Below are 57,671 nucleotides of genomic sequence, written 5' to 3'. Positions count from 1 at the left end.
CCTGCTTTATTGCCCAGTTGCACATCACTTATAAAGACGGCACTCAAGATGTTATTGTTTCTGATCCAACCTGGAAATACGCGAACGGACCGATCACCTTTAATAACCTATACGGTGGCGAAGACTACAATGCGCAACTCGAAATACCGGGATGGGATACCAAAGATTTCGAAGCAAACGACTGGCAAAAGGCAGTACCAGCCAATCAACCAGGCGGAAAACTGGTCTCGCAGTCAAGCCCTCCGGTTAAGGTCACCGAAACCATCGAACCCGTAAAACAGACAAATCCGGCTGAAGGAGTTTACCTTTTTGATTTGGGACAAAATATTGCCGGATGGTGGAAAGTAGAAATCAAAGGGAAAGCCGGGCAAGTGGTTCGCATTCGGGGAGCCGAAACGCTGAATAACGACCTTTTCCCAAAAAACCTCGAAAATGGTGATGTGTTTAGTGATAAATTCAAATACCATTCGCACGTTTGGACCGACTATACGCTAAAAAGCGAAGAAGTGGAAACTTACGAGCCCCGCTTTTTCTATTCCGGGTTTCGGTACATTGAAGTGGCCACTTCGGACAAAAAAGCGCTGGATGAAATTAAAGTTGCCGGACGTGTTGTTCGCTCTTCCATGGAGTTGAACGGTACTTTTGAATCTTCTGATTCGCTTCTCAACCAAATCCACAAAGCAGGTTTGTGGTCGCAAAAAGGAAACCTGGTTTTCTATCCCACCGATTGCCCGCACCGCGAAAAAGGAGCCTACAATGGCGACGGACAAGTGATCGCCGAAACATCCATCCACGATTTTCAGATGGCATCGTTTTATACTAAATGGATTGCTGACATGCGCGATTCGCAGGAAGAAAATGGCAGGATCCCCAACACATCGCCGGTACTTGTTGGCGGCATGGGAGGCGGCGTAGCCTGGGGAAGTGCCTATATTCTGATTCCCTGGTGGATGAACCAGTATTACAACGACAACCGGATACTGGAAGAAAACTACCCTTCCATGAAAAAATACGCCGACTACCTCAGAACTTTGGCGCAAACCGACCAAAATCCGGAAGAGCCGTACATCATCAACGATTTTATGAGCTACTGGTATTCGTTGGGCGAATGGTGTGCTCCGGGACAAAGTGACTGCCCCAATCACCCGGTGGTGAATACCTTCTATTATTATTTCAATACAAAAACAATGGCTGAAATTGCCAAAGTACTGGGAAAAACCGAAGATGCTGAAAGGTACGCAGCATTAAGCGATACGATCAAACAGGCATTCAACGATAAGTTTTTCAACCCCGAAACCTTTTTGTACGGAACTGATTCCACCTACCAAACCTATCAACTGTTGGCGCTGGCAGGCAACGTTGTACCGGACGGCTACAGAAACAATGTGGTTAAAACCGTAGTTGATGATCTGGAAAAACGCGGTAATCATCTGAATACAGGGATTTTGGGAACCAAATACCTTTGGCCAGTTCTCGTAAACGAAGGACACAGTGAACTCGCCTACCAGGTTGCCACGCAAAAAACATATCCCAGCTTTGGATTCTGGCTGGCAAACCATTCAACCACTTTACTGGAAGAATGGTCGGGAAGAAATTCGCACAACCACGAAATGTTTGGTTCAGTGGTTGAGTATTTCTACAAATACCTGGCAGGCATTCAGTCTCCGGTTGAAGGAAAAACCACCCGCGGTTACCAACACATTCACCTGCAACCCTACTCTCCCGACGGGCTTAACTATGTGAGCGCTTCGCAGGAAACAGCAAGTGGACGTGTATTTTCAGGCTGGGAGAAAAAAGACAACGGCTTCCATTACAAAGTATCAATCCCGGCGAATACCACCGCTACCATTGTATTGCCGGGAGAACTTAAGCAGAACGCAACCCTGTCAGAAGAGGGAACAGTTATCTGGCAAAACAATACGGCTGTCAACCAGGTTCAGGGTATAACAAAAACGGAAGTTGATAGCAATCAGTTGGTTATTTACATTGAATCAGGAGATTATGACTTCATTTTTTCAAACAAATAACTAATTATTCGCAACAAGGTTACTTTAATTTTAATTTAACATCCAATTGTCTTGTTGTATTGATTATTATAACTATAATTGCATCAAATTAATTAAAATGATTTTCAGACTAGGACATCACGGCCATCATGGAAGTATCCAACCAACTGGTAGGCTGTAAATGTTTTGTCTGTTCGTAACGATAATAGGAAAAAGAGGCTTGCCAGTTGGCAAGCCTCTTTTTTTGTTTTAAACAAGAAATTTGAAAGTATAACGGTCATTTCAGCAAAAGGAAAACAAGTAATAATCAAACTTCTCTCCTGACTGTTTAACAGAAGTGCTACCAAAATGACAAAAAAGTGAACGATGGAAAACAAGATTAAAATTGCCATTCAGACCAAAGGAAGGCTGAACGAAGATTCGATGAACCTGATTAACGAAGCAGGAATTGGGCTAAGTGTTGGACGCAGAACACTGGTTTCGGAAGCCAAAAACTTTCCGATGGATGCGCTTTATCTACGCGACGACGATATTCCGCAAACCGTTGCCGACGGGGTGTCTGACATTGGAATTGTAGGTGAAAACGAAGTAGCCGAAAAAAGTGAAAACGTGGTTATTGCCAAACGCCTCGGTTTTAGCAAATGCCGCTTGTCGCTTGCCATTCCCAAATCGCTCGATTATCCCGGACTGGAATTCTTCAACGGGAAAAAAATTGCTACCTCCTACCCCGGAATTCTGAAAAAGTTCTTACGCGAAAACAACATCGACGCTGACATTCACGTGATCACAGGCTCAGTGGAAATTGCTCCCGGAATTGGGCTTGCCGACGCCATTTTTGACATCGTTAGCTCCGGTTCTACACTCGTCAGCAACCGACTGAAAGAAGTGGAGGTGGTGATGAAATCGGAAGCAGTACTGATTGCCAATCCCAATCTAAGCAAAGAGAAAAAGGAAATTCTGGATGAACTGATTTTCAGAATTGAATCGGTACAACGCGCACAAGGGAAAAAATACATTTTGCTGAATATCCCCAACGAAAAAGTGGACGAAATCATTCGATTACTACCAGGAATGAAGGCGCCAACGCTGGTTCCGCTGGCAAAAGAAGGCTGGAGTTCGATGCACTCAGTAATTGCCGAAAACGATTTCTGGGAAATTATCGGCAAATTGAAAAAAGCCGGGGCTGAAGGCATTTTGGTTATCCCGATTGAAAAAATGATTTTTTAAGTAGCTGGAAGTCGGAAGCTCGAAGTCACAAACTTTGAACTCATATTGAACATGACAATACGCCAATACATATTATTTGCCTTGCCGGCTCTGATTTGGGGCTCAACCTGGTTCGCTATCACTTTCCAGTTGGGAACTGTCGATCCGCTCGTATCAGTTTCGTACCGCTTTTTACTGGCCGGTCTGCTGCTTTTCCTTTTTTGTCTGATCAGCGGGAGGCAAATGCGTTTTAGCGTTCGTGAACATTTGCTGATGGCTTTGCTCGGGCTGAGCCTGTTTGGAATAAATTACTGGTTTGTTTACCAGGCTGAAACCATGCTGACAAGTGGTGTTGTCGCCGTGATCTTTTCACTGATCATTTTCTTCAATATCTTTTTCAATGCAATCCTTTTAAAAGGAAAAGTAAAAACGGATGTGATTTTTGCTGCCGTTCTGGGAGTGGGCGGAACTGCCCTTCTTTTTAGGAATGAATGGAACAATTTTGACTTCAGTAACGGAAATGCCATCGTGTTTTTACTTTGTCTGGGCGGATTGATCTCGGCTTCGCTTGGCAATATTTTGTCGGCTTATAAACAGCGCAAAAACATACCGGTGCTGCAGGCCAATGCATTCGGGATGCTGTATGGCGGGCTCTCAATGTTCCTGCTTGTACTGATACTGGGAAAACCCATCGCTTTCGACATGCGGCTGTCCTACTCCATTTCGTTGTTGTATCTTGCCGTTTTCGGATCGATCGTGGCTTTTTCGAGTTACCTGAAATTACTGGGAGAAATTGGTCCCGACCGTTCAGTGTATGTTACGCTGGTAACACCGGCTATAGCCCTCTTAATATCAACTATTTATGAAGATTACCGTTGGGATGTTTTCGCATTTTTAGGATTAATCCTGCTATTTTCGGGAAATCTTCTGGCTATACGTTTAAAAACTAAAAAAATCAGAGCATGAAAACATATGTGAACCCTGATAAAAAATCCTGGGCTGAACTATTGAAACGCCCTTTATTCGATGTTTCTGAGTTGTATGAAAAAGTACAAAACATCCTTAATGAAATTCGTAAAAACGGCGATGAAACGCTCCGTTTTTATACCGAAAAATTTGATGGTGTTGCACTTGAATCGATGGTTGTTGACAAGGCTGAAATGCAAGAAGCAGAATCGTTGGTAAACAACGACCTGAAAGAAGCAATTCATCTGGCAGCAAAAAACATTGAAACCTTTCACTCGGCACAAAAAACCGGGATCAAAAAAGTAGAAACAATACCCGGTGTAACCTGCTGGCAAAAAGCAGTGGCGATTGAAAAGGTGGGTTTGTACATTCCCGGCGGAACCGCTCCGCTTTTCAGCACCGTGCTGATGCTGGCCATTCCTGCACAGATTGCAGGTTGCAAAGAGATTGTACTTTGTTCGCCTCCCAACAAGGAAGGAAAAATTCACCCGGCCATTTTATATGCCGCCAAAGTGGCTGGAGTAACTCAGATCTACAAACTGGGTGGTGTGCAGGCCATCGGAGCCATGGCTTACGGAACGCAATCGGTACCCAAAGTGGACAAAATTTTTGGCCCCGGAAACCAGTATGTGATGGCTGCCAAACAACTGGTGAGCATGAACGACGTTTCGATCGACATGCCCGCCGGTCCTTCAGAAGTGCTGGTGGTAGCTGACGAAACTTCCAATCCCGCATTTGTAGCATCCGACCTGCTTTCGCAGGCAGAACACGGTGCCGACAGCCAAGTTGTGTTGGTGGCCGATTCTCGTGAAACCATCGAAAAAATAAAAGCTGAAGTGGAAGCACAGGTAGCCGTTCTGCCTCGAAAAGAACTGGCAGAAAAAGCACTATCGCATAGTGTGCTGATCGCCCTGGATGATCCGCAGCAACGCATTGCCCTGATCAACGAATACGCACCGGAACACCTGATCATCAGCACAAAAAACTACCGGGATATTTCGGAACAGGTAATCAATGCGGGTTCTGTGTTTTTAGGTGAATTTACCCCCGAAAGTGCCGGCGATTATGCTTCGGGCACCAACCACACACTACCCACCAACGGCTGGGCACGGGCGTACAGCGGGGTAAACCTGGACAGCTTTCTGAAAAAAATCACTTTTCAGGAAATCACCCGGAAAGGACTAAAAAAGATCGGTCCGGCCATTGAGTTGATGGCAGAAGCCGAACAACTGGAAGCCCACAAAAACGCAGTAACATTGCGATTGAGAGAGATTGAAAAAGATTGATGTGAGATTGAAACAGATAGAATAACATGGAACTTAATAAACTTCTACGAAAAAGTATAGCAAACCTGAAACCTTACTCTTCGGCGCGTGACGAATACACCGGCGAAGCGATGGTTTTTCTCGATGCCAACGAGAATCCGTTTAACGAGCCTTACAATCGTTACCCCGATCCGTTGCAACGAACTGTGAAAGAAAAAATTTCGCAGCTGAAAAATGTCGATCCTTCGAATATTTTCCTTGGCAATGGCAGTGATGAACCGATTGATTTGCTGATTCGTGCCTTTTGCGAGCCCGGTGTCGACAACATCGTTTCCATCGACCCAACTTACGGCATGTACCAGGTGGCCGCAGAAATTTCGGATGTAAAACTCAAAAAGGTTTCGTTAACGGCAGAGTATGAACTGGATGTGGAAGCACTTCTGGCTGCCTGCGATTCAAACACCAAATTGATTTTTCTGTGCTCGCCCAACAACCCAACAGCCAACTCATTGGCTAAAGAAAGCATTCTGAAAGTAGTGAAATCATTTGACGGGCTCGTTATCCTCGACGAAGCTTACATTGATTTTGCACCGGGAAAAACGCTTTTAAGCGAACTGGCCGGCTATCCAAATCTTGTGATTCTTCAGACCTTTTCAAAAGCCTGGGGAATGGCAGGAATCAGGCTCGGAATGGCGTTTGCATCGGTAGAGATCGTTTCCGTTTTAAACAAGATCAAATATCCCTACAACCTGAACATTCTGACGCAGCAAAAAGCACTGGAACTACTAAAACAAAACGAGCAGGTGGAAGCGTGGGTAAAATTGCTGATCGACGAACGCGAAAAAATGGCAGCAAAACTAAAGGCCTTGCCTTTTGTTGTTAAAGTGTTTCCTTCCGATGCCAACTTTTTGCTGGTCAAAATGCACGATGCCCGCGGAATCTATCAGTACCTTGTAGACGCGGGGATTATCGTTCGCGACCGCTCGAAAGTGTATTTGTGCGACGACAGTCTGCGCATCACCATTGGCTCGAAAGAAGAGAATAAAATTTTAAGAAAGACATTAAAAAATCTGATATCGTAATGATGAAGAAAGTATTGTTCATTGACCGCGACGGAACGCTGAATTTTGAAACCGAAGACGAACAAATTGATGCGTTTGAAAAACTGGAGTTTCTGCCCAAGGTTTTCAGAAACATGTACAACATCCGCAAAAACCTCGATTACGAACTGGTAATGGTTACCAATCAGGATGGTTTAGGAACTGATTCTTTCCCTGAAGATACCTTTTGGCCTGTTCAGAATTTTATATTGAAAGCCTTTGAAAACGAAGGTGTAACATTCGACGATATCTGCATCGACCGCAGTTTTCCCGAAGAAAAACTCCCCACCCGCAAACCGGGAACAGCGATGCTCACAAAATACATGAACGGCGATTACGACCTGGCCAACAGCTTTGTAATTGGCGATCGTTTAACCGATGTTCAACTGGCTAAAAACCTGGGAGCCAAAGCTATTTTCATCAATAACGGCGATTTGGCTGAAGAGCTGGAATCCAAAGGATTGGCTGACACGTGTGCGCTGGTTTCTGACGACTGGGATGATATTTACGCCTGTGTGGCTTCGCCGCAAAGAACAGCAACTGTTATCCGAAACACCAAGGAAACCTCCATTCTTGTGGAACTAAACATGGATGGTTCGGGCGTTTGTGATATTTCAACGGGCTTGGGCTTTTTCGACCACATGCTGCATCAAATCGGCCGCCACTCGGGCGCTGATCTGAAAATTCAGGTAAAAGGCGATCTCGAAGTAGACGAACACCACACCATCGAAGACACCGGGCTGGCGCTTGGCGAGGCTTTTAAGAAGGCTGTCGGCAATAAACTCGGAATGGAACGTTACGGCTTCTGCCTGCCAATGGACGACTGTTTGGCAATGGCAGCCATCGATTTTGGCGGTCGCCCGTGGTTGATTTGGGAAGCTGATTTCAAACGCGAAAAAGTGGGCGACATGCCCACCGAAATGTTTATGCACTTTTTCAAATCGTTTTCCGATGCTGCTGCCTGCAACCTGAATATAAAAGCTGAAGGCGACAACGAACACCACAAAATTGAAGCGATTTTTAAAGTAGTGGCCAAAGCCATCAAAATGGCCATTCGCCGCGATGTTTTTAACTTTGAATTACCTTCAACCAAAGGAAAACTTTAACTAAAATTTTCACCCGAATAATAATATAGAATGAAGACCATAAAACCGTTACGCGAGAAAAAAAATACAGCCATACTTTTGATTCACTGCCCCGACAGACAAGGGATACTGGCCACAGTCACCGAATTTTTAAACCAGAACAAAGGAAACATCATCTACCTTGATCAACACGTTGACAGACAGGAAAAAATCTTTTACATGCGGGTGGAATGGGAACTGGAGAACTTTGCGATTCCACAGGACAAAATCGGCGAGTATTTTGACACGTTGATTGGCGCTCCCCTGCAAATGTACTGGCGGATTTATTTCTCCAAATCGGTACCAAGAATGGCGCTTTTTGTATCAAAAATGCCGCATTGTTTGTTTGATATTCTGGGACGTTACACAGCCGGAGAATGGGATGTGGACATACCGATGATCATCAGCAACCACGAAACCTTAAAGCCTGTGGCCGAACGTTTTGGCATTCCGTTTTACTACTTCCCCATTAACAAAGACAACAAAGCAGAACAGGAAGCCGCTGAGATAGAATTGCTGCGAAAACACAAGATCGATTTTGTTGTGCTTGCCCGGTACATGCAGGTGCTTTCAGAAGACTTTGTACAAAAATTCCCCAACAAGATCATCAACATTCATCATTCATTTTTACCGGCCTTTGCGGGTGCTAAACCGTATCATGCAGCCCATCAAAGAGGGGTAAAAATCATTGGTGCTACCAGTCATTATGTGACCTCGGAACTGGATGCCGGCCCCATTATCGAACAAAACGTAACACGCTGCAGCCATGTGGATACGGTTGAAAATCTGGTTCGAAAAGGGCGTGATTTGGAAAAAATTGTACTTTCGCAGGCAGTTTATAAACACTTACAGCGAAAAATACTCGTTTATAAAAACCGTACCGTAGTATTCAATTAAAATGAACACCATGAAGAAACTACTTACCTTCGCAATGTTGGCCCTTTGGGGAGTTTGTGCTTCGGCCCAGATTTCTGAATTACCCAACAAGGAAATCCCTGAAGATTACGGTTACATCGTAAAATTGGGTCAACAAGTACCCGATATAACCATGGAGCTTACAGATGGAAAGAAGATCTCAACTTCCGCGCTAAAAGGCAAAGTAGTCATGCTTCAGTTCACCGCCAGCTGGTGCAGCGTTTGCCGCAAGGAAATGCCGCACATTGAAAAAGACATCTGGCAAAAACACAAGAATAACCAAGACTTTGTGCTGGTTGGCGTTGATATGAACGAACCGCTCGACAAGGTCAAAAAGTTCCAAAAGGACATGAAAGTCACGTACCCGCTGGCACTCGACCCGGGAGGTGAGATTTTTTACACGTTTGCGGCCAAAGGTGCCGGCGTAACACGAAACGTAATCATCGACAAAACAGGCAAAATAGTGTACATGACGCGCCTGTATAAAGAGGATGAATTCAGGGAGATGATTGACGTGATTGATTATCTTTTGAAACAGTAAACACGAAAGTAAAAACGACTGCAAGGTGCGGAAAGATTCCTGCTTACGCAGGAATGAAAAGCGGAATTAACCAATTGAAAATGAACATTGTCATTATAAAATACAATGCCGGTAATATCGAATCGGTCAACAACGCATTGAACCGACTCGGAGTCAGTGCTGAAATTACGGCCGATCCCGAGAAAATAAGAAAGGCAGACAAAGTAATATTTCCCGGAGTTGGCGAAGCAAGCACTACCATGGCCTATCTTCGCGAACACAAACTCGACGAACTTATTGTTTCGTTAAAACAACCGGTACTGGGCATATGTCTGGGCCTTCAACTTATGTGTTCACATTCGGAAGAAAACGATACCGATTGTTTGGGAATTTTCGAAGAAAAAGTAAAACGTTTTCTTCCCAAACCTGGCGAAGAATACATCACCAAAGTGCCACACATGGGATGGAATGCAGTTAATCAGCTAAAAAGCGACCTTTTTACAGGTGTAAATGAAAACGAGTACGTTTACTTTGTGCACTCGTATTACGCAGAAAAAAGTGAGCACACCATTGCCACCTGCAATTACATTCAGCCATTTAGTGCAGCGCTGCACAAAAATAATTTTTATGCCACGCAGTTCCACCCCGAAAAAAGCGGGACCATCGGAGCAAAGATTTTGGAGAATTTTTTGAAAATATAGTCGTAAATTGAAGTATGGATAGGTTAACCATTATAAAAGTCGGCGGGAAAGTCGTAGAAGAGCCCGAATCGTTAAATGCGCTGCTCGATCAGTTCCAACGAATTTCGGGAAATAAATTGCTTGTTCATGGAGGCGGCAGAACAGCTACTGTAATTGCCGAAAAGCTGGGGATTGAAACCCAAATGGTGGATGGGCGACGCATTACCGATGCCAAAACGCTGGAGGTTGTTACCATGGTTTACGGCGGTTTGGTAAACAAGCGTATTGTGGCAGGATTACAGGCCCGCGGAATAAATGCAGTTGGCCTGACCGGTGCCGATTTCAACCTCATAAAAGCCCACAAACGCCCGATTAAAGACATCGATTACGGCTTTGTGGGCGACGTGGACGATGTAAACGTATCCGAACTTCGCCTGCTCATCAATGAGAATGTAGTGCCCGTAGTGGCGCCGCTGACCCATGACGCCAAAGGACAACTGCTGAATACCAATGCCGATACCATTGCCTCTGAACTGGCTACAGAGCTGGCTAATTACTTCAAAGTATATCTTTTCTTCTGTTTTGAGAAAAAGGGAGTTCTGCTTAATCCGGATGACGATTCGAGTGTAATTTACGATCTGAATCTTCAGCAGTTTAACGAATACAAAGCAGAAGGAATCATCAGTGCAGGAATGATTCCCAAGCTGGAAAACAGTTTCAGGGCTAAAATGAAAGGAGTACAGGAAATCCTGATCACAAATCCGGAAAACATTATTACCGGCCGGGGCACCAGAATCATCTGATGTTTTTCATTTTCTACTTGCCCCCTTTTCAGGTTTGAGGAGTCGTTCATAAATACTCCGCATTAACAGCGCTTCATGTTATATTGCTTTGATCAGAAGAAAGCAGCTGATGTTTTCTTCTTTCGGGGGCATAAACCGCGTCATGACAAAAATCATATAATGCTATATCTCAGATGATTCAACGTTTTCAAAGCTCATTCAGATCATTTGTTTAATACGAAAATATTCTGCAAAGCATTTTTGATAATCCGTCAGAATTTAGTAAGTTAAAGTCGCAAAATTTTCGGGTTACACCTAACTGGAGAATAAACTATTGAAAATTTAAAAACCTTATTTACAACATACTATCATGGCAAATATTATTGAAAGTACATGTACCAATTGTGCCAAGCTGGAAGATGGTTGCTGTAAAACGTGTATCACTGAACATAAATTCAACATATTTTCCCCTCTCACAAACGAGGAAATCGAGTTTCTGATCGATGATAAAAAGCAAATAATTTACAAAACCGGCGAGACGATTATGAAGCAAAATACCTCGTCGACCCATGTTGTTTGTGTTCGATCGGGACTGGCAAAATTGTATGTGGAAAGTGATAACGGGAAAAACGTAATCGTTCGTATTGCCAAAAAAGGAGATTTTATTACCGGGGGAGGATTATTTAACGGCAGTGTACAGCACTTTAGCATAACTGCCCTCACTCCCGTCAGATGTTGCCTTATTGATTCGGCAAAGCTCACCACCCTCTTTTCGGAGAATAATTCGTTTGCAGTTGGGCTGCTTCGATACAACACCAAACAAAACAATTACCTGCTTAACAAGCTGGTAAATCACACCCAAAAATACATGCCGGGCCGGGTAGCAGATACCTTGCTTTACCTGAAAAACGAGATTTTTGCAGAAAGCGCTTTCCAGGCTCCGTTAACAAGGCAGGAACTGGCCGAGATGTCAAACATGACCAAAGAAAGCTTTGTCCGGATTTTACACCAGTTCAAAGATTCAAAATTAGTAGCCGTAGATGGCAACACCATTGAGATCCTCAATGAAAACTCCCTGATAGCCATTAGTAAAAATGGGTAATTGACATATATCAACCCAATTGTTGTCAATAATCAATTGGGGGGTTCTTTTATATCATACCAGGCACTTTCAAACGTGATTCGCAGGATATTACTTTTACCTCTTATTAGATAAGAATAAAAATTCAATTACCTAATCTATTACGTTATGAAATACAAATCACTTTTAAAACTATTCTTTTTGGGTTTCTGTTGCGCAGTTTTAGCGACTTCTTGTACAAAAGAAGGACCGATGGGACCCGCAGGAGCCGATGGAACAAATGGAACAAATGGTGAAGATGGACAAGATGGAAATGTTACTTGTTTGGTGTGCCATACTACCGCAAACATGACAGCGGTTAAGGAACAGTATGCCACTTCAACTCACGCAAGCGGCAATGCAACAGCCAGAAGTGCAAGCAATTCATGTGCTCCATGTCACTCTCACGAAGGATTTCTTGAAATGCTAACTACCGGAAACGATACCACTTTTGCAGGCTTTGCACATCCAACAGTGATGAATTGTAAAACTTGTCATGAAGGCCACGTTTCTTTCGATTTTGAAACCGATGGACAGGATTATGCATTACGCACAGTTGAACCTGTTAACCTGATGCTTTATGCCGATCCTACAAAAGTTATTGACTACGAAAACAACTCAAACCTGTGTGTGAATTGTCACCAGCCAAGAAACTCTTACCCGGTTCCCGGCTCAAACGGCGAAACTACAGTTACAGTTACAAGCAGCCGTTACGGCCCACACCACGGTCCTCAGGGTACTTTGGTTGAAGGTATCGGATGTTGGGAACCACAAGGTACAACTGCTTATCCGGGCACTAAATCAGCAGCACACCGCAACGCTGGGGCTTGTGTATTGTGCCACATGTCTGAATACGATAATGGCGAAGGCGGCCACACTTGGAATCCTTCTTTGGAAAGCTGTACAGCGTGTCACTCAAGTGCCACTAACTTTGATGTAAACGGATTCCAGACAGAAATCGAAGAATTGTTTACCCAGCTTCATAATAAACTTCTCGAGAAAGGTGCAATCACCAGCTCAGGAAGCCGTGTTTCAGGTACTTATCCGCTTAACGTTGGTGGAGCAATGTGGAACTATGCTACCATCCTCGAAGACCGCAGTAACGGGGTACACAACCCAAAATACATCCGCGCGGTTCTGAAAAATACGCTTGAATCACTCAACTAATAGAATAACAGAAAAAGACTTCTGCTGAAGAAGTCTTTTTTTCACTAACATTTATTATTATGAGAGCACTAAAGATTATAATATCAACCATAGCATTGGCATTATTTTTTGGTGGATGTGCTTATGATTTCATTCCGCAGGAAGAAGTCATTGACCCGGATGATCCGAATGCAGAAACAATTTCCTTTTCGACAGAAATTGTTCCGATTTTCACATCCAAATGCGTACGCTGCCACTCAACAGGGGCAACAACTCCTGACCTGTCAACAAACAATGCCTATTCATCGCTCAACAGTTCTAGGTATGTTAATGAAAGTACTCCTGAGTCGAGCTTGATTTACACCAAACCATTAGGCAGTCATGGAGCAACCTATTCTGATGCCGAGGCTGCAAAAATATTGCTGTGGATCAAGCAGGGTGCACAGGATAATTAAAAAACCAAATCCGAGATATAATGAAAAAATATATATTGACTCTTCTTATTTCAGGATTAACTGTTTCCAGCCTTTTTGCACAGGAAGAAAAGGAACCGGATGCACCGGTCAGCAACCCTTTTGAAAGCGGGATTCTGATTGATGCACAAACGACCGTAATTCCCGATGCAAAGACCCTGGAATTTGTGATCCAGCATAAATTTGGTTCAGTTGAAAACGGATCATCCGATTTATTCGGTATTTACGGTTCGTCAAACATTCGGGTAGCGTTAAACTATGTGCCCGTTAAAAATTTCCAGCTTGGTGCAGGTATCACCAAACGGAAAATGATGACCGACCTGAATGCCAAATGGACCATTTTCAAACAAACCGAAAGAAGCACCGTTCCGGTTTCGGTAGCACTTTACGGTGCAATTGGTATCGACGGACGTTCGTTTGATCAGTTTGATGGTTTAGGTTTTAAAGTCGAATCAAAAGCAGTGACCACAATGCCTGAATCTTTTGAATTCAATGATCGCTTATCGTATTACTCGCAATTGATCGTTGGACGGAAAGTTTGCAATGCATTTTCGCTTCAGGTAGGTGCCAGCTTTACACATTATAACACTGTAGACTGGGACAATGACCACGATATAATTGGCTTGCACGCCAATGCTCGTCTGAAATTCTCACCACAAGGATCACTGATTGTTACTTACGATCACCCGCTGAAAGTGAAAGATATTTCAGAACAGTATACCTGGGATCATTGGGCTGAGCCTAGCCTGGCAGTAGGTGTTGAGTTCTTTACCTTTACCCATGCTTTCCAAATGTTTGTTGGAACAGCCGACGGAATATTACCGATGGAACTAATGATGAACAACCACAACCCGATCAAAGGCAAAAGCTTTGCAATCGGTTTTACAATCACTCGTTTGTGGATGTTCTAATAACGTACTGACCATGAAATTGGTTAATAAAGATGGTAATATCGGGTAAAACGGTATTACCATTTTTTAATAAATGAACGAACTGTTTTCTATTGCACAAAAAGATACATACAACAATTAAAAATATACAGACCCATGAAAGTCTCCCTGTCAATTTTATTGTTTTTTCTCTGTCTCAGTTCCTCGGTGAGAACACAGGCACAGTATTACGACACCCCAAAAGAACACGATTGTTTGAAGTGTCATTCTCAGCAAACCTATTCATTTCATAACGAATTGATGGGAACCGATGACAAGAAGTTAATGAATCCCTATTATATCATTGATACTTTAGGGCTAAGAGAAGGAGTGCATAAACAGTTCGATTGTACCGACTGTCATTCATACGATTATACCACCTACCCGCATAACGCCAACCTGAAACTGGAGCCCCTGGCAACCTGTTTGGATTGTCATGGAGGAGATGAATCTTTTGCCAGCTACCAGTTTGATAAAATACAGGAAGAATTCCAGAAAAGTGTGCATTACCAGGCATACGGAGATAACTTTACTTGTGCTAAATGCCACAGCCAGCATACCTACACGGCAACTGCCCGAAACAGCAACAGTATTTTGGAAATTGTTGATTACAGCAATAAAATGTGTCTGTCGTGCCACAACGACATGAGGCGTTACGGTTTGGTTTCAGGTCAGGAAAATCCTGCCCTTATCGACGTCCACAGCTGGCTTCCTAACCAGGAACTGCACTTTAAACATGTTCGCTGTATCGAATGCCACACAGCCGTTGAGGACGACTTAATGGTTTCTCATAATATTCGCGCAAAAGAAGAAGCAGTAAGACGTTGTGCCGAATGCCACTCCGAAAATTCATTATTAAAAGCTTCGCTTTATAAATACCAAAACCTGCAGGAAAGAGCAGAGGACGGTAGCATTATCGGTGTCCTGTCAAACGAAAACTATGTAATCGGATCGCACCAGATACCCATACTTAGAACCATCAGCCTTCTTATCTTTTTTGCCGCACTGGGAGGCATTATTATCCACGGCATATTTAGGATCATTTATAAAAAGTAAACGCAATGAATTCAACTGAAGATAAAATCTACTTTTACCCGGTTTGGTTACGTATCTGGCACGGCATTAATGCATTGGGAATAATATTACTGATTGTTACAGGAATCACCATGAATTCCGGGTTTGAAAAAGGGCTGATTGAATTTGGACTGAATATGAAACTGCACAACTTTGCAGGTGCCATAGTTTCACTTAACTACCTGGTTTTCCTGTTGGGCAACCTGGTAACCAGCAACAAGAAATTCTACATTGTTAAACCCCGGAATTTCCTGAAACGCCCGATGAAACAGGCATACTATTATGCATGGGGAATGTTTCACGGAATGCAGACCCCCTACCCGCTTTCAGAAAAACGAAAATTTAATCCGCTGCAAAAATATGCTTACATCATGGTTATGTACTTTGCCGTGCCGCTGGTAATTGTTTCGGGTATCGGACTCATGTTTCCGGAACTTATTTTCAACCAGGTTTACGACATCAGCGGAGTACTGATTACTGCTGTTACACACTCAGCCATGGGATTTTTTATTTCCATCTTTTTGATCATTCATTTATATGTTGCTTCCATTGGTAAATCGCCGCTGGATAATTTCAGAAGCATTGTAAACGGCTGGCATCATATCACAAAAAAATAATTGGTATCAGAGAAAAGGGAAAAGTCAGAAATCAATAACAAAAACAATTCAGAAACAGAAACTAGCAAGACATAGCGAAATACATACAGTTTTCCGCTGAAGACTAAAACGTAGGTTAAACCAAAACTAATTATAATGCGGAGGAAATGTATAGGTTTACGGTTGCCGGAGAAAGAGGCTTCTGAAAGCACAGTCGCAGCTCCGGGTAGTTTTCTGAAACGGCAAAAAAGCTTAACAGTCCTGTTGGTGACGCTCTTTATAACGTCGCTTGCATTTGCACAGTCGAACGAAGATTGTGCCATGTGTCACGACGACCCGTCCCTGACCACCACCCGCAACGGAAGGCAAATTTCAAGATACATTCCGGGGAACATTCTCGAAAAATCGGTACACAGTTATCTGGAATGTGTTTCGTGCCACACCGATGCAGCCGTTGAAGATTTCCCGCATCCGGATACTTTACAGCCGGTCAACTGCGGCGAGTGCCACGACGATGCCATGACCAACTTCCTGGATGGAATACACGGGCAGGCTTTTACAAGAAAAGACAAAAATGCCCCGAGTTGCTCGGAGTGTCACGGTACCCATCAAATCATTCCTTCCTCCGATCCTCAATCTCCTACTTATAAAATGAACATTCCGGTGCTTTGCGGCAAGTGCCACCGCGAAGGAGCTCCGGTTGCCAGGGCTTACAACATTTCGGAACGCAACATTCTCGAAAACTACAGTCAGGGTATTCATGGAAGAGGCTTGTTCAACGCCGGATTAATCGTAACTGCCACCTGTAACGATTGCCACGGAAACCACCTAATTCTTCCGCATACCAACAGCCGGTCAAGCATTTCGCAAAAAAACATTGCATCCACCTGTATGAAATGCCATGCACGGATCGAGGATGTACATACAAAAATCATTAACCGGGAGCTGTGGGAGAAAAAGCCCGGTGCGATCCCGGCCTGTACCGATTGCCATCCGCCCCACAAAGTGGAAATGCAAAACCTGGTGGAAAACATCTCCGACAGAACGTGTTTAAAATGCCACGAACAGCCCGATATTCACAAAACACTTGACGGGCAACAGGTTTCGCTGCATGTGGATGTAAACAACCTGACCGTTTCGGCCCACAACAATATCACCTGTGTGAAATGCCACTCAGACGTAACAGCAACCTTAGCGCGCCCCTGCGAAACCGCCGACAAGGTCGACTGTTCCAATTGCCACGCCGAGGAAGCAGAAATATATTTTGAAAGCGGCCACGGCAGGGCTTATTTTTCGAAACACGAAAATGCTCCCTATTGTACCGACTGTCACGGAACACATTTGGTAAAAAAGAAAGACGACGAAACCTCTCCGGTCTTCCGTTCCGCAGTTCCGAAACTTTGCGGCGACTGTCATAAAAACAACGGGCAAGCGCTGGACGGTACAGACCTGAAAGAGAAAGATGCTTTTGCCGATTATTCGACAAGCGTACACGGCCGAAGTTTGGAAGAAAAGGGCCTTTTATCGGTTGCCATTTGTACCGATTGCCACACCACCCATTTCATGCTGAAGGAAAACGATGAACGCTCTTCTGTTAACCCGGCCAACCTGGCCAAAACCTGCGGAAAATGTCACAAAGGAATTTACGACGAATACATTGCCAGCGAACACGGTCATCAAAACAATACCGGTGAGTTAAAATTCCCGACCTGCGAAACCTGTCATACTGCGCATCATATTTCGGAGGTGCACCAGGATAAATTCATGTCGGAGATCACCAACCAATGCGGGCAATGCCACAAAGAGCTGGCTGAAACCTACCTCGAAACCTATCACGGAAAGGTACACCAGCTGGGATACTTGCAGGCAGCGCGGTGTTCCGATTGCCACGGGGCTCACAACATTTACCCGATGGACAATCCGAAATCCACCATAAATCCGAGAAACATTGTAAGCACCTGTCAGAAATGCCATACCGATGCCAACATGAAGTTCACCGGTTACCTCACTCATGCCACTCATTACGACAAAAGCAATTTCCCGTGGCTTTATTACACTTTCTGGGCCATGACAGCCTTGCTACTGAGTGTTTTTGCCTTCTTTGGGTTGCATACTTTGCTTTGGCTGCCACGCTCGCTCGGAACACTTATCAAACGCGAGAGTCACCCGAAACCGTTGGGCAAACAGTGGTACATCCGTCGCTTTTCAAAAAAGAACCGGATCACCCATATTTTTGTGATCTGTAGTTTTATACTTCTCGCACTCACCGGAATGATTCTAAAGTTTGCTTACATGCCCTGGGCCAAATCCTTATCCGGGCTGATTGGCGGTGCACATGTAGCCGGATTACTACATCGTTTTGCCGCCATCATTACTTTCGGGTATTTTGTTTTCCATGTTGTGTCGCTGCTCAAAATCAAGTTCCAAAAAGGAATCAAAGTCAGCAAGTTTATTTTCAGCAGCAACTCACTCATGTTCAACCGAAAAGACATTAAAGATTTCTGGGCCTCCATTAAATGGTTTACCGGTGTAGGTCCCCGTCCCAATTATGGCCGCTGGACTTACTGGGAAAAATTTGACTATTTCGCGGTTTTCTGGGGAGTGATGGTGATCGGCTCAACCGGGCTAATGCTTTGGTTCCCCGAAGTTTTCACAAAAATACTTCCCGGCTGGCTGATCAATGTGGCGCAAATCATTCACAGCGATGAAGCCCTGCTGGCTGTTGGCTTCATTTTCACCATCCATTTCTTTAATACTCATCTTCGTCCAGAGTCGTTTCCAATGGACACCGTCATCTTTACCGGCTATGTTCCAGTTGAAGAATACAAGGCCGACAGACCGCATGAATACGAACAATTAGAGAAATCGGGCAAGCTAAAAGATGTGCTGGTTGAGAAAGAATTTTCGCCGCAAAAGATGCTGTGGATTAAGATATTTGGCTTTGTTGCGCTTTTTACCGGTGTTGTTTTAATCGGGTTGATCATATACTCCCTGATTTTCCACTAAAAACCGTAACTTGAAAAATGTGATATTAAAGAGAATGTAAACAAAGTAAAAACAATAATAGATCAATAAATACAGTAGAAAAAGAGATGCAATGCAAGTACAGTTTGATAACATAATTTCACTATGCTTTTTGGTATATAGAAATCTTTTAAATTATAAAAGAGTATTGAAAGTTTAGTCGAATTTTGCCAAATTGCGTCGAAGACTTGCAGAGCTAAGCTAATTAAAACGAAGGAATTATGAAACGAGCATCTCAAATCATTGAACCCGTTTTTTTGATTAAATGCGAGTTCCCGGCCCGAAGGAATTCATACTGGCGGGCATATGATACTATTGAAAACAAACAATTTTAATCATATGAAATTACCATCATCCATCAAGAACTGGATTTCAATCGCAGGGGCAATGCTGGCTGTTTTTAACCTGGCATCCATCCTCTCTTTAATGATTTTGAACTCCGTGTTTGGATTCGGAGGTTCCTACATTGGGTTGTTTATATACATTGTCCTCCCGGGATTTATGATCACCGGGCTTATTATGATCCCAATCGGGATGCGCATCTACAAAAAAAGAGCAAGAAAGGCTGAAAAAGAAGGGAAACAGTTCAACTGGCCCGTTATCGATTTCAACAACATTGCCACCCGTAATGCATCCATCATTTTTATTGTTGGAACCGTGTTTTTACTAATCATATCATCGATTGGAAGTTACGAAGCTTTTCATTACACCGAATCGGTGGAGTTTTGCGGAAAACTTTGCCACCAGGTAATGGAGCCTGAATACACCACTTACCATGGCTCGTCGCACGAAAGAGTGGCCTGTGTTGAGTGCCACGTCGGATCGGGCGCCAGTTGGTATGTGAAAAGTAAACTTTCGGGTTTGTACCAGGTTTACTCGGTAATGGCCAAGAAATATCCGCAACCGATTCCTACGCCAATCGCCAATTTACGGCCCGCGCAGGAAACCTGCGAACAATGCCACTGGCCCGACAAATTTTACGACCGGAAACTAAGAATGAAACACTCGTTTCTTACTGATGAAGAAAACACGGAACAAATTATTCACCTGCAGGTAAAAACGAGTACACGAACTACTGCGGCAGGAATTGAAAAAGGAATTCATCAGCACATTAGCCCGGATGTAAAAATTGAATACAAAGCGGTGGATGAAAAAAGACAAATCATTCCGTGGGTGCGATATACCAACACAAAAACGGGAGAAGTTAAGATTTATACCGACGGTGATAATTACATGACCGAAGCCCAGCTCGATTCGCTGGAAACACGCACGATGGATTGCCTGGACTGCCACAACCGGCCGTCGCACAACTACAACGCCCCCCAGAATTTCATTGATAAGTCGATGAGCGAAGGGAAAATATCGACGGAACTTCCGGCAATAAAAATGGCCGCCATGCAAGCCCTGTACCAGGACTATCCGACCAAAGACAGCGCGTTTTATGCCATACAAACGCAGATTAATGAATGGTTCGAATCAGGCTATCCCGATATTGCAGAATCAAAAAAAGAAGAAATTGCACAGGCGATCCTGGAAATTCAGAACGAATACGCCAGCAATATATTTCCGTTTATGAAAGCCAGTTGGAAAGAGTATCCCAACAATATTGGGCATATGGAGTCGGATGGTTGTTACCGGTGTCACAACAATCGTCACGCTACAGAAACGGGAACGGTAATTTCGAAAGACTGTAACCTGTGTCACAACATCGTAGCACAGGGTACGTCCGACACATTAAGGTATGCAAACTCACTTACTCCGTTGGAGTTTGAGCACCCGGTAGATATTGGTGACGTTTGGCAGGAAGAACTTTGTTCATCGTGTCACTCGGCATTGTATTAGTAACGAATATAAATAACACAAAACAGCCATTCATATATTTGGATGGCATGTGATTTGAAATAGTGTATTAATCATTTAAATAGTAATGTTATGGTAAAAAAATTAATGTTATTAATGGGGCTGGCTCTCTTTATCAGTTCTGTATCATTTGCTCAGAATTATAAATACATTGGCGCTGCAAAGTGCAAAATGTGTCATAACAAACCTGAGAAAGGAGAACAGTTCAATAAATGGCAGGCAGGGCCACACGCCAATGCCATGAAATCGTTGAAAGGAGACGAGGCAACGGATCCCAAATGCTTGAAATGCCACTCAACCGCAGGAAGCGTAGACAAAGGTTTACTGGCCGGTATTAAAGTGGAAGAAGGCGTTTCCTGTGAATCGTGTCACGGCCCGGGTAGCATGTATAAAACGGCTGCCATAATGAAAAACAAAGAGATGGCTCTTTCCAAAGGAATGACCGAGCCTGACGAAGCAACTTGCAAGGCTTGTCACCTTGGTGAAAAACCGGAAGGTCACGTGGCGGCTAAAAAACCTTGGAATTACGCTGAGTTTGCAAAAGCTATCGCTCACGACGATCCAACAACCAAATAAGGTTTGTTTTTACTTTATTCTTGAAAATTCCTTTGTTTTCCGGAACAAAGGAATTTTTTTAGTGTCCTCTTTCCTCCAAAACAAACAATGAAATGGTTCGAATAAAATGCTTTTGATTATATTAAGCGCATCTAATAAATCCAACATATTACCATGAAAAAGTTTCTTTCATTTATCTTTTCAATGTTTTTCACCGGAATTCTTCTGGTCGTTTTTGCCGTTGCCATTGGCTATGCCACCTTTATTGAAAACGACTATGGAACCATAACCGCCAAAATATTGATCTACAATTCCAAGTGGTTCGAGATACTTATGATCGTACTTACCATTAACCTCATCGGGAGTATTTTCAAATACGAGTTATTTACCCGGAAGAAATGGACAGTGCTACTTTTTCATCTTTCATTTATTGTAATTCTGATAGGTGCCGCCATCACCCGCTACTACGGATACGAAGGATCAATGCACATTCGGGAAGGTGAATCAACCGATTTTATCGTATCCGAAGCCAATTACGTGACCATAAAAGCAAAGAGTGGCAACGAAACAGTTGAAACAGAAAAAGAAGTAAAATTCTCACCCTATACCGCCAATTCCTTTTCGGAAACCATCGAAGTTGGCGGACAAAGCATTCACATTAAAAATGAGGTATTTATGCCCTCGGCAGCCGAAAACCTGGTGGTTGATCCAAGCGGAGAACCCATTGTATCTCTGATCGCTGTTTACAACGGAGTACGCGCCGACTTTAACCTTCGCCAGGGCGATTTAAAGCATTTTGGTCCGATCTCGGTTGGTTTTGAAGCAGCCAAAAAGGTGAACGTACAGCTAAAACTCGTCGATGGAAGCATCGTACTGGTTTCATCCGATACCATCCAGGCTTCGCAAATGAACGAAAGCCAGTCGGAACTTATTCCAGCCGACTCAGCAGTTGCCGTAAATAACCAAAAAGTTTATACGTTAAACGGGCTGAATTTTGCCGTAAAACAGTTCCTTCAGAAAGGAAAAACACAACTGGTGTACCAGCAGGCACAACGTGGCGCACCAACCACCGATGCCATAAAAACCATTCTTTCATCGGGAGACGAAAGCAAAGAACTCGTTGTTTACGGGCAAAACGGAACCGTTGGAGATTTTTACACCACCCATATCAACGGAACGGAAATTTCCATCTCTTACGGAGCCAAAATCATTCAACTCCCCTTCGCTATTTATCTTGAAGATTTTCAGCTCGAACGCTATCCCGGCTCCAACAGCCCATCGTCGTATGCCAGCGAGGTGGTGCTAAAAGACGGAAGCTACGAAATGCCCTACCGTATTTTCATGAACAATATTCTGAAACACAAAGGATACCGTTTCTTTCAGTCGTCGTATGACACCGACGAGAAAGGAACCATTTTATCAGTAAACAGCGACAAAGCAGGTACATCGGTCACTTATTTCGGATACCTGATCATGGCCCTTGGAATGGTGCTGACCCTGTTTAACCGAAACAGCCGTTTTAAACGTCTGCTCAAGGCTTCGGCCAAACTAGCTGCCGAACGTAAAAAACTGATGGTAATGCTGGCCGCCGGAATTTTACTTTCATTCCCGGCACACTCGCAAAGCACAGCTTACACCGACATGGACAAAGACCATGTAAAGGCCTTTGAGGAGTTGCTGGTTCAAAGCCGTAAAGGACGCGTGGAACCCGTTTCAACCATTGCTTCCGAAATTTTACGAAAAGTTGCCAAGGAAACCAGCTGGAAAGGTCTGTCGGCTACCGAAGTATTCCTGGATATGCAGGCAAATCCTGAAAAATGGAAAAACATTCCGGTGATTAAAGTTGCCAATCCTGAACTGAGAAAAATGCTGGGAGCCCAAGGTAAATATGCCAGCCTTAATTCCATTGTTGTTCCGCGCGAAATGGGCGGTTACAAGCTAAACAAAATGGTGCAGGAAGCCTATGCAAAAAAGAGCAACCAGCGCAACAAGCTTGATAAAGAAGTAATAAATGTTGACGAGCGGGTAAATATTCTGATGCGTGTTTTTACCGACGGTTTCCTGAACGTATTCCCGATTCCGGGCGACGAGAACCACAAGTGGATATCCATTAATGAAACCCACGAAATGGAATCCGACGACGCTGCATTTGCACATCAAACCATCCAGGCTTATTTTAATTCGGTGGCCAGCAAAGACTGGGCAACAGCCAACCAGCTGCTTACCAACCTGAAAACCTATCAGCAAAAATACGGAGCAAAAATCTCTCCCTCGCCTACCAAGGTAAAACTGGAGGTACTCTACAATCAGCTCAACATATTTGGGAAACTGGCCAAAATATTCATGTTTACCGGTCTTATCCTTTTAGTTCTGCAACTGGTAACCTTGTTTAATCCCAAAATCCAACTCAGGTGGCTCAAAAATCTGGCTCTCATTTTCATCTTTATTCTTTTTGTGGCCGAAACAGCAGGTCTTGGAATCCGATGGTATATTTCGGAACACGCGCCCTGGAGTAACGGCTACGAGTCGATGATTTTTATTAGCTGGGCAACCTGTTTAGGCGGGCTTATTTTTGCAAAACGCTCTGAAATTACGCTTTCGCTCACCTCTGTTCTGGCAGGTTTAACACTGCTGGTAGCGGGTATGAGCTGGATGAGTCCCGAGATAACCAACCTGGTTCCGGTTCTGCAATCTTACTGGCTGATCATTCACGTGGCAATTATCACGGCCAGCTATGGTTTCCTCGGAATCAGCGCCTTGCTTGGATTCCTGAACCTGGTGCTAATGATCTTCAAAAACAAAAACAACGCACAACGCATCAATCTAACCATACGCGAGCTGGTCAACATTATCCAGATTTCGCTGATAATTGGTGTACTAATGCTCATTATCGGTTCATTTTTGGGAGGTGTTTGGGCCAACGAAAGCTGGGGCCGCTATTGGGGCTGGGACCCTAAAGAAACCTGGGCACTGGTAACCGTAATCGTTTACACCTTTATCACACACATGCACCGTATTCCGGGGCTACGTGGAAACTTTGCCATGAGCACAGCAGCCGTTTTAGCGATCAGTTCGGTTCTGATGACCTACTTTGGAGTGAATTACTACCTGTCGGGTCTGCATTCATACGCACAGGGAGAACCTGCTCCTATCCCCTCGGGAGTTTACGTGGCCATTATTGTAGTAGCCATTGTTGTAGTTGCTGCTTACATGGCCGAAAAAGTAAAACCAACCCCTGCCGAAGAGCTGGAAGAATAACAATTTTTACATATATGAAAGAACCACTCTGATCTTGCATTGGAGTGGTTCTTTTTTATCAGTCTTGCCCCAATAATCCATTTGCGGAAATTTATAAGACAAGCATTTGCCAACCTGACAAACAACATATCTAATTATCTATATTCTTTATTATATTTGCGACATCATTGATCTCCGAGCCTTTGCGCCTAAAACCATGTCAGGGCGAAAAGGCCGATGGGATGTCCCGGAAACAGGCCATCCTCCCGTATTCCCGGGTTATGGGAATAAATTGGAAAGGAGACGAGTCTTTCACACATCTATTGGTGTGTAACTCTTTGCTTTCCACAACTTTTTTAATTTATTTTGATAAAAAGGAGCGAATGAATACTTCCTCTGTCAATAATAAAATCTCGATACCACACCTGTTACTGATTGCAGGCAACGGACGTAACGTAGGAAAAACTTTTCTTGCCTGCAGCATTATCAAACAGCTTTCTCAGAAAACACCTGTGTGCGGAGTAAAAATCACACCGCATTTTCATGCTATTGACGAGAAGGATGTTCTTTTTAAAAATGACAGTTTAATTATTCTGGAAGAAAAACAACTGACTAAAAAAGACAGCTCTCTGATGCGACAGGCTGGTGCAGAGCGTGTTCTTTTTGTTATGACCCAAAAGGAGTCGCTGGGAGAATCGATGGAACAGCTTCTGACATTTTTTCCCGACTCTGCTATTGTTTGTGAATCGGGTGGATTGCATGAATACGTGGAACCGGGGCTTTTTCTTTTCGTTAATTTGAATGACAGGGAAATTCAAAAAAAGCATTTGCTCGGCTACAAGCCGGTTTACGTTCACAACTCCGGAAAGCATTTTGACCTTGACATAAATAAAATAGAATTTTCAAACCACGAGTTTAGACTACAACATGAGTAAGTTCGACGAAATACTATCGCTGATAAAACAACTTCCGGAGGTATTTGAAACTGAAGAAGTTGCCTTGCAGGACGCCTTTAACAGCGTGCTGCGCGAAGATGTGCTGGCAGATATGAACATGCCTCCCTTTCACAAATCGGCGATGGATGGTTATGCCTGCCACTTTGAAGACCTTGGCAATGAAATGGAAGTGTTGGAAGTAATTCATGCAGGAATGATGCCCACCCAAACGGTTGGACGTAACCAATGCTCAAAAATCATGACAGGCGCTGCCGTTCCGGATGGTTGCGATTGTGTTTTTAAAGTAGAAGATTCTGAAGAAGTGGCTGAAAAAACGGTGCGTTGTATAAACCTACGAACAGCCCGAAACATCTGTTATACCGGTGAAGATTACCAACAGGGAGACGTACTGATAAAAGAAGGAACAATCATAAGTGTTCCGCAAATGGCTGTTTTGGCAGGTGCCGGGTATGCCAAAGTAAAAGTTTCGGCGCGTCCCAGAATAACCGTGATTGCCACTGGCAGTGAGTTGGTGGAACCGCATGAAAAACCGGAACCCGGTCAAATCAGAAACAGCAATTCGAGCCAGGTAATTACGCAGCTTCGAAAAATGAACCTGGAAGTGGCGGAGAATCTTCAACTAAAAGACGATTATGACCTGTTGACACATAAGTTTAACGAAGCTCTAGAAAACTCCGACATGGTCATATTTACAGGCGGTGCGTCGGTGGGCGATTTCGATTTTATTCCGGAGATATTAAAAGAACAGGGCTTTAAAATATATTGGGACCGCACGGGGTTCAAACCCGGCAACCCGATGACTTTCTCGCAGAAAGGGAACAAATTTGCCATCGGTCTTTCCGGAAACCCGGTATCGTCGCTGGTGCAGTTCGAACTGCTTGCCAAACCGGCCATTTACCAACTAATGGGGGCTAAATACACTCCCACCCGGATTATGGCGACATTGAATTTCGACTATCGGCGCAAAAAAGCAGACCGTCTGGCCATTGTACCCGTTTATTTCGGCAACGATGGCAAAATTGAAGAAATACCTTTTCATGGTTCGGCACACATCAATGCACTTATTTCGGCCACTGCCTTAATGGAAATACCACTGGGTGTAGACACAATCAATAAAGGCGAAACTGTTTATGTTAGACCGCTTTAACCGCCATATAACCTATTTGCGCATCTCGGTTACCGATCGCTGTAACTTTCGCTGCGAGTACTGCATGCCCGCTGAAGGTGTGCCGTGGAAACCGCATGAAGAAATTCTGAGCTTCCGGGAAATAGCTGACATCGTAAAAGTTGGGACGAAACTTGGAATTAAGAAAATCCGCCTCACCGGAGGTGAACCACTCGTTCGCAAGGATCTGCCGGAACTGGTAAAAATGCTGGCAGAGATTCCGGAAATTGAAGAGATCGGAATGACCACAAATGGTGTTCTTCTTCCTAAATATGCCCAGCAATTAAAGGAAGCCGGACTAACGCGTGTCAACATTAGTTTGGACACCTTGGACCCGGAAAAATTCAAAAAGATAACCCGCTTGGGAAATCTTGACGATGTTCTGAAAGGAATAGAAGCCGCTTTGGAAGCGGGTCTTTTGCCGGTAAAAATAAACTTTGTGCGCATTCCGGGAGAAAATGAAGAGGACGAACAGGCAGTCAGGGAATTTTGCAAAAACAGGAACCTGAAGTTACGTTTCATCCGGCAAATGGATCTGCGCACCGGAGAATTTTACGCCGTAGATGGCGGCGAAGGCGGAGTTTGTAACATTTGCAACCGCTTGCGGCTTACGGCAGATGGTTTTCTTGTCCCCTGCCTGCATTCCGACCTTAGGTACAGCACCCGCGAACTCGGAATTGAAGAAGCTTATCGCAAGGCCGTTCATTTCAAACCAGAAAAAGGGATGAGCAGCACCACACACGATTTTTCAAATATTGGAGGATAAAATATGAGCCAGTTATCACATATCAACAACGAAGGAAAAGCCAATATGGTGGATGTCGGACACAAACCCTTGCAGGTTCGGACAGCCTGTGCATCGGGCTTCATCCGGCTTCAACCCGAAACGATAAAACTCATTCAGGAAAACCTGGTAAAAAAAGGCGATGTACTAACCATCGCAGAAATTGCGGGCATTCAGGCAGCCAAGGAAACATCGCGATTGATTCCGCTGTGCCACCCGCTTCAACTTACCAAAGTGGAGGTTAAAACCCGGGGTACAGAAAACGGTGTGGAGGTAAAAAGCCTCACCCGCTGTATCGGGCAAACCGGTGTGGAGATGGAGGCTTTAACCGCCGTTAATGTGGCCCTGCTTACCATTTACGACATGTGCAAGGCTGTTGACAAGCAAATGGTTTTGAGCGATATAAAACTCGACTCAAAAGAAAAAACAGACCTCTAATCTTTCAACAAAAACGTTTTACTGAATAAAAAACCAAAATGGACCAGAAATTTTGCATCGTAAAATCATTGAATATATCGGAACAAAAAGGAACGATTAAAACGCCCCGGAAAGAGATTCGATTAACGCCGGAAGGAATTGAGGAAGATGCCCACGCCGGGAAATGGCACCGCCAGGTGAGTCTTTTGGCTGCCGAAAGCATTGAGCGTTTTGAAAGCGAACTGGGTCGCAAAATCGAATTTGGCGAGTTTGCCGAGAACATCACCACCTTTGGTTTTGAAGTTCATAAAACCTTACCATTCGACCGGTTTGTGTCCGGGGATGTTGTTCTGGAAGTCACCCAAATCGGCAAAAAGTGCCACGGTACCAATTGCGAAATCTTTCAGCTTACCGGAAATTGTGTGATGCCTACCGAAGGTATTTTTTGCCGGGTAATTCAACCCGGGAAATTGCAGGAAAATGATACACTGAGCTATATCCCCAAAACCTTCCATATAAAAGTAATTACCCTCAGCGACCGCGCTTATGAAGGAATTTACAAGGATAAAAGTGGCCCCCTCATCGAAAAACTGGCAAAGGACTGGTTCAATGGTTTGGGATATTTATGCGAAACCGACAGAACGGTAATACCCGATGAACCCCACCGGCTAGAAAGTGAATTACAAACTGCGCTAGAACAAGGTTTTGACATCATTTATACCACCGGGAGTACAGGAATTGGCCCCCGGGACATTGCCCCAAAAGTCATTTCTTCGTTTATCGACCTGGAGATTCCGGGAATTATGGACATGATCCGCCTTAAATACGGAGCAGAAAAACCAAATGCATTACTCAGCCGGTCGACAGCAGGGGTGAAAGACAAAACGCTTGTTTTCTCGCTGCCCGGCAGCACAAAAGCGGTGAACGAATATTTAAGCGAGATTCATAAAATACTGATGCACTCCTTCCTGATGTTGCATTCGATCGACAGTCATTAATAGGGAAAGCTACTTTGCTGAAAAGAAATCCTTCAGAATTTGAGCGTGGTCGAAAGCCAACGCCGGAAGTTCGTTGATGGGGAACCATTCTGCGCGGCTGGCATCGTCGTTGCCGATAACAGGCACTTTTTCATCCAGCTGAACCGAATGTACTACAGAAATGGTGCGATGGCGCGGATCGCGGTCAATGGCATCGTAGGTGCGGAACTGCTGCATGGCTTCCACTTTTAGTCCGGTTTCCTCTTCCAGTTCCCGAATGCATGCCTGTTCAAGGGTTTCGGCCATATCAATAAAACCACCTGGCAAAGCCCATTTATTTTTGAACGGTTCTCTCCCCCGCTCGATCAAAAGCACCGAGGTATTGTTGTTTTGCTTTACAAACACAATGGCATCTACCGTTAAAGCAGCACGAGGATATGGATAGGAATACATTTTTAGTGTAATTTTTGAATGAGAAAGACTGCAAATACGGGTTAATCATCTTTCCGGCCGGTTTTCCAATACCTTAAAATCAGAAACACAACCGCCACAAAAATCGCCAGGTAAATTAAAAATTCAATCCGTTCCATTTTGCTTAATGATCTTTTTCATTACACGCATTTTGTGTGTGTAACGTTTCGTATCGATGTTGAAGATACCAAATTGATCGACATTATCAATACGAACCTGCCCCGAAGCATGAATTATTTTATTGCGTTTCCAGATAATTCCCACGTGCACGATATTGCCTTCGTCGTCATCAAAGAAAGCTAAATCGCCCGGTTCGGCTTCATCCACAAAGCTCAGGGCCGTTCCAATTTTCACCTGCTCACTGGCATCGCGGGGTAACTGAATACCGATCATTTTATAGATAACCTGTGTTAATCCGCTGCAATCGACCCCAAAAGGTGTTCTTCCTCCCCACAAATACGGAGCATTGAAATATTTCAGCGACTGCTGAATCACCACTTCGCGCGGATCTTTTATGTCTCCGTACAAAACATCGCCAGTAGCCAGGTAGGTATCACGTGTAACCGAAAACTGTTTCAGATATGGGCGCCAAACGGGAAGCGTACTTCCGGCCACCAACATGAGGTTTTGCTCGTCGTTTACCGGAACAATGGTAATAATATCGGAAGTTATGGCCGAAGCGCTGTTCTCTATTTTGCTCAGAGTCCGGGCATTAATCGGCGTAATCATTTTGGTATCGACCCATCCTTCGTAGCCATCGTAAGCCAGTTTTACGTTGGTCCATCCCACCATTTGCTCCCGCATTTCAAAGTGTTCACCAAAGAGGATCTGCGTAACCATTTCACTCTTTTCTGAAGGTTCCCTTCTTACAGGGATAATGCTTAAATTAGAAATTCCGTGGGTCATCAGCGTTGCTTAATTTCAGTTTTCTATTAAATGGTGAAGGATTCACGCCAGTTTCAGCACAAAACTATTAAAAATTGGGCACTGCCTGTGATGAAATCATGCATTTTTCATACTAAATTTGGGGTGGACACAACGCCGTACAAACAATTATTATAAATTGAACTACTTTTTACCGTGAAGCATCATTATGAATAAATTTTACCACCGGCTCAAAAACTACACAAAAGTCATTCTCCAGGTATTAATGTTCGTGCTCACCGCAACGGCTCTCTATTTTATTTTGCCAGGTGAACCCAAGTTCAAATACGAATACCAGAAAGGCTTTCCGTGGAAACACGAAAATCTGGTGGCCCCCTTTGATTTTGCCATTCTGAAAACAGCCAAAGAGCTGGAAGATGAAAAACAGGAACAACTAAAAAACGTACTTCCCTATTTTGTTTGCGACACTGCTGTTGCCACTGCCAATATAAACAAGCTGAAAGAAGATTTCAGTTTGTCGAACGACTCGCTCACCCAACAACAAGAGCAGGTTATCAGCAAGCTTTGCGAAGAACTTCGAAAAATTTACGATGCCGGAGTTTTGCAGTTTTCGCTGGATACCTACAACGAAATAAAAGGAAAACCAGCCATCAGAAAACGAATTGGCACCAGTGTTACGCGAATCGACACGGCTTCCCTTTTCTCTGAAAAATCAGCCTATGCCGCCATCAACCAGTTCAAGCATCAGCTAAAAACCGGTTATTCCAGATCTAGCTGGTTAAACAGCCACCCCCTGGAACATTACATAAGTTCTAACCTGAGCTACGATGCGGAAATCACCCAAAAGGAAATAGACGAAATAACCCAGAATATTTCGCTGACACGTGGCATGGTTCGCTTAGGAGAACGCATCATCCTGCAAGGAGAAGTGGTGGACAGCGAAAAATTCCAGGCACTGGAATCGTTAAAAGCCAGTTACGAGAAAGAACGCGGTAAAAATGTAAACCGCTACATGGTTTCCATCGGCAAAAGCCTCCTGGTGGTTTCACTGCTGGCGCTCATTTTTGTTTTTCTTTTGATTTACCGACGAGACATTATCGAGCAACTGAACAAACTGCTTTTTCTCCTGCTTATGATAACTTCGATGGTATTGATCACCAATTTCATTGATTCGTTCCCCAACCTGCACATTTACATGGTACCTTTTGCCATTTTGCCAATTGTGGTACGAACGTTTTTCGATTCCCGAACGGCCATTTTCACGCTGGTAATTTCCACCCTGCTAATTGGGTTTTATGCTCCCAATAATTACGAGTTTATTCTTCTGCAGATTTCTGCCGGTATTGTGGCCGTTTTCAGTTTAAATAAAATGCACCGCCGTGTACATTTGGTATTGGCTGCCCTCTGGGTTTTTCTCACTTACACCATCGTTTTTACAGCTTTAAATCTTATCCACGAAGGAGAATTTGTACTCTTTAATTATGCGATTACCAAGTGGTTTGCCATCAGCAGTGTGCTTATTATGCTGGTGTATATCCTGATTTACATCTTCGAAAAAATGTTTGGCTTTGTTTCGGATGTGACGCTGATCGAGCTTTCAGATAGTAATCAGCCTCTGTTGCGCAAACTTTCGGAAGAAGCCCCCGGAACTTTTCAGCATTCGATGCAAATTGCCAACCTGGCCGAAGAAGTTATCTTAAAAATAGGCGGCAACCCTTTCCTTGTCAGGGCCGGAGCGCTTTATCACGACATCGGGAAAATTGCCAAACCAACCTATTTTATCGAAAACCAGGCAATGGGAATGAACCCTCACGATCAGCTTGATCATTTAAAAAGTGCGGAGGTGATCATCGACCATGTCCGAAATGGCGTTAAAATGGCACAGAAACACAAACTTCCGGCGCCAATCGTAGAGTTTATCGCCACGCACCACGGAACAACCAAAGCCAAATATTTCTACCTGAAACACAAGGAAGAGCATCCGGAGGAAAACGTGAGCGAAAAGAACTTTATCTACCCGGGCCCCCTTCCCCGTTCAAAAGAAGCGGCTGTTGTTATGCTGGTTGACGGAATTGAAGCTGCTTCGCGAAGCATGAAAGAAAAAACACATGCCAACCTAAAAGAGCTGATTGACCGCATGATCGACCAAAAAATAGAAGACAAACAACTGGACAACTCCAACCTGACTTTCCGCGACATTACAACCATTAAAGAAGTTTTGCTTCAGAAGCTGTTGAATATCTACCATGTCAGGATTGAATATCCGGAAGAGAAAAAAGAACTAAATCAGGCGGGGAGTCAGCAGTAAATAGTTGAATGTATTTATCCCCTGAACCATATATAAATTATCCACATCGAAAATAAAAGAACTCTACTAAATTTGTAAAATTCAGAGAGTAATCTGACTATAATTTTTTAAGAAAGAACAACATGAAAAACTGGCAAAAAATTTTCCTCCTTATGCTCCTGCCCCTTGGAGTGTTTGTTGGCTGTGGAGAAGAAGAGGTGCCCGATCCCGGGCCAATCATCCCTGAACTTACCTTGAATATCAACAAGTTTATTTACGACGTTATGTCTGACGTCTATCTGTGGTACAATAAATTACCCAATATTGATTATCAAAAAGAAGCGGACTCGAAAGACTATTTTGAGAAACTACTTTATACAGAAGACAAATGGTCGTTCATCACTGACGATGTGGAAGCGCTTGAAAATAGTTTTCACGGTGTGGAAAAAACATTTGGCTGGTCGCTGGCTTTTGGAAAATTCTCCAACACAGGTAATCTTTTTGCCATCGTTGAATATGTTTACCCAAATACTCCCGCCGCCATTGCTGGTTTAAAGCGTGGAGATATTGTGGTGTTGCTCAACGATGCAGACATTACAAAGACCAATTATACAGACCTGATTTATGGAGAAAGTATAAAAATCACCCTTGGGATCCTTGGGCAAGGTGGTATTTCATTGGGAAATAGTGTTAACATGACGGCCTTAGAGCTGAATTTAAATCCTGTGCTAAAAACCGCCGTTGTAGAAGAAGGTGGGCGTAAAATCGGCTACATGTTTTACGCACAATACATTAGTGATTACAACAATGCCATCGACACCGCTTTGCAGAGTTTAATGAACCAGAACATTACAGACCTGGTACTCGACCTGCGCTACAATCCCGGAGGAACCGTCACTGCAGCCCAGTATTTGTGTAGTTCACTTGCGCCGATTGAATTTGTAAACGGGAAAGATAAGCTGGTTACTTTTCAATGGAACGACAAATACCAGAACTACTGGATAAGTAAACAGAGAACCGACCAGATTCAGGTTGATTTTACCGATACAGTGGCAGTAAAAATGGACCTGGATAATCTATACATTTTGACCGGGGATGGAACAGCTTCAGCCTCGGAACTAACAATTACCGGGTTAAGTGCCTACATGGGGGTTACCACCGTGGGAGACACTACTTATGGCAAATACACGGCTTCCATCACGCTTAAACCAGAAGATCTCTATGAACGTGAAAGCTATTACTCGGATTTTGACAACTGGGGGCTGCAGCCCATCATACTTCGTTATGCCAACGCCCTGGGTGTTACCGATTTTAAAGATGGTTTTGTTCCTGACATACTCGTTTACGACGACCTGCTTAACGCTTACCCACTTGGCGATGTAAACGACCCGTTGTTTAAGGCAGCCATCGAAGATATCACAGGCTCGGTAATTACGGCAAAAAAGAGTGCTGAAGCGAGAAACATTCCTTACCAACTCTTCGACCGTGGTTTCTCGAAGTACGATAAAAACAAGCGAAACCTACTAATAGATGATGCGAGTTCAGAAGAGATCAAAGAGCAGTTGAAATAATCTTTTGATCAGAATTTATTAACAATAAAAAGAGTTTAGGTTTTTCCTGCAAGCCGTAATTGCAGAACGATATAACCTAAACTCTTTTTATTACTACCGCACATAACCTCCTTTTCGTTAATATTCCACATTTCCCCAATTTTGATTTTATGTTGTTCTGTGGTAACTTCCCGCACATTTAACTATTTAGAACGTTTGCATGTTTGAAAAAACCAGCGCATCTAAACAATTTACGCACGAGCATATGCCCAATGAGCGAACAAATATTTTATCCGGTTTAATTAGCAACAACAAACAGCTGATGGACTTTGTCGAGTCTGTCACACAAATGGTTTTAATTCTGAACCGCCAACACGAAATCTTATATGCCAGCGATAGCTACCAGCGTTTTATTGATGTACTAAACCTTCCCAAAGACATTATATTTAAGAAACCGGGAGATGCTTTTCACTGCCGGAATGCCGTTCAGTCTCACAACGGATGCGGGACGTCTGAATTTTGTAATTCTTGCGGCGCGCTTAACGCCATCCTTTTCTCAAAAAAAGGGATTAAAACAACCGAAGAATGTAAAATTCTAACGATCGAAAACGAGGCAATTGATTTGCGAGTAACTGCCAGCCCTTTTCAGCTCGACGGCGAAGAGCTGATCATTTTCTCCATTACCGATATCAGCAATGAGAAAAGACGGGAATCACTGGAAAGGATCTTCATTCACGACCTGCTAAACAGTGCCGGTGGTATTTCCGGTCTGTCGGCTATTTTAAAAGAACTGGACGACCCGTCCGATATACGCGACATTGCCGAAACCATTCAATGGGCAGCCAATAACCTGATCGATGAAATTCAGATGCAGCGCGAAATAGGTTCAGCTGAAAAGGGCGATCTTGTACCGCAGCTTGTAACCGTAAATACGATTGAAGTACTGCAGGAGCAAAAAAAATTATACAACAATCACCAAACCAACCGCGGAAAAACGATCGTTATTGATCCGGTTTCGGAACAACATATTTTAATTACCGATAAAATTTTGCTGAAAAGGATATTGGGAAATATGATCAAAAATGCCCTGGAAGTAAATATTCCGGATGATTGTATCACCCTGAGTTGTGTGCAAAAAAACGACGGCATTTGTTTTTGTGTGCACAACAAAAGTTATATTCCGGTTGAAGTTCAGGCACAGTTATTTAAACGTTTTTACTCTACCAAAGGAACGGGCCGCGGTATCGGAACTTACAGCATGAAACTGTTTGGGGAGAAATACCTGAAAGGAAAGGTGTGGTACAGCAGCGATCCCGAAAAAGGAACCACTTTCTGTTTCCAGATTTAATCACAAAACTCTACTACGCACTTTCGGCTTCAAACCGGCAGGCATTCTATTCTCCAAAAGTAAATTGAAGCAATCTGCAGAACTGCAAAAAATAAAAAGGGCCTGATAAATTATCAAGCCCTTCGTTTTTATCAGAATTTAAATGTTAATCCAACTCCAAACGACTCCATAAACTGCAATCCCGGACTACTTACTCCCGTATCCGGGTCCTTGATCTTGGTATCGTTGTCATAAATCATATGCGTAATCAGGTTGGCCGACAAATAATCGTTTACTTTCATATTTATCTGAACTTTCCAGTCCATATCCACATTCTGGGGATCTTTCAGGTAATTCGAGAACAAATCGAGCGTGGTATTCAAAGTCACATTTTTCATGATGTCATGCTTGTACTCAAACTTTGCAGTAGCACCTAGCTCTGCCCGAAAATTATTATTCTTTTCCACCCCAAAAGCACCTTGAGCTGAAAGTGAATCATCCAAAACAAAAGTAAATTTACCCGATACAGGTGCCAGCAGCACCGAAAGACGATCGTTTTTGTAATCCATCCCCAAACCGGTTTTCAAATAAGCCGGAGCCATAAATTTTGAAATTACATCCACCGGAATGTTATTATCATCGTATTTGTAACCTTTGGCAAATTGCGACTTAAAATTCACCAAACCCGAATAATACCAGTTTCCACCGGCCTCGATGCCCAACTTCGAACTAACATCGATAATGTCATCCGACTTTCTGACTTTAACATCTTTTTCCTTCAGAAACCCATAACGAAAATCAAAGGTATTGTCCCAGCTAAGCTTGCCTTTTTTATAGTTGGCCGCGTAATTGATCATACCGATAGCCGACATAGAGCTCTTTCCCCCTGCCGCCCAATTGGTAAGCGAAACCTGCGAAAAATTCAGGGTCGTGCTTCCGCTGGTGGTCCACAGCGAGTCTTTCTTCTCTTGCGCAAATGCCAGAAAGGGTACAAATAACAAAATAGAGAGTAGTTTTTTCATGTGTTTTCTGTTTTAATGTATTTTCTTGAATAACGGAATTATAGACAAACGTAAAACTCTTTTGTTTGTCGTCCCAATCTTATTTAAAAAGATTCTTATTCCTCGATCAGGGTTTTACATCTGGTTAACAATCTACTAAACCCGGGTTAAAGCGTTTATTTTTGAGTTTTATCGCGTTTTATCCGTTTGAGCCACTTTGCTCGCGCCAGTTTCTGAAGATCTTCCACTTTGTCTGACTCATCCATAATTTCCAAACCAAAAAGCGTTTCAATTACGTCTTCCATGGTCACCAGGCCTACAAGGGTTCCAAACTCGTCAGCCACCATGGCCAGGTGTTGCCGCTCCAGAATCAGGGTATCCAGTAATCGCGCCACTGTCCAGCTGTCCTGCACAAACAGGATATCTCTCCGGATGTCAGCCAGCTTTCGGGCGTGCTTATCTTCCGCCAGGTTCTCAAGAATAACATCTTTCAACACCATTCCGGTAATATTGTCGGGTGTTTCGTGAAATACCGGAATACGCGAAAACTGAAACGGATTGTGCTCTATATAAACATCGCCCAGGTTTCGGTCTTCATCCAGAAAAAGCACCACGGTCCAGGGCGTCATAATCTCCTTTATTTTCAGGTTTTCCAGTTGCAGCAGATTCAAAATAATGGATTTTTCTTCCTGGTCGATGGCACCGCTTTTTAGCCCGGCATCAGCCATGGCAGCCACATCGGCCCGGCTAAATACACTTTTGGTCCCCTTCTTCTTCAGCGAGCGGGTTAAAAGGTTGCTGAGCCAGATAAACGGCGCAAGAATAAAAACCAGCACACGCAGCGAACGAACAGTGAAACCGGTAAGTTTTTTCCAGTAAGTGGCTCCAATGGTTTTTGGAATGATCTCCGAAAGAACCAGAATCGCCAAAGTCATGGCACCGGCAATGATCGATTCGAAACTGACATCAAAAAAATAGAGATCTAATTTATTCGAACCAAATATTTTCCCGGCCTCAATACCAACTCCCATGGCACCTACCGTATGCGCAATCGTATTCAGTGTTAAAATGGCAGAAAGCGGCCGATCTATATCGTCTTTAAAATGAGCCAGCAAATTTCCCAAACCAGGTTTCTCGCTTTGCATTCTGCTCACATACGAAGGTGTTACACTTAACAAAACAGCCTCCCAAACACTACATAAAAACGAAAATACAATAGAAACGACAAAAAAGAAGATCAGTGTTATCATGTCATTTTTTGAATGTAAAAGCGAAAGTAAGAATTTCGCGACATAAGTAAAAAAAACATTCCTATTTCATGGTCATTTTATATAATTTCCCAACAGCTTAATCTGCACATCATTTCAAACAATCTTTCGCTTGAAATTGTAATGGGAAGTAAGTTTTTCTTACTAAAAACCGTAAGAAGTATATTTACTGCTAAAATTGTGTGATTGAATATTCAGGAAAAACAAACAAATAAATCGTATGAAAAAAACATTCTTAGTTATTTTACTGGCAATTATGACGCAGGTAATTTTTGCACAAGATGATCCGTATCTCTGGCTCGAAGACGTTGATGCCGGGAAGTCGCTGAACTGGGTGGAACAATGGAACGAAAAAACCCTAAAGGTACTCATGAGCCAACCCGGCTACGAGGAAATGTATGAAAAGGATCTGGAGATTTACAACTCCACCGACCGTATCGCAAGTCCGTCAATTATTGGGAACCTGGTGTACAATTTCTGGCAGGATGAAGAACACCCGCGGGGAATTTGGAGGCGTACTCCCCTGCAAAGTTACCTGAGCGGAGAGCCACACTGGGAAACAGTGATCGATGTAGATGCACTCTCTAAACAGGACAACGAGAAATATGTATTTAAAGGAGCGTCGGGCTTGTACCCTGATTACGACCGTTTTCTGGTGAACCTGTCGAAAGGCGGAGGCGATGCCGTGGTAATCCGCGAATTCGATGCCGTTAGCAAAGTATTTATCGAAAATGGATTTTACATCCCCGAAGCAAAAGGAAGTGCCAGTTGGATCGACAGGAACACCCTGATGGTTTCGACTGATTTTGGCGATGGCGTAACCACATCGGGCTATCCAAAACAGGTAAAAATATGGAAACGCGACACCGATCTGAAAAATGCCCGACTTGTTTTCGACGGACAGGAAGATGACATGGGAATTTGGGGTTATACCACGCATACCAAAGACAAAACCTACCAGATTATTACCCAGCGTACTTCGTTTTATACGGGTAGCTATCACATTATCGAAAACGGGGAACTTGTAAAACCAGACCTACCGGAAGACATTGAGCTTAGCGGGATTTTTAACAAGCAGGTTTTGCTTAGCCTGAAATCGGACTGGAACATTGGCGGCAACTCGTTCAAACAAGGCGATATGATCAGTATCCCTTATGCCGATCTGATTAAAGGAGGTACCAATTACCAGTTGATCGTTCGCCCCGATGAACGCTCAAGTATTGCCGAAACAAACGCTACCAAAAACGTACTGCTGGTAAACATGCTTACCAACGTAAAAAGCGAGCTTTACAAATACACGTACAACGGAACCTGGCAAAAAGAAAAAATCGACGCACCGGAACTGGGCAATATTTCACTTGGTTCGGCCGACGAAGACAGCGACACCTATTTCTTCTATTTCCAGAATTTCCTGATGCCTTCCACCTTGTACAAAGGAGATGCAGCAACCGGACAATTTGTAAAAGTTAAAGCACTCAAATCGTGGTTTGCTACCGAAGATTACCAGGTACAGCAATTTGAAGTTGCTTCGAAAGACGGCACCATGATTCCCTACTTTGTGGTAAGCCACAAGGAGATTAAACTGAACGGAAAAAATCCGACACTGATCAGTGCTTACGGAGGATTTGAAGTCCCGAGACTTCCGAGTTACAGCGCTATTACCGGAACTTCGTGGCTCGAAAAAGGCGGCGTTTTTGTGCTGGCCAACATTCGCGGCGGGGGTGAATTTGGACCCAAATGGCACCAGGCTGGATTAAAAGAAAACCGTCAGCGCATTTACGACGATTATTTTGCGGTGGCCGAAGATTTAATCGCGCGTAAAATAACATCGCCTAAAAAACTCGGAATCAGCGGCGGAAGTAACGGCGGATTGTTGGTAGGTGTTGGTTTTACTCAGCGGCCTGATCTTTACAACGCGGTGGTGTGTGCCGTTCCGCTACTCGACATGAAGCGTTACAACAAACTGTTGGCAGGTGCCAGCTGGATGGCTGAGTACGGAAACCCGGACATCCCCGAAGAATGGGAATACATCAAAAAATATTCGCCGTACCAGAACCTGAAAGAAGGCATGGAATATCCCGAAGTCTTCTTCTATACCTCTACCCGCGACGACAGGGTTCATCCGGGACATGCGCGCAAAATGGTAGCAAAAATGAGTGAAATGGGCTACAAAGTCTATTACTTCGAAAATACAGAAGGCGGACATGCCGGAGCTTCCACCAACGAGCAACGTGCAAAAATGGCTGCGCTGCAATACAGCTACCTCCAAATGAAACTAATGAATTGATAAGAACAGTATCGATCGATAAGCCCCGGAAGTATTTTCTTTCGGGGTTTTCTTTTGCTGAAAATATTAGGAGCCCGAAAGGTTAAAGATCACCCGTGCCCTGACGGTCATTCCGTTCTCTCCCGGAAGATCCCGGATGGCATCCGGATGGCATCCGGATTGGTAACCACGCTGCGGGTAAGGTAAACTGCCGGCCCTCCTGACAGTGAAAATGAAAATCTGGAACGGTCCGGAACCAGGTTCAGGGAAGGCCCAAACATCATACGCGCGCCGCCCTCTGCTTCGTCCTCCTCCCACAAGCCTTCCAGGTCTTCACCAATGGCCTCAATACCCGCGTAAAAATGATCGGTAATTTTATACTGAACTCCCAGGCTGGTCAGCACATCCACTTTATCACGATTTCCGGAAAGCGCCTTTTCAAGCAGCAGGTTACCCGCCAGTTTCCAGCGTTTGCTTTCCAAAGCGCCCGTTGTGCGGCACACAACGGAAAATACACCGCCGTAATCGCGGCTCAATCCGCCGCCTATCCCCAGACGAAGTCCCTCTGTCTTCTTCCCGCCAATCAGGTCGCGAATAATTTCGGCCCGCTGCGCGCTTACCACCGAATTATCGGCACTTGCCACTCCGAGCGAAACATAGGTCAGCATGGTAAAGCGGCTGCCCAGGTATCCTTTTACCCCCACCTGCTGATCAACGCCATTGAATCCAAAACCGCGGCTCAGATTATTCCCGTAACTGCCACCGTAACTCAATACCCAAGGCACATCGCGGGCGGTAAGTGTAGATGTTGAAAACAAAAACGGTTCGGCACTTCGCGTACTACCAATCTCAGGAAAACTCGTTGTTTCGGATTCCTGCGCGTACGAAAACTTCAATAGAAAAATAAGCACCAGCGGGAGAAAATAGTTACGGATCATAAAAAACGTTTTCATTGTTAGGTGAAACAAAAATACGTGAAACCAGCGGTTCTGAAAATAAAACAAACGCGAATCACCAACATAAATGAAAGTACGATTAGTTTCTAACTCAACTCTTCCTTTTAGTGGGCATTCAGAAAGTCTGTAAAACCAGGTTCTCCAAAGATTAAAAGAAGCGCAAAGGTCGCAGAGTACTCACTTTCAGTTTTTTCTTTTGCGTTCTTTTGGATTATTTTGGCGCACTTTGCGTGAAATTTATCTTTGGGAGCCGCTATATATTATATCCACCAACCGATGCACCAAATTCACTATCAATACTATATTTCATTGTCGATTTTTGAGTAATTATCAGGAAAAACACCGCAATTTATACAAAGCGATGAATATCCACTTCCGGTGGTAAATTCCGGATTTCGCCCTTCAGAAACTTTACCATTTCAGCGGCCAACCAGGGCGCCAGCATTACGCCTTTTGTTCCCAGACCATTAAAAACAAACACATTTTTGTGCTTTGGATGAACTCCCAGCACCGGTCGGCGATCTGCTACAGTGGGGCGAACTCCCGCCCAATGTTCTTCAATGGTATAGCCTGTTTTTACCAGGTTCTCCAGGCGTTCCGTAATCGAGTCTTTTCCCTTCTCAGTCGGCGTTTCACTCAAATCATCCCATTCGTAGGTAGACCCCACTTTAAAGCGGTGGTTGCCCACAGGTAAAACAAACACCCGCTTATTCAGAATAAACTCTTCCGGCAAATCGGGTGCGTGAATCTGCAAAACCTCGCCCTTGGCCGGGTTCATTTTCACCAACTGAAACAAGGGGTTTTCCGCCAAATGATAACCTTCGCAAAACACTATGTTTTCAGCTTTAATACCCTCTATCTCAAAAAAATCAGGAATGTCGTCGTCTAACAGAAAACCAGCCTCCAGCAGCCAACCTTTCTCACGAAAATACTGTTCGGCCAACTCAAGAAAAACAGCCAGGTTTAGATAACCCGAGCCTCTGACTATTCCGTAAGCAGGCGAACCTACCAGAGAAGCCAGCGGCGACTCCGCCAGAACGGATTCAATAAAAGACGAAAATTCAGGATTTTGCTGTTTCTCTTTCCACAGTTGCATTTCCTGTTCCGACAATGGCTTTAGTATTTTCTTCTCAAAGAAAAAAGAAGCCAAAAGCAGATTCTCCAGCTCCCGGTAACGCTTGTGCATAACTGGCAAAAGTTGATCCGCCATCCAGCTTTTGGTCAATCTTTTAAAAACCAACGGATTGATCATTCCCGCAGCCACCAGCGAAGCTTTGCTTTTATTCGGAGAACTGACGATCCGAAAAGGAATGTTGTGTTCCTGCATTTCAAAAGCCAACATGGTCCCGGCCAAGCCCTGCCCAACAATCAGGAAACGAACTTCTTTCATCCTTTCAGAAGTTTTAAGGCTTCTTCCGAACTGCTTACCGGCAACTGGCAAGCCCCTTCCCTGCATACGTATATCAAATCGTCGCCCTTTACAAAGCGGTCTTTCAACAAAGGCACCTGGCTATCGGTATTGCAATGCGCCCACAGCACGTTCGGGCGGTAGTCTTTTTTCATTTCTTTCAGAAGAATGTTTGAATTGATGCCGCACACAGCTACCTCAAAATAAGGCTCTGTAAGTTTTAGCATCAGCATTCCCCAGTTGGCATAAGCCATTGGGTAGCGGGTGAAATTCGGAACAATATATGGCAACATTCGGGGGATCATTGCCTGGTATTCAGGCCGCCCAAACAAAAGATACATGCGATACAGATTATTGGCCATCACCGAATTGGAAGCCGGAATTACATTGTCCTCATTCTGAAAATGATTGGCAATGCTGGTACTCGCCTGTTTATCCGAGAAATAAAAAAGTCCTCTTTCTTTACCGTAGAAATGGTTGTTTACGTAAGTCATCATTTGATCGGCCGATTCAGCCCAACTTGCATCTCCGGTGGTTTCAAACAGCGACAGAAAAGCCTGGATCACCAGTGAATAGTCTTCCAGAAAACCATCGATTGTACTTTTGCCTTTCTTCCAGCTGTGCCAAAGTTTCCCGTCCGACGTCAGCTGGCTTTCGCGAATAAAGCGTGCATTTTGCAAGGCCAGTTCCAAAAAACGAACTTCACGGAACGTGTTGTAGGCATCCACCAGTCCCTGAATGGCCAGTGCATTCCACGAAGTCAGTGTTTTATCATCCAGTCCGGGGCGCACTCTTTTTGAACGTTCTTTTAACAGCTTGTATTTCCATTTTGCCAGCAGGCGTTGCAAATGCTCCGGGCTCATTCCGTTGGCTGCGGCAAACTCCTCATCCGAACTATTTCGTAATAAGATATAATTACCGTGCTCCCAGTATCCTTTTGAATTCACATTGTAACAGGCAGCAAACAAGGGATAATCATCCCCCAGCAAAGTCTTCAGTTCATTCTCTTTCCAGACATAGAACCGGCCCTCTTCGCCTTCGCTGTCAGCATCCAGCGATGAATAAAAAGCACCCGACTCGTCCATCATTTCGCGTTCCAGAAAATCGACCACTTCATACACCACCCATTTAAATTCCTCGTTTTTATAAAGTTGATAAGCCTTGGAATAGGTACTGAGCAACTGCCCGTTGTCGTACAACATTTTCTCAAAATGAGGAACCTTCCAGTTTTCATCCACCGAGTAACGGGCAAACCCGCCTCCTACCTGGTCGTAAATTCCACCACGGGCCATTTTCTCGAGCGTTGTTTTTACAAACTCCCGGGTAACATCATCCTTTTTTACCCAGGCATAGTACATCAGAAAATCAAGGTTTACAGGCATTGGAAATTTGGGAGCTCCCAAACGGCCGCCTTCTTTCCTGTCAAAACGCGATTTCCAGGCTTCCACTCCCTGTTCCAGTAAGTGCCGGTCAATGGGCGTTGGGTCTTCAATGCCTGCTGAAAGCGACAAACGTTGAATACTGTCTTCCAGTTGCGCACCGTATTCCTGTGTTTTCTCTTTGTTTTCGTGGTAATAAGTGGCTACCGCCTGCACATTTTTCACCCACACGTCTTTGGGGAAATAAGTTCCGCCCCATATCGGACGGCCATCGGGCAAAGCAATTACGTTTAAGGGCCAGCCTCCCTGCATCCCCATCAACTGAACGGCGCTCATGTAATAATGATCCACATCGGGTCTTTCTTCCCGATCGACTTTTATACACACAAAATGCCTGTTCATTACTTCTGCCACTTCCTCGTCTTCAAAACTTTCGTGTTCCATTACGTGGCACCAGTGACAGGCTGCATAACCGATGCTTACCAGAATTAACCGGCCGCTGGCTTTTGCTTCTTCTATCAGCGTTTCGCTCCAGGGTTGCCAGTTTACCGGGTTATGCGCATGTTGCAACAGGTAAGGTGATGTTTCGTGTATTAACTGATTGGTATGTTTCATGAATAAAATGTTCAAGCTTAACAAAGGAACAACGCCGTTCAAATTTGGTTCTGAAACAGCCACTGAATCAAATAAAGAAATGAACTACCCCGCCGCAGAACAGACGGGGTATCAAAGGCGTGATATTTCTTAATTCGCCCCAAGGGGCCGGGAATAGACCGCATTAGATCCCGATTGATTTTCGCAAAAACACTGTATTGATCCTTCGGACCTTGGTCAAAGAAATTGATCCGTCATAACCGGAGTGTTGACAGGATTTCCTGTGCACATCTGATTTCCAAACATGCTTAAAAGAAGAACAATCAGAATTTATAACCTGAAAAATTCAGCATTTTGAACCTTCAAATTAGTAACTAAGAAAAGTTTCAGAATTACTTTATACATATATTTGCCTTCGCAAACCCTAATAAGTGTATAAAAACGCAACAAAAAGTTTAAAATCCCGGAGTGGACGCCGGGATTTTTTGTTTTTATACTGAATATTGAAGATTGCCCCCAACAGCAACACAGTATCACAGCATCACAAGACTTCAGTTCCACTGGCTTTCCAAACAGATATTGCTGGACTCCAAATACAATTATTAAAGTTCGCTCCTCTACAAACCGGAATGGTTCTATGTTCGCATTCATTCTTTGCTGTTGCCAATAAAAAATAAAAAGGATAAATTCGCCGCTGCAAAACAACAGTAAATAAATAATGCCATGAAAATCAGAACAATTGTCGTTTCCCTGATCGCCCTGACGGCTATCGCCCTTACCTCGTGTTTGGAGACTACCGAAGAAGAACAAAGAGAGCCTAGAACAAAAGCCCTGGAACAAGCCGAACGCGAAGCCTTGCTCGCAGCCATGATAGATGACGATTTAGACATTGACACCACTGCGATGGGTGTTTACTACGTTATTCGCGAAGAAGGCGAAGGGCCGGTAATTGCGCCCGGAGACACGATTACCATTGCCTACAATGGCTACCATATAAACGGAGGTGGCATGTTTGATGCCAATCAATCGTGGGAGTTTGTATATCCTTTGGAAAATCTAATTGAGGGCTTTAACGATGGACTATCAATCATGAAGAAAGATATGATTGCCGAATTTATTATTCCATCCCATCTTGGCTATGGAATCTATGGTAGCCCGCCGGTAATCGATTCGTACGAGACGCTTCTTTTCGCGATTAAAGTGATAAAAATAAAGCCTTTTTCTCCGGACGGCGAATAGTCTTCCTGGAAAAACAAAACCCGGGTATGAATTGATCATATCCGGGTTTTGTTTTTACGCCCAGGTGCTATTCTGAATACATGAGCACCGGCCCCAGTATCCCGGCTTTCTGCACGGGCCAATCCGAGGCGTCAAAAGGCTTGTAGTCGATATCAACAAAATTGATGTCCTTAAATTTTTTCCAGTTTACTCCTCTTTGATCGAGGTCGCGGATGCGGTTGGCCGCCACGTTGCTCACCTCCACAACAATTCGGTTCGGTCCTGGTTTCAGGTTGTCGATTTCCCAAAGGAAAACCGGTCCCAGAGAAGTCCCAAAATCTTTATCGTTCACCGAAATACGGGCACAATCATACACTTTTCCCAGGTCAATCCAGGCAGTGCTTTCACCATCCCAGTCAAAATTGGCAGAATAGCGCACAGTTCCGGCAAAGCGGGAAGTTTCAGGGTCTCCCACCTCGGTCCACGATTGCAATTGCGAAATGTCAATATCTCCCGGATAAATGGGGCCGCCTTCCCAAAACGACAAATGCCAGCGTACATCAATGTCCGTCTTTTTCCCGTCTGGATTAAAATAAGAATGCGCTTTCACATCCGCCTTTTTTGTTACACACCTAATAAATACCGATTCTTCCGGCTCAAGCTGCAAACGCAGTTTCTGGCCTTTCGATTTGGCTTTGGTAATACTTCCGCTCATCGGATCCATCAAAACATATTCTTTTGCCACAGCATTCAGCTCCACCCATTCATCCAGTCTTTTGTTCTGACAATTAAACACCAGGTAAACATCCTCCTCCGCGTCTTTCATTTTCAGGAAATAGAAACCTTTTTCGGCCAGGTCATTTTCGCCGGCAACTTTCCCTGTATTTAACAATTGAAGTGCATCTCCTACCCAATCAGCGTCAAGTTCCTTGTTCAGCGAAACCAATTCGGCCTCGCGCTCTTTCCAGTTCGCGTACCCCGGCACCGACTGCGGCAAACGTTCGTCGAAATAAACCTTTGTCCCGCTTTTCTGCAAAGCAATCAGTTGCTTCATGGTTTCCAGCGGAATATACCGGGTTGCAGGAACTACAATGGCCTCGTAGCTTTTATTTCCTGAAGTCAGCACTGCCCCGTTTTCCGCTTTGCACACGCCGATCTGTTTATCCGAAATGTAGTCAAAACTGTAACCGGCGTTCATCAAACGTTTCGAAAGACCGGCTATGGGCTGGCTGTAGAACCATTCGGTGGGCGAACCAACGGCGAGGTGTTTAAACAACTTCCCTTCGGCCGCAGCCACATCGTAATAGGGCCAGTAAACCAGCACATTGTTTTCGGGGCTTGCCTGTTGCAGCATGCTTTGTACCCGGCCAATGTACTGAAACAAAACAGGCATTTCGCGCCACAGCGGGTTCCGGTTATTCATCTGAGACGAAGCATAAAACAACCACCCCGGCCATTCAGCATCTTCGGGCGAATAACAGGTTCCGTGAAAAAACATATGGTTGATGCCAGCCAGGAAAAAACGATTGGTAGCGCGGAGCATTTCCGCAGGAGTTACCTTCCAGTGCTCGTCGAGCCAGGTAAAGCTTTCGGAAGAAACCAGCTGTTTCCCGCTCACGTGTGCGGCCGACGATGCAAATTTCTGGATAAACAAACGGGGTTCGCCTTCTGCCAATTGCCTGAAAAACTCTGTTTCCGGGATGTCACACGCTTCGTAAAGATCGAGCAGGTTGCCGGGCGATCCGTGCGCCTGGTTGCGGTTCAGGCTCCCGTGGCTGTTTGCCCACTCTGTCATTGGTTGAATAAAGGACTCCAAAACCAGGTCGGCCAGCGTTTCGCGGTAATCCGATTTTACACGGGCCGTCAGTTCCGGCTCAATACTGTCGTTTGCCAAAAGATGCAATACCTCGTTTAAATCGTAGCCCCGCCGTGTTTTGAATTCCTCTTCAAAACTTAGCGTAAAATCGCCGGTGTATTCAAACGAATCATGAAAAAAGCAACGCAGTTTCCCCTCCGGAACATTCAGCCTTTTCCAGAATTCGCTGAGGTACCACTCTGTTATTTCCTTGTTATAGGTATCAATTGCCAGGCCTTCGCCACCTTGGGAAGGCCGCTTTACTTTGTCGCCATTCTGCACCGCATTCACCTCATAAGTGGAGGCATCTTTCCCCGCTTTCTTTTCCTCAATTTTCAGGTTCCACAATCCTTTTTCGGCCGGAACAAACGGTCCACCGCAACGCCAGCCGCTTCCCGGAGGCAGGTCCACTCCCATTCCCAGCCTCCCGGCTTCTTCGATCGTAAAACGCAAAACATCGGTAAATTCGGGCGAAAGAAACTCAATCGTGCGCTCCTCCTCTCCTTCCACTCCGTAGATCGGTGTGATCTCTACTCCCCCAATCCCTGCTTCGGCCAATTCCGCTAATTCCCGCGAAATGTTGGCGCTGTCAACCGCACAATCCATCCACCACCAGCGGGTCCAGGGTTTTGAAGTTTGCGTTGCCTCTGGCCATTTTACTTCCTGTTTTTCACAGGCAGTAACAAGCACAAAAACAACCAGGCAAAAGAAAAGAAGGTGAGTTCTCATAGATCAGGATTTAAGAAATGTTTTGAATGTTCTCAAAAGTAACCATAAAAAGAAACTTCCGGGCATCCTTTTTTTCTGAATGTTTCTCAACACACAACCGGAGGGGTGCCCAAAAGCAGATCTCACGCAAAGTGCGCCAGGTATAAGCCCTAAGAACCCAAAAGAGAGAATGTGTTTTGTCCGGATGTAATCCATTACCATCCCAAAATGCAAAATTCGGCGGCGAACCGGCTCCAACCAACGCGAAATGCAATAAACCATAGCGGAATGCGATAAAACCACTGCGAAATGCGATAAACCACTGCGGAATGCAATTTCCCGCAGCGGAATGCGATCGTACGGTGTAAAATCCCTTTCCGCACAGGATTTTCTGATTCCGCCAGGCACAAATGATCTATTTTTTTCTGTTGGTGAATACCTGGAATATTGAATGTTTTTCTGTGAATTGAATTTCGTTATTAATTCATTTTGTACGAAATTTATCCCAACATAAGCCTAGTCAAATGAACAACAGACGAACTTTTCTGAAAACCACCCTGGCTGCTTCACCCGTTTTAGTTCTTCCCGAACTTATCCGTTTTCAGAACAGCGGGTTAAAGCAAGTCCTTCTTCTGGGCGATTCCATTTCGATCGGCTATACGCCTTATGTCCAAAACCTTTTGCTGGACATTGCCAAGGTTCACCGCCCGATGAAAGACAACAATACACTCGAAAACTGCGAGGGAACCACCAAGGGAGTTCAGGAGATAGCGCGTTGGACAGGCACCCAAAAATGGGATCTTATTCATTTTAATTTCGGGCTTCACGACCTGAAACACGTGGAGGCTTCCACCGGGAAAAACAGTACCGATCCAAACGACCCGTTGCAGGCCGATTTAAAACAGTACAAGCAAAACCTGGAAATAATCGTGGATTTTCTGAAAAGCACCGGTGCCAAACTGATGTTTGCCACCACCACGCCTTACCCCGATCGGGTAGAAGGCCCTTTACGCGATCCGGGAATGTCAGAAAAATATAACAAAGTGGCGCGTAAGATCATGTTGAAAAACGGCATCCCGGTAAACGATTTGTATTTGTTTGCAGCGCCAAGACTCGAAGAGATACAACTGCCTCACAATGTCCACTTTACTGACGAAGGCAGCCACCAGCTGGGGAAAAAGGTTGCCGACCGTATCCGGGAGCTTCTGGAAGCCTAAAACACACCCAAGCCCAAAGCCTTATCTCCCTTATTCATAACCATTCTATTGACTGGCTTTCTCATTTTCCCTAATTTGAATGGGTTAAATCCATTAAATCAAATTCAAAATGACAACTTATTACGATGTTCACTGCCATATCTTTAACAAAGATGTGGTTATCCGGAAACTGGTCAATGTGGTCCAATCACTGCTTTCTATCAAGGATATGGTAGATGGAGAACTTTCGGGCCCCGCGCTCAAATACAAGATTGATGAGATCAGCCACGTGCTGGCCGATGTTACGCAGGAATCAAGCGAGGACGTTTACAAAGCTCTGGAAGCTGTTTACCAGGGCGAAGTCATCAGCACTCCGTTGATGTTTGACCTGACCTATGCCGATGACAACGACGATGAAGAAAACCACAACAAGCGTTACCGCCGCCGCATAAAAAGTGTGTTCTGGCTGTTACGCGCCGTGGTTCTTCCCATTCTCGAAACGGTAGTTCGGCGAAAATACAACAACGACGAACTGGCAGATGCCATCGATAAAGTTCAAAAGCAGGTGAAAGCCTTTCACAAAAAATTCAAGGTGAAATCAGACGAGGAAGTTGAGATATTTGACAATGCCAACTACCACCAGCAAATTGCGGATCTGGAATACCTCTCGGCCAGATACGAGCAGATCAAACCTTTTTTTGGTGTCGATCCGCGCCGCGAATACAAGGGACTGGTCAACACGGTGGAAAACCTCAAAGAAAAAATTCTGGCCGACGATGCCCTGTTTTACGGGGTAAAACTGTATGCTCCGGCAGGCTTCTCTCCCACCGATCCGGTTTTGATGGGAACCGACACTCAGCAAGGCGTTTACGCACTTTGTCAGCAACACCAGATCCCGATTACCGTTCATAACTCCAATGCGGGTTTTGCCTGTTTCTCCACCATCCTGGAAGTTAGAGGCGACGTATTGCTCAACAACAACATTGTAAAACCCGACAAACCGCTGCGTTTCGACTACCGTTTTTTTAGCCGCCACATTGGCGAAGCCATCGAAGAGCGGGCCAAGAAACTAAATCATCCGCAGCTGTGGGAACTGGTGCTTCAGAAATACCCGAATCTGAAGATCAATTTTGCACACTTTGGCGGCAGCGGCCAGATTATGGAGTACGTGAACTATGCGATCAAATTCAGGGAAGTGGATGCCGATATTTTTGAAGATGCCATTGTGCCGCTTTCAGCCGAAGACAAAGCCGTGGTGCTGGCGGCCTACAAGAAGAAGAAAAACACCATGTACCTGCGCGAAAACCTGACCATTTCGGAACGTGCCAAAGTATGGAATGCACTTTACCGTGCCGGCTTTATCGACAACTGGTCGAAAGCCATCTTTGATTTGGTTAAGAACCCGGAGTATCCCAACGCATACACCGATCTGTCCTGCTTTTCGGAAGGAATGCTGATTGAATCTCCTGTTGACCAAAAGCTTACCTTCTCCATCAAAGAAGAATTAAAAACGTTCAAAATCAACTTCTTTGATAAACTGAGCGATTATGAAAAATCCAAGATCCTGTATGGTTCTGATTTTTACCTTACACAGTTTTTCGGGCCCACGTTAAAACAGTATTTCGAAGATTTTAAAGAAGCATTTGGGAGTGAATTTGATTTGATAGCCCACGTTAATACCAAACGTTTCCTGGGCTTTTAGCAGTTTTGTATTTTAGAGGAAAAATTAAAATCATGACCAGAATAAGCCTGCACCGGGGAGACATCACCCAACTAAAAGTGGATGCCATTGTAAACGCCGCCAACCAAACCTTGCTGGGTGGCGGCGGAGTAGATGGTGCCATTCACCGTGCTGCCGGGCCCGAGTTGCTGAAAGAATGCCGCACCTTAAATGGCTGCGAAACCGGCGATGCCAAAATAACGCGGGGCTACAAGCTACCGGCAAAATTTGTAATTCACACGGTTGGCCCGGTGTACTACAACGGCCGGAACAACGAAGCAGAAAAACTGGTTTCCTGCTATCGGAGAAGTCTTGAAATAGCTGAAATTCACCAGGTAAAAAGCATTGCCTTTCCCAACATCAGCACCGGAGTTTATGGCTACCCCAAAGAAAAAGCGGCACAAATTGCCATTCAAACGGTTCGGCATTTTGCAGAAAAGAAGAACCAGATAGACGAAGTTATCTTTTGTGTTTTTGACGAAGAAAACTACCTGCTTTACCAGCAACTTTTGGGTTAACAACAATTAAATGGCCAATACAAGTACGAAAAAGGCATCTCCTTTTTCTGGAAATGAGAAACTTCTAAAAATTTTTACATTTTTAAAGTCAAGTCATTGCATTTCTCGAAATAGTCATTTTCATTTGCAGGATTTTTGAAAAAAAGCATGGAATCGATCAAAGAAATATACAAAATAGGGCACGGCCCCTCCAGTAGCCATACAATGGGTCCGAAAAAGGCAGCGGTTAAATTCCTGGAAAAGACCCCGGGAGCCAGTCGTTTTGAAGTGATTCTATACGGCAGTCTTGCTGCCACCGGAAAAGGTCACCTTACCGATTATGTGATCGAGCAAACCTTTGCCGGGCGGGAGCTAAAGATTTTGTGGGAACCGAAAACCTTTCTTCCCCGCCATCCGAATGCCCTGAAATTTACAGCTTTTGATTCAACCGATGCTGTTTTGGATGAATGGACCTGTTACAGTGTGGGAGGCGGTGCCCTGATCGATGACTTTACCGAATCGGAAACCACCAGCATTTATCCGCACAGCACCATGCAGGAGATAATGACCTGGTGCAACCGGAATGAAAAGCAATTCTGGGAATACGTGGAAGAATATGAAGGAGCTGACATCTGGGATTTTCTGGATGAAGTTTGGGAAGTGATGCTGGCCAGTATAAAAAGAGGCCTCGCCACCGACGGAAATTTACCGGGTGGGCTTCGGCTCCCAAGAAAAGCAGCATCGTTCAATGTGAAAGGACAAAACTTTGCCACACCGTTTAAGCGCCGTTCGCAGCTTTTTTCTTTTGCACTGGCAGTTTCAGAAGAAAATGCTTCAGGAGGAAAAATTGTGGCCGCTCCCACCTGCGGAGCCTGCGGTGTATTGCCTGCGGTGCTTCAGTATTTCAGGAAAGTACATAAAATGGAAAAGAAAACCATTTTGCGCGCATTGGCAACTGCAGGCCTCATCGGCAACATTGTTAAAACCAACGCGTCGATTTCAGGCGCCGAAGTGGGCTGCCAGGGCGAAGTGGGTACTGCCTGTGCAATGGCTTCGGGAGCCGCTACGCAAATGATGGGTGGCAGTATCAACCAGATTGAATATTCGGCTGAAATGGGCCTGGAGCATCACCTCGGGCTTACCTGCGACCCGGTTGCCGGACTGGTTCAGATCCCGTGCATCGAACGAAATGCCTTTGCTGCCGAGCGTGCTGTTGCCCACAACAATTATTCGTTGCTGACCGACGGCCGTCACCGCATCAGTTTCGACGAAGTGGTGGAAACCATGTACAACACCGGCATCGATCTGCAAAGCAAATACAGGGAAACATCCGAAGGTGGACTGGCGCATTTTGATGCGCTGCCGAAATGCTAGCCTTCGCATTTATTTCAGTACCTAATAAAACGACAAAATTCACGATATGGTCATCATTCGTTCGAAAGTCTGACATTTCAAAAATCGGATATTGTCAACACCTTCCAGATTGACTACTTTTGTAGAATAATGGACTTAAAAGAAAAATATAAATTACCTTCTGAGTTTGCTGAGTTTATCGGTCAGGAGTATGCTCGTACCACATCCGATAGACACAAAAAAGATAACGGACAGTTTTTTACTCCCAAACAGATTGCTGATTTCATGGGAAATTTGGCAATGCCAAAATCCAATAAGATTTCAATTCTCGACCCTGGCTGTGGCACAGGAATCTTAAGCTGTTCGTTAATTGAGAAACTTATCCAAAAATCACATATTACTGAGATTGAATTATCACTCTTTGAGACGGATAAGAATGTACTTCCAACAACTCAAAAAGTTATCATTTTTTTGAATTTATGGCTGAATGAAAAAGATATCAGGCTAAAATATACAATCAATCAAACTGATTTTGTCATTGAAAATTCAAATGTATTCAATGCTTCAACTTTGTTTGGACTAGAAAAGCTGAATCAATTTGATTACATAATTTCAAATCCGCCCTATTTTAAAATCCCAAAAACAGACAAACGTGCCATTGCTGCAAAAGAGTTAGTATATGGTCAGCCAAACATTTATTCCTTGTTTATGAGAGTAGCTGCTAAATTATTGAAACCTGAGGGAGAATTGATTTTTATAACACCCCGAAGTTTTGCAGCAGGAAATTATTTCAAGGCTTTCAGACAATCGTTCTTCAATGAGGTAAGTATCTCAAACATACATATTTTCGAATCGCGAAATAAAATGTTCAAGAATGATAATGTCCTTCAGGAAAATATAATCCTACGTGCAACAAAACGGATCAATCCAGAAATTTGTATTACGGTCTCTGAATGTGATAATGGGCTGAATAGTCCAACAAAACAGATATTTAAAACCAGTACTTTAATCGACTTAAAATCAAAAGATAAAATTCTATTCATTCCTTCAAACGAAAAAGAAACCAATACTATTGAAATCTTTAAGAAGTGGCAAAATACACTGAATGAATACAATATTCAAATATCAACAGGTCCGGTAGTCGCCTTTCGGTGTACAGAATTTCTGAAAATGGAAGGCATTATAAGTAGCTCACTTTCCCCATTAATCTGGTTGCACAATATAAAAGAAATGGAATTTTGTTATCCGTTACAAAAAGGTAACAAACCTGGTTTTATAATTAATTCGGAGGAATCAAGAAAAGTATTACTCAAAAATAAAAACTATATATTACTTCGAAGATTTAGTTCGAAAGACGACAAAAGCAGATTGGTGTGTTGTCCATTCTTCTCATCAAATTTTGAAACCAAAATGATAGGTTTTGAGAATCATTTAAATTATATTCATCGTCCAAACGGAGACCTATCAGAAAATGAAATCTGGGGAATTTCAGCACTTTACAGCAGTAGTTTGTTTGATACTTATTTCAGAACGTTCAATGGGAATACGCAGGTTGGTGCCACTGAACTAAAGCAAATTAAAATGCCGTCGTTAGATGATATAATCTTAATTGGTAAAAAAATAAAAGAATATAACACTCCTGAAAAAAGGGTTGTAGATGAAATTGTAAATGAAGTCCTTTTAGAAAAACCTTATGCCAAAACTACAAGAAGCACAGGCAATTTTAAGAGAGTTGGGGTTGCCTGAAGCTCAACAAAATGAAATCTCCGGATATACTTTACTTGCTTTATGCAATCTTAAAGAAAACGATAAGTGGTCAAAAGCTTTCAGACAAAGTCATGGAGTATCAAAAGGAATAATGAATTTTATTTCTGAGAATTATCAGAAGGAATACGCTCCAAACACCAGAGAAACTTTTAGAAGACAAGTCTTGCACCAATTTGTACAAGCCGGGATTGCCGATTACAATCCAGATATTCCTGATTTACCAGTAAACAGTCCTCGTGCGCATTATGCAATTTCCGAGATAGCACTTGAAACGATAAAAACCTACAAAACAAGAAATTGGGCAAAAACATTAGAAAACTTCACTTCTGAAATTGGAGCATTAAAGGATAAGTACAGCAAAGACCGGGAGATGTCCAGGGTTCCGTTAAACCTTTCAGATGGCAAAATTCTAATGTTATCTCCAGGAAAACACAATGAGGTTCAGGCTGCTGTTGTTGAAGAGTTTGCTTCACGATTTGCTCAAGGTTCAACTTTACTTTATGTTGGGGATACAGAGAAAAAGAATTTACACATAGACAAGGAAATACTTGAAAGGATTGGAATTCCTATTACCGAACACAGTAAATTGCCTGACATAGTAATTTATGATGAGAAGAAAAATTGGCTTTATTTAATAGAGGCTGTTACTTCACATGGCCCCATGTCTCCAAAACGAATAGTTGAATTAGAGGAATTTTTAAAAAATTGCACAGCAGGTAAAATCTATGTTTCCGCATTCCCTGATTTTTCAGAGTTCAAAAAACATACAAATGACATTGCATGGGATACCGAAGTCTGGATTATGGAATTTCCTGAACATATGATTCATTTTAATGGAGACAGATTTTTAGGACCTCGATGATATTATTTCAACTTCTAAATTTAATGATGTTCCGGTTGTCCAACTCCCATTACTTCTTGACAGCATAAAAATCCCGCATTGTCAAGACATAATGTCACTTAGGGGTTGCATTTTGTATTTTTCCGGCCTATATTTGTCGAACAAATAGAAAAATACTTCGATGAATACTTCTACAACCATTATCGCCGCCGTCTACCTGCCGTTCTAGGCAGGTTGAGAGAGAGTATTCAAATTATAAGTATTTAATTCCATCTATTTTTTCACATGTTATCAATTAAGTCAACAATTGTGTCTTTGCGTCGGATCAAAGATATTGATTATAAAACCCTTTGGCAGGATATTAAAGAAGCCATCTCAGGAACGGAACGCGACTTCACCGAAACCAGTACCGGCAAAGCTATTTTTATTCTGGCAGTTCCCATGGTGCTCGAAATGTTTATGGAGTCGATCTTTGCCATTGTCGACATCTTTTTTGTTTCCAGGCTGGGAGCCAATGCGGTGGCCACCGTTGGGCTTACCGAATCGGTAATGACCATTATTTATGCAGTGGGCAGCGGACTGGCCATGGCGACTACGGCCCTGGTTTCGCGCCGGATTGGAGAGAAGAAACAAAAACAGGCGGGAGTGGTCGCTTTTCAGGCCATTCTGGTGGGGGCCATCGTGTCGGTTTTGATCGCGGTTCCGGGAGTTATTTTTGCCAAAGACTTTCTGCGGCTGATGGGCGGTACCGAAGAAGTGATCAATGAAGGCTACATGTACCCGGCCATTATGTTTGGCGGCAACCTCATCATCATGCTGCTGTTTATTATCAATGCCGTTTTTCGTAGCTCGGGCGATGCGGCCATTTCCATGCGCGTTATGTGGCTGGCCAACATCATCAACATTATACTCGACCCGCTATTGATTTTTGGCTATGGCCCCTTCCCCGAGCTGGGTGTAACCGGGGCTGCCATTGCCACCACCATTGGGCGGGGAATTGCAGTAATCTACCAGTTTTACCTGCTGTGGAGCGGAAAATACCGGATCAAATTGTACTGGGACAGCGTAAAAGTCAAGTTGAACGTGATGTGGAAACTTCTTCGGATTTCGGGAGGAGGAATTCTGCAAAACCTGATCGCCACTTCGAGCTGGATTCTGCTCATGCGCATTATTGCCGTATTTGGTGCCGATGCCATTGCCGGTTATACCATTGCCATCCGCATCGTAATTTTCCCTTTGCTGCTTGCCTGGGGATTGAGCAATGCCGCCGCTACCCTGGTGGGTCAGAATCTGGGTGCCAACCATCCGGAACGTGCCGAACGATCGGTTTGGATAGCCGCTTATGCCAACGTGGTTTTTATGGGGCTTATCGGAGCCTTGTTTGTATTCTTCCCCGATTTCTGGATAGGAGTTTTTGTGGAAGAAGGTGCTGTCATGCAAAACGGAGTTCTTTCGCTGCGCATTATCAGTCTTGGATTTCTGTGTTACGCAATGGGCATGGTGCTGATGCAGGCTTTTAACGGAAGCGGTGACACGATCACCCCTACGAAGATCAACTTTTTTTGTTTCTGGCTCTTTGAAGTTCCGCTTGCCTATGTGCTGGCAGTTACTCTAGGAATGGGACTGACAGGTGCAGCCACATCGATTGTAGCAGCCGAAACACTGCTTGCCTTACTGGCTCTTTATCTTTTCAGAAAAGGAAAATGGAAATTCAAAAAAGTATAGGAGAATAGCCCTATGAAATTACCAGGATTCTCAGAAAAAATGGCCGGACTGATCGGATCAGTGAATTCGTCAGAGCTGGCACGGGTGATCATCGAACACAAAGAACGATACATAGTACAGACCGAAGCAGGCGTTTACCAGGCAGAAATAACGGGGAACATCCGTTTTTCTGCCCGGTCGCGCGCCGACTTCCCTGCTGTTGGCGACTGGGTAAGAATCACTCCGATGGATGCTCAAAATGCAGTCATACTCGAGGTTTTTCCCCGGTATTCGTCCCTCTCACGACAGGCAGTTGGAAAACAAGCCGACCTGCAAATTATTGCCAGCAACATTGATGTGGCTTTTATTGTACAGTCGGTCGGGCACGACTTCAACATCAATCGCCTCGAAAGGTACCTTGCCATTTGCTATTCGGGTAAGATTGAACCGATGATCCTTCTCACCAAGACCGACCTCATCCCCCAAGCAGAGATCGATTCTTTGATGGAAACGATCCGCAAACGGCTGCCCAAGGTAAAACTG

Annotated in this window: 46 protein-coding genes and 1 riboswitch (2 of these 47 only partly in view); of the genes, 38 read left to right on the top strand and 8 right to left on the bottom strand. The window is 44.1% G+C overall.

What is annotated here, in order from left to right; all coding sequences use genetic code 11:
• The 25 genes from D1614_RS02010 to D1614_RS01885 all read left to right on the top strand — a co-directional run.
• Positions 1–2,027: the 3' portion of a family 78 glycoside hydrolase catalytic domain gene (locus D1614_RS02010; RefSeq protein WP_119436194.1), read on the top strand. Its footprint begins 781 nt before the window's first position; the window shows 2,027 of its 2,808 coding nt (coding positions 782–2,808); its start codon lies beyond the left edge, outside the window; it ends in the stop codon at positions 2,025–2,027.
• A gap of 345 nt (positions 2,028–2,372) precedes the next feature.
• On the top strand, positions 2,373–3,233 hold the full coding sequence (hisG, locus tag D1614_RS02000; protein WP_119436192.1) for an ATP phosphoribosyltransferase: 861 nt from the start codon (positions 2,373–2,375) through the stop codon (positions 3,231–3,233).
• A gap of 51 nt (positions 3,234–3,284) precedes the next feature.
• Entirely contained in the window at positions 3,285–4,178 is an 894-nt protein-coding gene (locus tag D1614_RS01995; protein ID WP_119436191.1) for a DMT family transporter, read from the top strand.
• Complete coding sequence (gene hisD / locus D1614_RS01990) at positions 4,175–5,464, top strand: histidinol dehydrogenase (protein WP_119436190.1); 1,290 nt, start codon at positions 4,175–4,177, stop codon at positions 5,462–5,464. Before D1614_RS01995 ends, hisD begins: the two co-directional genes overlap by 4 nt.
• Before the next feature lie 26 nt (positions 5,465–5,490).
• The gene (hisC, locus tag D1614_RS01985) at positions 5,491–6,525 is read left to right on the top strand and encodes a histidinol-phosphate transaminase (RefSeq protein ID WP_119436189.1); all 1,035 of its coding nucleotides are present in this window, start codon (positions 5,491–5,493) and stop codon (positions 6,523–6,525) included.
• Positions 6,525–7,649, top strand: coding sequence for a bifunctional histidinol-phosphatase/imidazoleglycerol-phosphate dehydratase HisB (hisB, locus tag D1614_RS01980; protein ID WP_438268348.1), 1,125 nt, complete (start codon positions 6,525–6,527; stop codon positions 7,647–7,649). Before hisC ends, hisB begins: the two co-directional genes overlap by 1 nt.
• A gap of 30 nt (positions 7,650–7,679) precedes the next feature.
• Positions 7,680–8,564, top strand: a complete 885-nt coding sequence (gene purU / locus D1614_RS01975; protein WP_119436188.1) for a formyltetrahydrofolate deformylase — start codon at positions 7,680–7,682, stop codon at positions 8,562–8,564.
• Positions 8,565–8,574: 10 nt separating this feature from the next.
• On the top strand, positions 8,575–9,123 hold the full coding sequence (locus tag D1614_RS01970; protein WP_119436356.1) for a TlpA family protein disulfide reductase: 549 nt from the start codon (positions 8,575–8,577) through the stop codon (positions 9,121–9,123).
• An 80-nt stretch (positions 9,124–9,203) separates the two neighbouring features.
• The gene (gene hisH, locus D1614_RS01965; RefSeq protein ID WP_119436355.1) at positions 9,204–9,803 is read left to right on the top strand and encodes an imidazole glycerol phosphate synthase subunit HisH; all 600 of its coding nucleotides are present in this window, start codon (positions 9,204–9,206) and stop codon (positions 9,801–9,803) included.
• A gap of 14 nt (positions 9,804–9,817) precedes the next feature.
• Entirely contained in the window at positions 9,818–10,585 is a 768-nt protein-coding gene (gene argB / locus D1614_RS01960) for an acetylglutamate kinase (protein WP_119436187.1), read from the top strand.
• A 349-nt stretch (positions 10,586–10,934) separates the two neighbouring features.
• The gene (locus tag D1614_RS01955; protein ID WP_119436186.1) at positions 10,935–11,666 is read left to right on the top strand and encodes a Crp/Fnr family transcriptional regulator; all 732 of its coding nucleotides are present in this window, start codon (positions 10,935–10,937) and stop codon (positions 11,664–11,666) included.
• A 231-nt stretch (positions 11,667–11,897) separates the two neighbouring features.
• A complete protein-coding gene (locus tag D1614_RS01950; RefSeq protein WP_119436185.1) occupies positions 11,898–12,851 on the top strand; it encodes a hypothetical protein in 954 nt (317 codons plus the stop codon).
• Between the two features lie 59 nt (positions 12,852–12,910).
• Positions 12,911–13,285, top strand: coding sequence for a hypothetical protein (locus D1614_RS01945; RefSeq protein ID WP_119436184.1), 375 nt, complete (start codon positions 12,911–12,913; stop codon positions 13,283–13,285).
• Positions 13,286–13,305: 20 nt separating this feature from the next.
• The gene (locus tag D1614_RS01940; protein WP_119436183.1) at positions 13,306–14,214 is read left to right on the top strand and encodes a DUF5777 family beta-barrel protein; all 909 of its coding nucleotides are present in this window, start codon (positions 13,306–13,308) and stop codon (positions 14,212–14,214) included.
• A 186-nt stretch (positions 14,215–14,400) separates the two neighbouring features.
• The gene (locus D1614_RS01935) at positions 14,401–15,288 is read left to right on the top strand and encodes a cytochrome c3 family protein (RefSeq protein ID WP_162304379.1); all 888 of its coding nucleotides are present in this window, start codon (positions 14,401–14,403) and stop codon (positions 15,286–15,288) included.
• A 5-nt stretch (positions 15,289–15,293) separates the two neighbouring features.
• Positions 15,294–15,923, top strand: coding sequence for a cytochrome b/b6 domain-containing protein (locus D1614_RS01930; protein WP_119436181.1), 630 nt, complete (start codon positions 15,294–15,296; stop codon positions 15,921–15,923).
• 135 nt (positions 15,924–16,058) lie between these two features.
• Positions 16,059–18,908 carry a cytochrome c3 family protein gene (locus D1614_RS01925; protein WP_119436180.1) on the top strand — a complete coding sequence of 950 codons (2,850 nt, stop codon included), beginning with the start codon at positions 16,059–16,061 and terminating at the stop codon, positions 18,906–18,908.
• Positions 18,909–19,265: 357 nt separating this feature from the next.
• Positions 19,266–20,768 carry a NapC/NirT family cytochrome c gene (locus D1614_RS01920; RefSeq protein ID WP_119436179.1) on the top strand — a complete coding sequence of 501 codons (1,503 nt, stop codon included), beginning with the start codon at positions 19,266–19,268 and terminating at the stop codon, positions 20,766–20,768.
• A 90-nt stretch (positions 20,769–20,858) separates the two neighbouring features.
• On the top strand, positions 20,859–21,362 hold the full coding sequence (locus D1614_RS01915) for a cytochrome c family protein (protein ID WP_119436178.1): 504 nt from the start codon (positions 20,859–20,861) through the stop codon (positions 21,360–21,362).
• A gap of 153 nt (positions 21,363–21,515) precedes the next feature.
• Entirely contained in the window at positions 21,516–24,599 is a 3,084-nt protein-coding gene (locus D1614_RS01910; RefSeq protein ID WP_119436177.1) for a cytochrome c biogenesis protein CcsA, read from the top strand.
• 160 nt (positions 24,600–24,759) lie between these two features.
• Positions 24,760–24,897: riboswitch (molybdenum cofactor riboswitch) on the top strand.
• 64 nt (positions 24,898–24,961) lie between these two features.
• On the top strand, positions 24,962–25,513 hold the full coding sequence (locus D1614_RS01905; protein ID WP_119436176.1) for a P-loop NTPase family protein: 552 nt from the start codon (positions 24,962–24,964) through the stop codon (positions 25,511–25,513).
• Entirely contained in the window at positions 25,506–26,681 is a 1,176-nt protein-coding gene (locus D1614_RS01900) for a molybdopterin molybdotransferase MoeA (RefSeq protein WP_119436175.1), read from the top strand. The genes D1614_RS01905 and D1614_RS01900 overlap by 8 nt, the downstream gene beginning before the upstream one ends.
• Positions 26,665–27,465: a GTP 3',8-cyclase MoaA gene (locus D1614_RS01895; RefSeq protein ID WP_119436174.1), complete on the top strand. Its 801-nt coding sequence runs from the start codon at positions 26,665–26,667 to the stop codon at positions 27,463–27,465. The genes D1614_RS01900 and D1614_RS01895 overlap by 17 nt, the downstream gene beginning before the upstream one ends.
• Positions 27,466–27,468: 3 nt before the next feature.
• Positions 27,469–27,921 carry a cyclic pyranopterin monophosphate synthase MoaC gene (moaC, locus tag D1614_RS01890; protein WP_119436173.1) on the top strand — a complete coding sequence of 151 codons (453 nt, stop codon included), beginning with the start codon at positions 27,469–27,471 and terminating at the stop codon, positions 27,919–27,921.
• Positions 27,922–27,959: 38 nt separating this feature from the next.
• On the top strand, positions 27,960–28,898 hold the full coding sequence (locus tag D1614_RS01885; RefSeq protein ID WP_119436172.1) for an MOSC domain-containing protein: 939 nt from the start codon (positions 27,960–27,962) through the stop codon (positions 28,896–28,898).
• Between the two features lie 9 nt (positions 28,899–28,907).
• On the opposite strand, the gene D1614_RS01880 is transcribed toward D1614_RS01885, so the two are convergent.
• Together D1614_RS01880 and D1614_RS01875 are read right to left on the bottom strand one after the other, a co-directional pair.
• Entirely contained in the window at positions 28,908–29,330 is a 423-nt protein-coding gene (locus tag D1614_RS01880) for an NUDIX domain-containing protein (RefSeq protein ID WP_119436171.1), read from the bottom strand.
• Positions 29,331–29,453: 123 nt separating this feature from the next.
• On the bottom strand, positions 29,454–30,254 hold the full coding sequence (locus D1614_RS01875; protein WP_119436170.1) for a C40 family peptidase: 801 nt from the start codon (positions 30,252–30,254) through the stop codon (positions 29,454–29,456).
• 187 nt (positions 30,255–30,441) lie between these two features.
• Between D1614_RS01875 and D1614_RS01870 the strand changes: the two genes are divergently transcribed.
• The 3 genes from D1614_RS01870 (at position 30,442) to D1614_RS01860 (ending at position 35,418) form a co-directional block, all read left to right on the top strand.
• Entirely contained in the window at positions 30,442–32,541 is a 2,100-nt protein-coding gene (locus D1614_RS01870) for an HD family phosphohydrolase (protein WP_119436169.1), read from the top strand.
• A 152-nt stretch (positions 32,542–32,693) separates the two neighbouring features.
• Positions 32,694–34,091, top strand: a complete 1,398-nt coding sequence (locus tag D1614_RS01865) for a S41 family peptidase (protein ID WP_162304378.1) — start codon at positions 32,694–32,696, stop codon at positions 34,089–34,091.
• Positions 34,092–34,290: 199 nt separating this feature from the next.
• Positions 34,291–35,418, top strand: a complete 1,128-nt coding sequence (locus tag D1614_RS01860; RefSeq protein WP_119436167.1) for a sensor histidine kinase — start codon at positions 34,291–34,293, stop codon at positions 35,416–35,418.
• A 131-nt stretch (positions 35,419–35,549) separates the two neighbouring features.
• On the opposite strand, the gene D1614_RS01855 is transcribed toward D1614_RS01860, so the two are convergent.
• Together D1614_RS01855 and D1614_RS01850 are read right to left on the bottom strand one after the other, a co-directional pair.
• Positions 35,550–36,419: a DUF3078 domain-containing protein gene (locus D1614_RS01855; protein ID WP_119436166.1), complete on the bottom strand. Its 870-nt coding sequence runs from the start codon at positions 36,417–36,419 to the stop codon at positions 35,550–35,552.
• A 155-nt stretch (positions 36,420–36,574) separates the two neighbouring features.
• Positions 36,575–37,648, bottom strand: a complete 1,074-nt coding sequence (locus tag D1614_RS01850) for a CNNM domain-containing protein (RefSeq protein WP_119436165.1) — start codon at positions 37,646–37,648, stop codon at positions 36,575–36,577.
• A gap of 238 nt (positions 37,649–37,886) precedes the next feature.
• Here D1614_RS01850 and D1614_RS01845 point away from each other — a divergent pair, with 238 nt between their 5' ends.
• Positions 37,887–39,953 (top strand): prolyl oligopeptidase family serine peptidase, encoded by a 2,067-nt coding sequence (locus D1614_RS01845; RefSeq protein ID WP_119436164.1) that lies wholly within the window; start codon positions 37,887–37,889, stop codon positions 39,951–39,953.
• A 107-nt stretch (positions 39,954–40,060) separates the two neighbouring features.
• Here the strand turns inward: D1614_RS01845 and D1614_RS01840 are convergent, their stop codons facing one another.
• The 3 genes from D1614_RS01840 to D1614_RS01830 form a co-directional block, all read right to left on the bottom strand.
• Complete coding sequence (locus tag D1614_RS01840; RefSeq protein WP_147383966.1) at positions 40,061–40,870, bottom strand: hypothetical protein; 810 nt, start codon at positions 40,868–40,870, stop codon at positions 40,061–40,063.
• A gap of 367 nt (positions 40,871–41,237) precedes the next feature.
• A complete protein-coding gene (locus tag D1614_RS01835) occupies positions 41,238–42,278 on the bottom strand; it encodes an NAD(P)/FAD-dependent oxidoreductase (RefSeq protein ID WP_162304377.1) in 1,041 nt (346 codons plus the stop codon).
• Positions 42,275–44,290, bottom strand: a complete 2,016-nt coding sequence (locus tag D1614_RS01830; protein WP_119436161.1) for a thioredoxin domain-containing protein — start codon at positions 44,288–44,290, stop codon at positions 42,275–42,277. Before D1614_RS01830 ends, D1614_RS01835 begins: the two co-directional genes overlap by 4 nt.
• Positions 44,291–44,992: 702 nt before the next feature.
• Here D1614_RS01830 and D1614_RS01820 point away from each other — a divergent pair.
• Complete coding sequence (locus D1614_RS01820; protein WP_119436159.1) at positions 44,993–45,508, top strand: FKBP-type peptidyl-prolyl cis-trans isomerase; 516 nt, start codon at positions 44,993–44,995, stop codon at positions 45,506–45,508.
• 67 nt (positions 45,509–45,575) lie between these two features.
• On the opposite strand, the gene D1614_RS01815 is transcribed toward D1614_RS01820, so the two are convergent.
• Entirely contained in the window at positions 45,576–48,071 is a 2,496-nt protein-coding gene (locus D1614_RS01815) for a glycosyl hydrolase (RefSeq protein ID WP_119436158.1), read from the bottom strand.
• 503 nt (positions 48,072–48,574) lie between these two features.
• Here D1614_RS01815 and D1614_RS01805 point away from each other — a divergent pair.
• The 8 genes from D1614_RS01805 to rsgA all read left to right on the top strand — a co-directional run.
• Positions 48,575–49,267 (top strand): SGNH/GDSL hydrolase family protein, encoded by a 693-nt coding sequence (locus D1614_RS01805; protein ID WP_119436156.1) that lies wholly within the window; start codon positions 48,575–48,577, stop codon positions 49,265–49,267.
• 109 nt (positions 49,268–49,376) lie between these two features.
• Positions 49,377–50,948: an amidohydrolase family protein gene (locus D1614_RS01800; RefSeq protein ID WP_119436155.1), complete on the top strand. Its 1,572-nt coding sequence runs from the start codon at positions 49,377–49,379 to the stop codon at positions 50,946–50,948.
• 32 nt (positions 50,949–50,980) lie between these two features.
• Entirely contained in the window at positions 50,981–51,484 is a 504-nt protein-coding gene (locus D1614_RS01795) for an O-acetyl-ADP-ribose deacetylase (protein ID WP_175579262.1), read from the top strand.
• Between the two features lie 147 nt (positions 51,485–51,631).
• The gene (locus D1614_RS01790) at positions 51,632–52,837 is read left to right on the top strand and encodes an L-serine ammonia-lyase (RefSeq protein ID WP_119436154.1); all 1,206 of its coding nucleotides are present in this window, start codon (positions 51,632–51,634) and stop codon (positions 52,835–52,837) included.
• Positions 52,838–52,966: 129 nt separating this feature from the next.
• A complete protein-coding gene (locus tag D1614_RS01785) occupies positions 52,967–54,562 on the top strand; it encodes an HsdM family class I SAM-dependent methyltransferase (RefSeq protein ID WP_119436153.1) in 1,596 nt (531 codons plus the stop codon).
• Positions 54,510–55,445: a BsuBI/PstI family type II restriction endonuclease gene (locus tag D1614_RS01780; RefSeq protein WP_119436152.1), complete on the top strand. Its 936-nt coding sequence runs from the start codon at positions 54,510–54,512 to the stop codon at positions 55,443–55,445. Before D1614_RS01785 ends, D1614_RS01780 begins: the two co-directional genes overlap by 53 nt.
• 294 nt (positions 55,446–55,739) lie before the next feature.
• Entirely contained in the window at positions 55,740–57,149 is a 1,410-nt protein-coding gene (locus D1614_RS01775; protein WP_206609898.1) for an MATE family efflux transporter, read from the top strand.
• A 12-nt stretch (positions 57,150–57,161) separates the two neighbouring features.
• Positions 57,162–57,671, top strand: the beginning of a protein-coding gene (gene rsgA / locus D1614_RS01770) for a ribosome small subunit-dependent GTPase A (RefSeq protein ID WP_119436150.1). 546 nt of this gene lie beyond the right edge of the window; only the first 510 of its 1,056 coding nucleotides appear in the window; the start codon lies at positions 57,162–57,164; its stop codon lies off the right edge, out of view.

The sequence above is a fragment of the Maribellus luteus genome (assembly GCF_003576475.1).
Classification (GTDB): domain Bacteria; phylum Bacteroidota; class Bacteroidia; order Bacteroidales; family Prolixibacteraceae; genus Draconibacterium; species Draconibacterium luteum.
Note: the sequence above shows the minus strand (reverse complement) of the source record. Positions and strands in the feature narration are given on the sequence as shown.

Excerpts from the sequence above, each read along its gene's own strand:
- D1614_RS01970 (WP_119436356.1), top strand. The coding sequence starts at position 8,575 with ATGAAGAAACTACTTACCTTCGCAATGTTGGCCCTTTGGGGAGTTTGT.
- D1614_RS01925 (WP_119436180.1), top strand. The coding sequence starts at position 16,059 with ATGCGGAGGAAATGTATAGGTTTACGGTTGCCGGAGAAAGAGGCTTCT.
- D1614_RS01865 (WP_162304378.1), top strand. The coding sequence starts at position 32,694 with ATGCTCCTGCCCCTTGGAGTGTTTGTTGGCTGTGGAGAAGAAGAGGTG.
- D1614_RS01875 (WP_119436170.1), bottom strand. The coding sequence starts at position 30,254 with ATGACCCACGGAATTTCTAATTTAAGCATTATCCCTGTAAGAAGGGAA.
- D1614_RS01945 (WP_119436184.1), top strand. The coding sequence starts at position 12,911 with ATGAGAGCACTAAAGATTATAATATCAACCATAGCATTGGCATTATTT.
- D1614_RS01895 (WP_119436174.1), top strand. The coding sequence starts at position 26,665 with ATGTTAGACCGCTTTAACCGCCATATAACCTATTTGCGCATCTCGGTT.
- D1614_RS01930 (WP_119436181.1), top strand. The coding sequence starts at position 15,294 with ATGAATTCAACTGAAGATAAAATCTACTTTTACCCGGTTTGGTTACGT.
- D1614_RS01845 (WP_119436164.1), top strand. The coding sequence starts at position 37,887 with ATGAAAAAAACATTCTTAGTTATTTTACTGGCAATTATGACGCAGGTA.
- D1614_RS01855 (WP_119436166.1), bottom strand. The coding sequence starts at position 36,419 with ATGAAAAAACTACTCTCTATTTTGTTATTTGTACCCTTTCTGGCATTT.
- purU (WP_119436188.1), top strand. The coding sequence starts at position 7,680 with ATGAAGACCATAAAACCGTTACGCGAGAAAAAAAATACAGCCATACTT.
- D1614_RS01790 (WP_119436154.1), top strand. The coding sequence starts at position 51,632 with ATGGAATCGATCAAAGAAATATACAAAATAGGGCACGGCCCCTCCAGT.
- D1614_RS01900 (WP_119436175.1), top strand. The coding sequence starts at position 25,506 with ATGAGTAAGTTCGACGAAATACTATCGCTGATAAAACAACTTCCGGAG.
- D1614_RS01870 (WP_119436169.1), top strand. The coding sequence starts at position 30,442 with ATGAATAAATTTTACCACCGGCTCAAAAACTACACAAAAGTCATTCTC.
- D1614_RS01835 (WP_162304377.1), bottom strand. The coding sequence starts at position 42,278 with ATGAAAGAAGTTCGTTTCCTGATTGTTGGGCAGGGCTTGGCCGGGACC.
- D1614_RS01880 (WP_119436171.1), bottom strand. The coding sequence starts at position 29,330 with ATGTATTCCTATCCATATCCTCGTGCTGCTTTAACGGTAGATGCCATT.
- D1614_RS01795 (WP_175579262.1), top strand. The coding sequence starts at position 50,981 with ATGACCAGAATAAGCCTGCACCGGGGAGACATCACCCAACTAAAAGTG.
- hisC (WP_119436189.1), top strand. The coding sequence starts at position 5,491 with ATGGAACTTAATAAACTTCTACGAAAAAGTATAGCAAACCTGAAACCT.
- D1614_RS01920 (WP_119436179.1), top strand. The coding sequence starts at position 19,266 with ATGAAATTACCATCATCCATCAAGAACTGGATTTCAATCGCAGGGGCA.
- argB (WP_119436187.1), top strand. The coding sequence starts at position 9,818 with ATGGATAGGTTAACCATTATAAAAGTCGGCGGGAAAGTCGTAGAAGAG.
- D1614_RS01820 (WP_119436159.1), top strand. The coding sequence starts at position 44,993 with ATGAAAATCAGAACAATTGTCGTTTCCCTGATCGCCCTGACGGCTATC.
- D1614_RS01815 (WP_119436158.1), bottom strand. The coding sequence starts at position 48,071 with ATGAGAACTCACCTTCTTTTCTTTTGCCTGGTTGTTTTTGTGCTTGTT.
- D1614_RS01830 (WP_119436161.1), bottom strand. The coding sequence starts at position 44,290 with ATGAAACATACCAATCAGTTAATACACGAAACATCACCTTACCTGTTG.
- D1614_RS01905 (WP_119436176.1), top strand. The coding sequence starts at position 24,962 with ATGAATACTTCCTCTGTCAATAATAAAATCTCGATACCACACCTGTTA.
- D1614_RS01885 (WP_119436172.1), top strand. The coding sequence starts at position 27,960 with ATGGACCAGAAATTTTGCATCGTAAAATCATTGAATATATCGGAACAA.
- hisH (WP_119436355.1), top strand. The coding sequence starts at position 9,204 with ATGAACATTGTCATTATAAAATACAATGCCGGTAATATCGAATCGGTC.
- D1614_RS01910 (WP_119436177.1), top strand. The coding sequence starts at position 21,516 with ATGAAAAAGTTTCTTTCATTTATCTTTTCAATGTTTTTCACCGGAATT.
- D1614_RS01785 (WP_119436153.1), top strand. The coding sequence starts at position 52,967 with ATGGACTTAAAAGAAAAATATAAATTACCTTCTGAGTTTGCTGAGTTT.
- D1614_RS01840 (WP_147383966.1), bottom strand. The coding sequence starts at position 40,870 with ATGATCCGTAACTATTTTCTCCCGCTGGTGCTTATTTTTCTATTGAAG.
- D1614_RS01805 (WP_119436156.1), top strand. The coding sequence starts at position 48,575 with ATGAACAACAGACGAACTTTTCTGAAAACCACCCTGGCTGCTTCACCC.
- hisD (WP_119436190.1), top strand. The coding sequence starts at position 4,175 with ATGAAAACATATGTGAACCCTGATAAAAAATCCTGGGCTGAACTATTG.
- D1614_RS01995 (WP_119436191.1), top strand. The coding sequence starts at position 3,285 with ATGACAATACGCCAATACATATTATTTGCCTTGCCGGCTCTGATTTGG.
- D1614_RS01915 (WP_119436178.1), top strand. The coding sequence starts at position 20,859 with ATGGTAAAAAAATTAATGTTATTAATGGGGCTGGCTCTCTTTATCAGT.
- D1614_RS01850 (WP_119436165.1), bottom strand. The coding sequence starts at position 37,648 with ATGATAACACTGATCTTCTTTTTTGTCGTTTCTATTGTATTTTCGTTT.
- hisG (WP_119436192.1), top strand. The coding sequence starts at position 2,373 with ATGGAAAACAAGATTAAAATTGCCATTCAGACCAAAGGAAGGCTGAAC.
- D1614_RS01940 (WP_119436183.1), top strand. The coding sequence starts at position 13,306 with ATGAAAAAATATATATTGACTCTTCTTATTTCAGGATTAACTGTTTCC.
- D1614_RS01780 (WP_119436152.1), top strand. The coding sequence starts at position 54,510 with ATGCCAAAACTACAAGAAGCACAGGCAATTTTAAGAGAGTTGGGGTTG.
- hisB (WP_438268348.1), top strand. The coding sequence starts at position 6,525 with ATGATGAAGAAAGTATTGTTCATTGACCGCGACGGAACGCTGAATTTT.
- D1614_RS01800 (WP_119436155.1), top strand. The coding sequence starts at position 49,377 with ATGACAACTTATTACGATGTTCACTGCCATATCTTTAACAAAGATGTG.
- D1614_RS01950 (WP_119436185.1), top strand. The coding sequence starts at position 11,898 with ATGGGACCCGCAGGAGCCGATGGAACAAATGGAACAAATGGTGAAGAT.
- moaC (WP_119436173.1), top strand. The coding sequence starts at position 27,469 with ATGAGCCAGTTATCACATATCAACAACGAAGGAAAAGCCAATATGGTG.
- D1614_RS01955 (WP_119436186.1), top strand. The coding sequence starts at position 10,935 with ATGGCAAATATTATTGAAAGTACATGTACCAATTGTGCCAAGCTGGAA.
- D1614_RS01860 (WP_119436167.1), top strand. The coding sequence starts at position 34,291 with ATGTTTGAAAAAACCAGCGCATCTAAACAATTTACGCACGAGCATATG.